This is a genomic window from Streptomyces sp. NPDC127190 (assembly GCF_042672505.1).
GTDB lineage: Bacteria > Actinomycetota > Actinomycetes > Streptomycetales > Streptomycetaceae > Streptomyces.
This window is the reverse complement of record NZ_JBHXVE010000011.1, coordinates 145,103-200,455: the sequence shown is the minus strand read 5'-3', so window position 1 is coordinate 200,455 and position 55,353 is coordinate 145,103. Positions and strand designations below refer to the sequence as shown.

Here is a 55,353-nt window from a genome sequence, read left to right as displayed (position 1 = left end):
CCACGACGGCCGCACGCTCGCGAGCGGCAGCAGCGATTTCACCGTCCGGCTGTGGGACACGTCCGACTACCGGCTCCGCACCACGGTGCGCACCAGCAGGGTCCAGGCGGTGGCGTTCAGCCCGGACAGCCGGACTCTCGCCACCGGCAGCCAGGATTCCACGGCGCGGCTCTGGGACGCGACGGCCGGCACCCTGCGGTTCACCATGATCGGGCACAACGACTGGGTCAACGGCGTGGCGTTCAGCCCCGACGGACGCCTCGTCGCCACCGCCAGCGGCGACCACACGGCGCAGTTGTGGAATCCCGTGCTTCCCAAGCCGGCCACAGCCATCCGCGACGTGTGCCAGGCCGTCAAGCGCGACCTCACCCGGGAGGAACGGACCGCGTATCTACAAGGCCACTCGGTAGGCCACGTCTGCCCCACCCACCCCTGACGGGCATCCTCAGCACAGAATCCACCCCGAGCTAGCCCCCTGCCCGGCCACCGCCCCCGTCACCCACACGCAGCGGTGGCCCGCGTGGACGGTGACCGGGCCGGCCTGGTAGCGGAAGGTGCCCTTGTCGATGACCGGGCGGCTGCCGCGGGCCTGGATGCTGACCGACATCGGGCGTCTGGCGCCGACGGACTTGGGGATGGTGACGGCGCAGACGAAGGCGTTGTGACGGTAGATGTGCACCGCGCCGGTCCGGAAGCTCAGGGTCCGCACCTCGTGCCCGGCACAGCTGCCGCCGCCCGAGGCCTGCGCGGTCGCGGGTACCGCGAGCGCGAGCGCTCCGGACGCGGCCAGCACGGTCGCACCCAGCGCGAGGCGCCGGCGTATCGCACCACTGTCCACTGTCGTCCTCCCCGTACCTCGGCCCTGCGTCCCAGGACCGTACTGATGTACGGACGCACGACATGTGTCGACGGTTGCACGGGCGTCAGCGGAACGCGTCAGTCCGGGGAGCGGGCGGCTCACCCGTGCACGCCCACCGGCGCCTCCGGTTCGGCCTGGCCGACGAAGGTGCGCCACAGCTCGGCGTACCGGCCGCCGCGGGCGAGGAGTTCCTCGTGGGTGCCGTCCTCCGCGACCCGGCCGTGGTCCATGACGACGACCCGGTCGGCGCGGGCGGCGGTGGTGAGGCGGTGGGCCACCACCAGGGTGGTACGGCGGCCCGCCAGCCGGTCGGTGGCCTGGTTGACCTGGGCCTCGGTGGCGAGGTCCAGGGCGGCCGTGGCCTCGTCCAGCAGCAGGATGTCGGGGTCGACCAGTTCGGCGCGGGCGAGCGCGATCAGCTGGCGCTGGCCCGCCGAGAGGTTGCGGCCGCGCTCGGCGACCTCGTGCAGGTAGCCGCCCTCGAGGGTGGCGATCATCTCGTGCGCGCCGACCGCCCGCGCCGCCGCCTCCACCTCCGCGTCGGTGGCGTCGGGGCGGCCGTAGGCGATGGCGTCGCGGACCGTGCCGGGGAAGAGGTACGCCTCCTGGGGGACGACGCCGAGGCGGTGGCGGTACGAGGTGAGGTCCAGGGTGCGCAGGTCGGCGCCGTCGGCCGTGACCCGGCCGGAGGTGGGGTCGTAGTAGCGGGCCACCAGCTTGACGAGGGTCGACTTTCCGGCGCCCGTCTCGCCGACGAAGGCGACCGTCTGGCCGGCCGGGATCGTCAGGTCGATGCCGCTCAGCGCCTCCTCGTCGGCGCCGTAGGAGAAGTGCACGTCCTCGAAGGTGATGTCGCCGCGCAGGGACCGTACCTCCCGCGGCTCCTCGGCGGTCCCGGTGGAGGCCGGCTCGCGCAGCAGTTCCTGGATGCGGCCCAGCGAGACGGTGGCCTGCTGGTAGCCGTCGAAGACCTGGGAGAGCTGCTGGACGGGGGCGAAGAAGAGGTCGATGTACAGGAGGTAGGCGACCAGGGCGCCGGTGGTCAGGGTGGCCGCCTCGACCCGGCTCGCGCCGGCGATCAGCACGGACGCCGAGGCCACCGAGGACAGCAGCTGGACGAAGGGGAAGTAGATGGATATCAGCCACTGGCCGCGGATGCGGGCGGAGCGGTAGTCGGCGCTGCGCTCGGCGAAGCGCCGGGCGCCGTCCCGCTCCCGCCGGAAGGCCTGCACGATCCGCAGCCCGGACACGGACTCCTGGAGGTCGGCGTTGACCGCGGAGACCCGCTCGCGGGCCAGCTCGTACGCCTTCACGCTCGCCCGGCGGAAGAAGAAGGTGGCCACGACCAGCGGGGGCAGCGTCGCGAAGACGACCAGGGCCAGCTGTACGTCGAGCACCAGCAGGGCGACCATGATGCCGAAGAAGGTGACGACCGAGACGAACGCGGTGACCAGGCCGGTCTGGAGGAAGGTGGACAGCGCGTCGACGTCCGTGGTCATCCGGGTCATGATCCGGCCGGTCAGCTCGCGCTCGTAGTAGTCGAGGCCGAGCCGCTGGAGCTGGGCGAAGATCTTCAGCCGGAGCGCGTACAGGACGCGTTCGCCGGTGCGGCCGGTCATCCGGGTCTCGCCGACCTGCGCCGCCCACTGCACCACGACCGTGCCCAGGCCCAGCAGGGCCGCCGTCCAGACCGCGCCCAGCGCCAGCTTGCTGACGCCCTGGTCGATGCCGTGCCGGATCAGCACCGGCAGCAGCAGGCCGGCGCCCGCGTCCGCCGCGACCAGCAGCAGGCTGACCAGCAGGGGCAGGCCGAAGCCGTGCAGCAGACGACGCAGGCCGTAGGAGTCCTCGGGGCGGACCGCGCGGGTCTCGTCTATGTCGGGGGTGTCGGTGGCCGGGGGCAGCGCCGCCACCTGGGCGAGCAGCTCGGGCGTGGCCGGGGTGCCGCCGAGCGCCTGGTCCTTGGGCTCCCGGGCGCCGGTCCACAGCCTCGGGGTGACGCCCCGCTCGGCGTCGAACTCGGCGTCGAGCTCGGCGCGGACGCTGGTGTCCTCCGCCGGCAGGGCGGGTTCGGGGTGGCCCGGGGAGACCCCGCCCAGCTCGTCCGGGTCGGTGAGCAGCCGCCGGTAGAGCGCCGAGCGCTGCTGGAGTTCCTCGTGCGTGCCCAGGTCGGCGAGGCGGCCGCCGTCGAGTACGGCGATCCGGTCGGCGAGGTTGAGGGTGGAGCGGCGATGGGCGATGAGGAGGGTGGTACGGCCCTCCATCACCCGTGCGAGGGCCTCGTGGATCTCGTGCTCCACGCGGGCGTCGACCGCCGAGGTGGCGTCGTCCAGGACGAGCAGCCGGGGGTCGGTGAGCAGGGCGCGGGCGAGCGCGAGGCGCTGGCGCTGGCCGCCGGAGAGGGTCAGGCCGTGTTCGCCGACCTTGGTGTCGTAGCCGTCCGGCAGCTCCCGGACGAACCCGTCGGCCTGGGCGGCGCGGGCGGCGGCCTCGATCTCCTCCTGGGTGGCGTCCGGGCGGCCGTAGGCGATGTTGTTGCGGACGGTGTCGGAGAAGAGGAAGGAGTCCTCGGGGACCAGGCCGATCGCGGCCCGCAGGGAGTCCAGGGTCAGCTCGCGGACGTCGTGGCCGCCGATCAGGACGGCGCCGCGGGTGACGTCGTAGAAGCGCGGCAGGAGCAGGGAGAGGGTGGACTTGCCGGAGCCGGAGGAGCCGACGACGGCGAGGGTCTCACCCGGGCGTATCTCGAAGCTGAGGCCCTTGAGGACGGGGCGCTCGTCGTCGTAGCCGAAGGAGACGTCGTCGAACTCGACCGTCGCGGGGGCGTCGGCGGGCAGCGTCTTGGTGCCCTCCTTCAGCGTCGGCTCGGTGTCGATCAGCTCCAGCACCCGCTCGGTGCCGGCCCGGGCCTGCTGGCCCACGGTGAGGACCATCGCCAGCATGCGGACCGGGCCGACCAGCTGGGCGAGGTAGGTGGAGAAGGCGACGAAGGTGCCGAGGGTGATGTGCCCGCGCACGGCCAGCCAGCCGCCGAGGGCCAGCATGGCGACCTGGCCGAGCGCCGGGACGGCCTGGAGGGCCGGGGTGTAGACACTGTTCAGCCGTATCGTGCGCAGGCGCCCGGCGAAGAGGCGGCGGCCGACCTCGCGCAGCTTCTGCGTCTCCTGCTCCTCCTGCCCGAAGCCCTTCACCACGCGGACGCCGCTCACCGCGCCGTCGACCACGCCCGCCACGGCGGCGGCCTGGGCCTGGGAGTACCAGGTGGCGGGGTGCAGCCGGGTGCGGCTGCGCCGGGCGATCCAGCCGAGCGCGGGCGCGACGGCGAGGGCGACCAAGGTCAGCGGCAGCGAGAGATACGCCATGATCGCCAGGGAGATCAGGAAGAGCAGGACGTTCCCGATGGTCATCGGGAGCATGAAGAGCAGGCCCTGGATCAGCTGGAGGTCGCTGGTGGCCCGGCCGACGACCTGGCCGGTGGAGAGTTCGTCCTGGCGGCGGCCGTCGAGGCGGGTGATCGTGCCGTACATCTCGGTCCGCAGGTCGTGCTGGACGTCGAGGGCGAGACGGCCGCCGTAGTAGCGGCGGATGTAGGTCAAGGCGTAGACGAGGACGGCGGCGCCGACGAGGGCGCCGGCCCAGGGGGCCATGGAGCGGGTGTGGGCGCCGATGACGTCGTCGATGATCACCTTGGTGATCAGCGGGACCACGGCCATGACGGCCATGCCCGCCAGCGAGGATCCGAGCGCCAGGACGACGTCCTTCGGATATCGCCAGGCGTAGGCCGCCAGTCGTCGTGCCCATCCCCGTTGCGCTGCCACGCGATGCCCTCCGGTGTTCCGACCTGCTCTACCGGAAGGCACCAACGTCCTCGGGCGGTGATTTCATCCCGCCGTAACAATTCGGGCCCGGGTCAGACCCGCACCCGCAGGTAGTAGAACCTCGTCGTCTGGACCGGGTTCTGGTTGTCGTCGCTGACCAGGACGACCTTCAGCCGGCCGGCGCGGTCGCGGCCCGTGACCGTCATGCCCTCGATGTTGTCCAGGAGGGGGTTCGGCTGGGGCTGCTTCGCGGTGGCGCCCAGGGACGGGCAGTCGGCGATGTCGGTCAGCAGGGTCTTCCCGGCCAGCCGGACATCGCTCTGGCCGGTGAGGGTGTCGATGCCGCTGGTGTCCGTGGCGTGGCGCAGGTCGGCCAGGTAGAGGCGGACGGTGTTGCCGACGCCGGGGGTGAAGCCGCGCTCCAGGACCAGCAGGCGGCCGCCGGGCAGGGCCTGCACCTCGGGGACGCCGAGGCCGGGGTCGGTGCGGTAGGCGTACTGGGCCGCGAGCCGGAAGTGGTCGTCCGGGGTGCGCCGCCAGGTCTGGAGGCGGACGATCCCGGCCGAGTCCCCGGAGATCGCGTACTCCATCGAGGCCAGCAGGGTGTGGCCGCCGGGCAGCAGGGTCAGGCCCTCGAAGGTCTGGTTGGCGGTGGCGCGGCCGGCCGGGGCGACCAGGAGGGAGGAGGGGACGGGGAGGCGGTCGAGGAGGGTGCCGTCGGCGGCGTAGCGGCGCACGGACGGCTCGTTCTCGGAGGTGATCAGCCGGGTGCCGTCCCGGTCGATGACCAGGCCCTCGGAGTCGAGGTCGGCGCCCTGCTCGTCGGCGAGGTGGACGACGCGCCTCGGCTGGAGGGTGTCCGGGTCCAGGTCGAAGAGGGAGGAACGGTCCTCCAGGGCCGCGAGCGAGCCGTCCCGGTCCGTCGCGAGGGCGGAGAAGTTGCCGGCGAACGTGCCGTCGTACGTCGTCTTGTCGAGCGCGTCGGAGAAGCGGTCGAGGGAGACGGACGGCGAACAGGCGTGGTTCTCCGGGGTGTTGGCACTGGCGGGCCCGGCGGCGGTCAGGCAGGTGGCCGCCGCCAGGCCGGCGGTGACGGTGGCGAGCAAGGTTCTCAGGCGCATGGTCGCCACCGTAGATCCGGAAGGTGACCTTCGGGAGGCCGCGGCGGGAACGCCGCCCCGGCCGGCCTCCCGTCGGCCGTGTGTGTCAGCCCTGCGGCGGCACCGCGACGAAGGCCTCGCGCGGGGTGCTGGTCGGGGTGAAGACCGCCGTGCCGGGGGTGGTCGGCACCAGGTCCTTGTGGATGGCCCTGGCGACGTTCTGGATGGTGGCGACGCCGTAGTCCATGGTGCTGTTGTCCTGGGTCAGCACCGAGATCATGTAGTCGTGGCCGGCGCCGTTGAAGGTGCCGAGGCTGTGCACCCGCCAGCCGTGCGTGGAGCGCTGGAGCCAGCCGTTCTTGACGTGCACGTGGACAGAGGAGGGCGCTCCGGCCGGGGTGCCCCAGCGCTGGTCGGACTCGACCTGGCCCATCAGCTTCAGGATGTAGGCGCGGGCGTTGTCGCTCAGCACGCTGTTCTTGGCGGTGATGAGCTGGAGCAGCTTCTGCTCGTCGGTGATGTTCTCCTGGGTCAGGCCCCAGTAGCCGTCCGCGCCCGGCACCGTCTTGGTCATGCCGGCGGCGGCGAGGAAGCCCTTGATCTTGGTCAGGCCGAGCTGCTTCCAGAGCTTGCTGGTCGCGGCGTTGTCGGACTGGGTGATCATGGCCGTGGCGAGCGACTGCTCGGTGCTCGTCAGATAGCGGTTGTGCTTCTTGGCGTCCCACAGCAGCGTGGCGAGGACGGTCACCTTGACCGTGCTGGCCGAGTCGTAGGAGCTGGTGGCCCGCAGCGTGCAGGTGGTCTTGGTGGAGCGGTCGTACACGCCGAGGGCGACCGTGCTCTTGCGGTTCGCCAGGGCGGCGGTGATGTCCTTCTGGAGCTTGGCCGCCAGGCCCGCCTTGGCGGAGGTGCAGCTGACGGCGGGCGAGGTGGCCGCGGCCGGGGTGGCGGCGGCCACGGCCGGGACGAACAGCGCGGCGCCGAGGGCGGCGGCCAGCGCGCGGCCGGATATCCGGTGTCGCATGAAGAGGTTCCCCCTTGAAGCTCGTACGGGCGTTCCGCTGAACGCCGTCGGCGCGGTCGTGCGCGCCCACTGATGGGACTCGCAGGTACGGCCGCGAGTTGTACGCATGTTCGCAGGGGCCGGAGTTCGAACTGCGGCGGGGGTGGCAATGCTTCCGGCATGCCGGAGAAGAGTGAGAGTCAGGTAAGGCGTTCCGGGCGGCTGTTCGCGGCGGTGGCGGTGCTGCGGCTGCTCGCGAAACCGGAGGTACGGCTGCCCGGCCCGGACGCCTTCCAGGGCAAGGACAGCCCCGCGGAGCGGATCGACGCGCTGCGGTCGAACCCGTACGACGCCCTGCTCAGGGCCCGCGAACGGGGCGGCCGGCACTGGGAGGCGGCGACCGCCGTGCTGCTGTCGATACCCGAGCTGCTGAAGGACGGACCCCTGCCGTACTCGGACTGCATAAGCCGCGTGGAGCTCAAGGACTTCACCGACGGCTACGACGACCAACTCGCCGCCTACCGCGAGAAGTTCGCCGCGCTGCTGCCCTGAGAACCGGGCCTGCGCCCGGTGTCCCCCCCTCCCCGCTACCGGTCCGGGCCGAAGCAGTGCCGCTCGCCCGCCCGGACCAGGCAGGCCCGGACCCCGGCCAGGTCGGAGCGGGACGCGGCAACCATCGGGGTGGACAGCGAGTCCTTCGCGTCCCACCGGTCCCTGACCTCGATCCGCGCCGGGGCGTGATGCGGTACGAGGATCTCCGCCCGGTCCCCCACCTGCCCGAGGTCGATCCGCACCCACACCGCGCCACAGGCGCTGCTGTGCCGGATCTTGACCACGGTCGGCCCGGAGAAGCTCTGCCGGGCGACGGTCAGGGGCACCGGGTCGGCTCCGCAGCCGTATGTCTCGGGGTCCTTGCCGGTGCAGCCGCCGCCGTGGCAGGACTTCGCGGCCGGCCAGGGGGGCGCGGGCGCCGAGGGCGTGGTGTGCGGCCCCCGTCCGGCGGCCCCGCCGAAGGCGCCGGTGACCGCCAGCGGCACCACCACCCCGGCCACCGCGAGCCCGCCGACGACTCCGGCGAGCAGGCGCCGGCGGGCGGGCCCGGCACCCTCGGCCGGCTGCGGCTCCGGCTCCCGTGGCGGCTGCGGCCGCGGCTCGGCCGGGGCGGGCGACGGCGGGCCGGGCCGGCGGCCGACCGCCGCGCGCCCGCTCGACACCGCGTCGGCCAGTTCCCACAGGGCGAGCGGCCGCCCCGGGTCCGCGCCCGCCAGTGCGCACAGTGCCGCGACGGCCTGCCGGGGCGGCAGGGTCGCGCCGCTCAGATAGCGGTCCCAGGAGGACTTGCTGTACGGGGTCTTCGCGGCCAGCGTGGCCAGGCTCAGCCCGGTTCCGGCGCGCAGCGCGCGCAGCGCCTCGGCCAGCCGCTCGCGCTCCACCGCCCGCTCGCCGGGGCTCATTTCCGCAGCACCCCCCAGGTGTCCTCGCCGATGATCCCGTCCACGCGCAGGTGCGCCCGGTCCTGCATCCGCTCCACCGCGCGTTCGGTGCGGGAGCCGAACATGCCGTCCGCGATCCCCGGTGAGATGCCGTGGTGGCGCAGCAGGCACTGGGCCTCGACGACGGACCAGGCGGTGGAACCGGTGCCGATCAGAGCGACCCTGGTGCTGCTGTACCCGGCGTGGAGGAGGCCGTCCGCGCCGCGCCGCACAGGGCAGGGGTGGTCCTTGCCCGGGCGGAACACGAACGCGCCGTGCGCCTCGGCCGGATCGGTGGGCGAGGCCGTGGCGGTCGCCGAGACCGGCCGCTCGTCGGTGCGCTCCCGCCGGCCCGCCCAGGGCGCGGCGACCAGCAGCGCGATCACGGCCGAGGCGAGCAGGACCGCCGCGAGGACGGTGGCGAGCGTCCGCCTCCGGCCGGGCCGGCCCTCGCGCGGCACCGCCCCGAACTCCCCCTCCGGGACCTCCTGTTGCGGTGTCTGCTCTTCCTGCGTGTCCGTCGCCCGGCCCGCCGCCATGGCCACCTCGTGCAGGGCCAGCAGCCGGGCCGGGTCGATGTCGCAGGCGCGGGCCAGTGCCGCGACGGCCTGCTGCGGCGGCAGCGAACGGCCGTTGAGATAGCGGTCCCAGGAGGCGCGGCTGTAGCCGGTGCGCACGGCCAGCGCCTGGAGTCCGAGACCGCTGTGGTCCTTGATCCGCCGCATATGGGCGACGAGTTGCCGCACGCGCGGATCGAGCGAGTCCGGCAGCTGCTTCCAACGAGACATGAATTCCCCCAGATGCCCATGCCTGTTGCCACTCCCCGACGAGGATGCCCCGCCGGGCGCCGGTGGTTGCGGGCCGGTCCGGGCGAGCGCACGGTTTCGGCCGCCCGACGGGCGTCCGCCGGGCGGCCGGCCGTCCCGCCGGTGCCTCAGGGCGCGGGGCGTCCCCGCAGGTCGGGGGGTGGGACGTCCCGTGGGTGCGGCACCTTGCCGGAGGGGCTGGGCGCGTCCTGGACTCGGCCTGCACTCTCGGTGGGGCAACGACGGATCCGCACCGCACCGGTCCGCTCGTTGCGACCGATCCCATCGACCCGATACGGGGAGTACCTCATGGCCATCAGCGCAACGCGCACGTCCATCGGCATCGGTATCGCGACGCTCGCCCTGCTCGGCGGCACGGCCGGCGGTGTCGCCAGCGCCGCCACCGCCCGGCCCGCCACCGCCGCCCACACCGCCTCGGCCGGCACGGCCGCCTCGCACAAGTGCGTCTACAAGAACGGCTTCGGCTTCTCCTGCGGCTACTACAAGGGCCACGCGACCGTGAAGTACGGCTCGAAGGGCAACGCCGTCCGGGAGGTCCAGGCGATCATCAACCAGACCACCGCCTACAAGCCGAAGCTGACGGTCGACGGCGACTTCGGCAGCAAGACCAAGAAGGCCGTCATCTGGTTCCAGCAGACCTTCCACGTCAAGCCGTACGACGGCATCGTCGGCGCGAAGACCTGGAAGGAGCTGCGGCTCAAGTGAGCCGGTCCGGCCCGCGCGGCCGGTGAGGCGGCGGCCCGTCTCCCCCGGGGGAGGGACGGGCCGCCGTCGGCGTGCGTGCCGTCAGCCCAGGTGCGTCGGCGCGAACATGCGCAGCACGGCGGGGAGGACGACCACCGAGGGTCCCGCGGAGGCCAGCGCCGCGGCCAGGTCCTGCTCCAGCGCCTGGGGGGTCGTACGGACGGCCGGGACGCCGAAGGACTCGGCGAGGGCGACGAAGTCGGGGCGGGCGAGTTCGGTCGCCGTGGTCCGGCCGAAGGCGTCCGTCATGTACTCGCGGAGGATGCCGTAGCCGCCGTCGTCGACGATCAGCCAGGTGACGTCCAGCCCGTACTGCCGGGCCGTGGCCAGCTCCGCGATCGAGTACGCCGCCCCGCCGTCGCCGGAGACCGCGAGCACCGGCCGGGTGGGGTCGGCCACCGCCGCGCCGAGCGCGGCCGGGAAGGCGTAGCCGAGGCCGCCGGCGCCCTGGGCCGAGTGCATGGTGTTGGGGCCGTGCGGGTCGAACGCGGACCAGGCCCAGTAGGACAGGATCGTCATGTCCCAGAAGGACGGGGCGCCGGCCGGCAGGGCCCGCCGGACCGCCGTCAACATGTCCTGTTCCAGGGCGAGTTCCTGGGCCGCGAGGCGTCCGGCGACCTTCGCGAGGAGGGTCTTCACCCGCTCCGGTGCCGTCGGGTCCGTGCGCTCCTCGACCGTCTCCAGCAGGGCCTGGAGGGCCGGTCGGGCGTCCGCGTGGATGCCGAGGGCGGGGTGGTTGGACTCCAGCTTGCCGAGGTCCGCCTCGATCTGGATCACCCGGCCGCGCGGGGCGAACGTGTGGTAGTTGGAGGAGAGTTCGCCGAGGCCGGAGCCGACGACCAGCAGGACGTCCGCGTCCTCGAGGAAGTCGGTGGTGTGGCGGTCCTCCAGCCAGGACTGGAGCGAGAGCCGGTGCCGCCAGGGGAAGGCGCCCTTGCCGCCGAAGGTGGTGACCACCGGCGCGTCCAGCTTCTCGGCCAGCTGCCGCAGCTTGCCCGAGGCGTCCGCGCGCACCACCCCGCCGCCGGCGATGATCGCCGGACGCCGTGCGTGCGACAGCAGGTGGGCGGCGAGCGCGGTGAGTTCGGGGCGCGGGGGCAGGTCGTCCGGGGTGGCGTCGGGGGCGGTGACCACCGGCAGGGACGCGGGTGCCGCCAGCACGTCCTGCGGGATCTCCACCCACACCGGGCCGTGCGGGGCGGTCAGCGCGGACTTCCAGGCCGCCGCGATCGCGGACGGGATCTGGGACTGCGCGCGGACCGTGTGCACCGACTTCACCACGCCCCGGAAGGAGGCCGCCTGGTCGGGGAGTTCGTGGAGGTAGCCGCGGCGGCCGCCGCCGAGGCCCGCGGTCGGGACCTGGCTGCTGATCGCCAGGACCGGGGCGGAGGCGGCGGCGGCCTCCTGGAGCGCGGCCAGGGAGGTCAGCGCGCCGGGTCCGGTGGACAGCAGCAGCGGGGCGGCCTCGCCGGTGATCCGGCCGTACGCGTCCGCCGCGAACCCGGCGTTGTTCTCCACGCGCAGGCCCACATAGGTGAGTGACGAGCGGCGCAGGGCGTCGAACATGCCGAGCGCGTGCTGGCCGGGCAGGCCGAAGACGGTCGTCGCGCCGAGCCCGGCCAGGGTTTCCACGACCAGGTCTCCGCCGATGCGCCCGGCCGGCGGGTTCAGGGCGGCGGCCGTCTGCGCCGGGGTGGGGCGGAGTACCAGGTCGTGGTCGTGGGTCACTTGCTCTCGTTCTCCTCGCGGGCCGCCGCGATCTGCCGGGACATGATCGTGGTCAGTTCGTACGCCGTGTGGGAGGCCGCGACCGAGGTGATCTCCGCGTGGTCGTACGCGGGGGCGACCTCGACGACGTCCGCCGACACCAGGTTGCACGATGCCAGGCCGCGCAGGATCTCCAGCAGCTCGCGGGAGGTCATGCCGCCGGCCTCGGGGGTGCCGGTGCCGGGGGCGTGGGCCGGGTCGAGGCAGTCGATGTCGATGGAGATGTACAGCGGGCGGTCGCCGATGCGCTGGCGCAGCTGGTCGGCGACCTCGTCGGCGCCCCGGCGGTAGATGTCGGCCGAGGTGACGATGCCGAAGCCCATCTTCTCGTCGTCGGTGAGGTCCTGCTTGCCGTAGAGCGGGCCGCGGGTGCCGACGTGCGAGAGGGCGGAGGTGTCGAGGATGCCCTCTTCGACCGCCCGGCGGAACGGGGTGCCGTGCGTGTACTCGGCGCCGAAGTAGGTGTCCCAGGTGTCGAGGTGGGCGTCGAAGTGCAGCAGGGCGACGGGGCCGTGCTTCTTCGCGACGCTGCGCAGCAGGGGCAGGGCGATGGTGTGGTCGCCGCCCAGGGTCATCAGCCGGGCGCCGGTGCCGAGCAGCTCGTCGGCCGCCGCCTCGACGGTCTCCACGGCCTCGTTGATGTTGAACGGGTTCACGGCGATGTCGCCGCCGTCCGCCACCTGGGCCAGGGCGAAGGGGGAGGCGTCCTGCGCGGGGTTGTAGGGGCGCAGCAGCCGGGAGGCCTCCCGGATGGCGTTGCCGCCGAAGCGGGCGCCGGGCCGGTAGGAGACGCCGGAGTCGAAGGGGACGCCCACGACGGCGACGTCGGCGGTGCCGACCTCGTCCAGGCGGGGCAGCCGGGCGAAGGTCGCGGGGCCGGCGTACCGCGGGATGCGGGAGGAGTCGACGGGACCGCGGGGCGTGCCGTTGCCGTTCATGATGCGCATTCCTTCTTTCTCACGCGGGACCGCTCACGCGGGTGACCGGTATCGACACTAAGTGGCCGGAAAGCGACTGCGAAGTGTACGTTTCCTCCATCTGGAGCGGGTGGGAGTGGAGGAAGCGCACATCATGCCGGAACCGATCACCCCGCCCACCCCGCCGGTCCCGCTGTCGGCCCTGCTGGCCCGCGAGGATCTCGCGCTGCGGCAGATCGCGGGCCCGGCCGGGCCGGAGGTGGCGGTGCACTGGGCGCACACCTCGGAGATGGCCGACCCGTACCCGTATCTGCTGGGCGGCGAGCTGCTGCTGACGGCCGGCGTGCACATCCCGTCGGGGGCCGGTGCGGAGACCTTCGACGCCTATGTCTCCCGGATCGTGGCGGCGGGCGGCGCGGCCCTCGGCTTCGGTGTGGCGCCCGTGCACGACACCGTCCCGCCGGCCCTGGTCGCCGCCTGCGACCGGCACGGGCTGCCGCTGCTGGAGGTGCCGCCGCAGACCACCTTCTCCGGCGTGGCCCGGGCGGTGTGGCAGCTGATGGCGCAGGCCCGGCTGGCGGAGCTGCGCCGGGTCACGGAGGCCCAGCAGAGCCTCGCGGCCGCCGCCGCCCGGCCCGACCCCGTCCCCTCGGTGCTGCACCGGCTGGCCCGGCACCTGGGCGGCCGTGCGGTGCTGTACGGCCCCGACGGCGCGGTGATCGCGGCGGCGGGCCGGCAGCCCGCGCGGGAGGCGACCGAGGCCCTCGCCGCGCTGGCGCAGGTCGTACGGCCCTCGGGGGGTACGGCGCCCCGGGCCGCCTCCGCCGCCGACACGGCCGGTGCCACCCGTCTGGCCTGCTACGCCCTGGGCACCGAGGGCGGCTTCGTCCTCGGTGTCGCCACGTCCGGCCAGGGCCCCGGCGACCACACCATCGCCTCTGTCGCCGCCGTACTGCTGGCCCTGCTCACCGGGGAGCAGCTGAGCGGCAGCGGGGCGGCCCGGTCGGCGGCGCTGGTGCGGGTGCTGCTCGGCGCGGCGCCCGGCGCGGTGGCCCCGCTGCTGGGCCCGGCGCCGTGGCTCGTGGTGCACGCCCGCGCCGACGCCCAGCCCCCGGACGCGGTGTCCGCCTCCGCCCTGGGGACGGCGCTGGGCTCGCCGCTGGTGGATCTGGCCGGTGACGTCGTACGCGTGCTGGTGCCCGCCGGGCGGGAACCGGAGCCGCAGACCGGCTGGACCCTGGGGGTGAGCGCGGCGGTCGGGCCGGAGGAGTGGCCGGCCGCCGACCGCCAGGCGGCCCGCGCCCTGGCCCGCGCCCGTGCGACCCGCAGCCCCCTGGCCCGGCACCACGCCCGCCCGACCGTCACCGACCTGGTCCCCCCGGCCGAGGCCGAGGCCCACGCCCGCACCCTGCTCGCCCCCCTCTCCGGCCGCCCGGAACTCGTCGAGACCCTGCGCACCTGGCTCTCCCTGCACGGCAGTTGGGACCGCACGGCGGTCGCCCTGGACGTGCACCGCAACACCGTCCGCCAACGCATCGCCCGCTGCGCGTCCCTGCTGGACACCGACCTGGACGACCCGGACCAGCGCATGGAACTGTGGTTCGCGCTGCGACAGGGCTGAGCACCCGTCACCCGTGCGCGCGCGGCGGCCGTCCCAGCGGGCGATATCCCGGGGACGGGGGGCGGCGGGCTGCCTCACAATAAGAGGCATGCCGATATCCGGGACACCCAGCCGCGCCCAGCTCGTCGACCATCTGGTGAGGACCCGTATCGCGGGGGACGTCGCCACGCCCCGCGAGAACAACCTCTCCCACTACCGCCAGCTGGCCAACGGCAACCGCAACTACTGGCTGGGCCTGGAACTCGGCGAGCGCTGGGCGGACGAGCAGGACGTGCTCGCGGTGATGGCGGAGCGGGTCGGCGTCAACGACGATCCCGAGTACCGGTACGGCCAGGACACCATCGACCCCGAGCTGACCGTGGACGCCCTGCACCGGATGGCGGCACGGCTGCGCAAGGCGGCCGAGGGGCGGCAGCGGGTGCTGTTCGCGACCGGGCACCCGGGCGGCCTGCTGGACGTGCACCGGGCCACGGCCGCCGCGCTGCGCGCCGCCGGCTGCGAGATCGTCGTCATCCCGGACGGGCTCCAGACGGAGGAGGGCTATGTCATGCAGTTCGCCGACGTGGCCGTGCTGGAGCACGGGGCCACGCTGTGGCACACCCACTCCGGGGCGCCCATGCGGGCCATCCTGACGGGACTCGAGCGGGCAGGGCGGCCGCTGCCCGATCTGGTGGTCGCCGACCACGGCTGGGCCGGGTACGCCGCACAGCACGGGGTGGACTCGGTCGGGTACGCCGACTGCAACGACCCGGCGCTGTTCCTCGCCGAGTCCGAGGGCACCCTCCAGGTCGCCGTCCCGCTCGACGACCATGTGCCGAGCCCCCGCTACTACGACCCGATGACCGCCTATCTCCTCGCGGAGGCCGGGCTGTCGGCCTGAGCCGCGCACATGCCCCGACACGAATGTGCGGTCCCGCGCCGGGACCGCACATCCTGTGTCAGGACGCTGTGGGATCACTAGTCGCCACGGCCTCCGTGGTCGCCACCGCCGCCGTAGCCGCCGTGGTCGCCACCGCCGCCGTAGCCACCGTGGTCGCCACGGTCGCCGTAGCCACCGTGGTCGCCGTAGCCACCGTGGTCGCCACGGTCGCCGTAGCCACCGTGGTCGCCGTAGTCGCCACGGTCTCCGCGGTCGCCGCGGTCGTCGTGACGGTTGTTGAAGCGGCCGTTGTCGCAGTCGTCGTCGTTCCACCAGCGGTTGTGGCGGTTGGAGTCGTCGTCGCAGAACCTGCTGTAGGAACCGTGGTCGTTGTGGTGTGCCGGGGCCGCTGAGGCGGTGCCCGCCGCGCCGAGCGCGGCTCCGCCGGCCAGCGCAAGGCCGGCTGCGGACATCGCGACAAGACGCCTCGTGCGCTGTGCTCGCATGGGAATTGCCCTTCCGTTCCATCGTCTCTCGCGGCTCCGGACGGGGACGCGAAATGGATGGCCGTCACCGCGTGCGGTGGAAAGCGATCGCGGCACGGTCTTCAGGTTCACCGCAGATCGTTCCTTGGAACGGCGGGCACCGCCGACGCCTGCGAGTCACCCGTGCGCCTCACGCGCCCCGGGTGTGCGGCTGAGGTCCGAAAGGATTCGGTACCTCGTCGGCCGGGCATGCCGTCCACTGCGGCTTTCACTCATGAGCCTAGACCCCCACGGGGCACGCGCAACCCGGGCGGAACGGCTCAGCGCGGGACGCGGACGACGCCCTCCTGGATCACCGTGATGGCGAGCTGTCCGTCCTGGGTGTAGATCCGGGCCTGGCCGAGGCCGCGGCCGCCGTGCGCGGAGGGCGACTCCTGGTCGTACAGCAGCCATTCGTCGGCGCGGAAGGGGCGGTGGAACCACATCGCGTGGTCCAGCGAGGCGCCCACGACGTCGCCGACCGCCCAGCCGCCGCGGCCGTGCGCGAGCAGCACCGAGTCGAGCAGGGTCATGTCGGAGACGTAGGTGGCGAGGACGACGTGCTGGAGCGGGTCGTCGTCCAGCTTGCCGTTGGTGCGGAACCACACCTGGCTGTGCGGCTCGCGCGGCGCGCCGAACTCGCCGTACGGCGGCTCGTCCACATACCGCAGGTCGATCGCCTCGCGGGCCTCCAGGAAGCGCTCGACGACGTCGGGGGCGAGGTGGTCGTAGCCGCGCAGCCGCTCCTGCGAGGTGGGCAGGGACGCCGGGTCCGGGGCGGGCGGCATCGGGGCCTGGTGGTCCAGGCCCTCCTCGTACGTCTGGAAGGACGCCGAGAGATGGAAGATCGGCTTGCCGTGCTGGACCGCGACCACCCGGCGGGTGGTGAAGGAGCGGCCGTCGCGGATGCGGTCGACCGTGTAGACGATGGGCGCGCCGGGGTCGCCCGGGCGCAGGAAGTAGGCGTGCAGGGAGTGGGCGGGACGGTCCGCGGGGACCGTCCGGCCGGCCGCGACCAGCGCCTGCGCCGCCACCTGTCCGCCGAAGACCCGGGGGACCACGGCGGAGCGGGACCGGCCGCGGAAGATGTTCTCCTCGATCGGCTCGAGGTCGAGCAGATCGAGGAGATCCTGGAGTGCCTGGCTCATGGCAGACAGTTGTACCCGCCAGTCGTTTCCTCGGTCTCGCGGGCCTTTTACAGGCCCATGTCCTTGGCGATGATCGACTTCATGATCTCGCTGGTGCCGCCGTAGATGCGGTTGACGCGGTTGTCCGCGTACAGGCGGGCGATCGGGTACTCGTTCATGTAGCCGTAGCCGCCGTGCAGCTGGAGGCAGCGGTCGATCACGCGGTGCGCGACCTCGGTGCAGAACAGCTTGGCGGAGGCGGCCTCGGCGGGGGTCAGCTCACCGGCGTCCAGGGCCTCCGTGGCGCGGTCGGCGACGGCCTCGGCGGCGTCCACCTCGGCCTGGCAGGCGGCCAGCTCGAACTTGGTGTTCTGGAAGTGGGCGACCGGCTTGCCGAAGACGGTGCGCTCCTGCACGTACTGCTTGGCGAACCGGACGGCGGCCTTGGCCTGGGCGTAGGCGCCGAAGGCGATGCCCCAGCGCTCCGAGGCCAGGTTGTGGCCGAGGTAGTAGAAGCCCTTGTTCTCCTCGCCGAGCAGGTCCTCGACCGGCACCTTGACGTCGACGAAGGCCAGCTCGGCGGTGTCGGAGGTGCGCAGGCCCAGCTTGTCCAGCTTGCGGCCGACCGAGTAGCCCTCGGACTTGGTGTCCACGGCGAACAGCGAGATGCCGTGCCGGCGGTCCTCGGCGGTCGGCGCGGCGGTGCGGGCGCACACGATCACGCGGTCGGCGTGCACGCCACCGGTGATGAAGGTCTTGGCGCCGTTGAGGACGTAGTGGGTGCCGTCCTCGGAGAGCTTGGCGGTGGACTTCATGCCCGCGAGGTCGGAACCGGTGCCCGGCTCCGTCATCGCGATGGCCCACATCTCCTCGCCGGTGACGAACTTCGGCAGGTAGCGCTTCTTCTGCTCGTCGGTGGCGAGCATCTTGATGTACGGCAGGGCGAGCAGCACGTGCACACCGGAGCCGCCGAACTGGACGCCGGCGCGGGCGGTCTCCTCGTACAGGACGGCCTCGAACTTGTGGCTGTCCAGGCCCGCGCCGCCGAACTCCTCGGGCACGTTGATGCCGAAGATGCCCAGCTCGCCGAGCTTGTAGTAGAAGTCGCGGGGAGCCTGGCCGGCGGCGAACCACTCGTCGTAGACGGGGACGACCTCGGCCTCGATGAAGGCGCGCAGGGTCTCCCGGAACGCCTCGTGATCCTCGTTGAACACCGTACGGCGCACGCCGCCCACCTCCAGGTACCTGTCTAAGCGCTTGCTCAGATTCGAAGATACCGACGGGTAGGCCCAGCCGTCCAGGGTGAGCTTGACCACGCGGGCGGGCGCGTCAGTCGCCCTGCGCCGCCCCGAACGCCCCGCGCGCCATCCGGTGCAGCAGCGCCGCCGTCGCCGCACGGCTCGGCAGGGTGCCGGCGCGGCCCAGGTGCGGGGTGGAGTTCAGCAGGCCGAAGACGGAGTGGACGGCCGAGCGGGCCGAGGGCTCCGACAGACCGGGGTACACCTCCCGGACCACCTCGACCCACAGCTCGACGTACTGCCGCTGGAGCTGGCGGACCAGCTTGCGGTCGCTGTCGCGCAGCCGGTCCAGCTCGCGGTCGTGCAGGGTGATCAGCGGACGGTCGTCCAGCGCGAAGTCGATATGGCCCTCGATGAGGGAGTCCAGGACCGCCGAGGGGCCGGTGTGGCCGTCGGACTCCGCCAGCCGCCGCTTGGCCCCGGTCAGCAGCCGGCCGCTGATGCCGACCAGCAGCTCGGCCAGCATCGCGTCCTTGCCCGGGAAGTGCCGGTAGAGGCCGGGGCCGCTGATGCCGACGGCGGCGCCTATCTCGTCGACCCCGACGCCGTGGAAGCCGCGCTCGGCGAAGAGCCGGGCGGCCTCCTTGAGGATCTGCTCGCGGCGGGTCGTGGCGTCGGTTCTGGTGACCATGCCATCAATTCTAGACAGCGAGGTTAGCGGTCGTTAACCTGGAGGAAATGGTTAACGCTCATTAACCGGTGAGGGGACCGCAGGATGCAGGAGGCACCGGAGCTTCACAGCGCGGCCGATCCCGCGTCGGAAGCCTGGCGGGCCAACGAAGAGGCACATCTCGCCCTGGTCGAGGAGCTGCGCGGCAAGCTGTCCGCGGCGGCACTCGGCGGCGGCGAGAAGGCCCGGGCCCGGCACACCGCGCGCGGCAAGCTGCTGCCGAGGGACAGGGTGGACACGCTGCTCGACCCAGGCTCGCCCTTTCTCGAACTGGCTCCGCTCGCGGCCGACGGGATGTACGACGGACAGGCCCCGGCCGCCGGGGTCATCGCCGGGATCGGCCGGGTCAGCGGGCGCGAGTGCGTGATCGTCGCCAATGACGCCACGGTCAAGGGCGGGACGTACTACCCGATGACCGTGAAGAAGCACCTGCGCGCCCAGGAGGTGGCCCTGGACAACCGGCTGCCGTGCGTCTACCTGGTGGACTCCGGCGGCGCCTTCCTGCCGATGCAGGACGAGGTGTTCCCGGACCGGGACCACTTCGGGCGGATCTTCTACAACCAGGCCCGGATGTCGGGCGCCGGGATCCCGCAGATCGCCGCCGTCCTCGGCTCGTGCACGGCGGGCGGCGCGTACGTCCCCGCGATGAGCGACGAGGCGGTGATCGTCCGCAACCAGGGGACCATCTTCCTGGGCGGCCCGCCGCTGGTGAAGGCGGCGACCGGCGAGGTCGTCACCGCGGAGGAGCTGGGCGGCGGCGAGGTCCACTCGCGGGTGTCCGGCGTCACCGACCACCTCGCCGAGGACGACGCGCACGCGCTCCGGATCGTCCGGAACATCGTCGCCACCCTCCCGGCCCGGCAGTCCCTGCCGTGGGAGGTCCGGTCGGCGGTGGAGCCCAAGGTCGACCCGGCCGGGCTGTACGGCGCCGTCCCGGTCGACAGCCGTACCCCCTACGACGTCCGCGAGATCATCGCGCGCGTGGTCGACGGCTCCCGGTTCGCCGAGTTCAAGGCCGAGTTCGGGCAGACGCTCGTCACCGGCTTCGCGCGCATCCACGGCCACCCGGTCGGGATCGTCGCCAACAACGGCATCCTGTTCTCCGAGTCCGCCCAGAAGGGCGCCCACTTCATCGAGCTGTGCGACCAGCGCGGGATCCCGCTGGTGTTCCTCCAGAACATCTCCGGCTTCATGGTCGGCAGGGACTACGAGGCCGGCGGCATCGCCAAGCACGGCGCCAAGATGGTCACCGCGGTGGCCTGCACGCGCGTGCCGAAGCTGACGGTGGTGGTCGGCGGCTCGTACGGCGCGGGCAACTACTCGATGTGCGGCCGGGCCTACTCGCCCCGCTTCCTGTGGATGTGGCCCAACGCCAAGATCTCCGTCATGGGCGGCGAACAGGCCGCGTCGGTCCTCGCCACCGTCAAGCGCGACCAACTGGAGGCGCGCGGCGAGGAGTGGCCCGCCGAGGACGAGGAGAGCTTCAAGGCGCCCATCCGCGCGCAGTACGAGCGCCAGGGCAACGCCTACTACGCCACCGCCCGCCTCTGGGACGACGGCGTGATCGACCCGATGGACACCCGCCAGGTGCTGGGCCTCGCCCTGACCGCCTGTGCCAACGCGCCCCTGGGAGACCCCCAGTTCGGCGTCTTCCGGATGTGAGGAGGGGAACCGTGTTCGACACAGTGCTGGTGGCCAACCGGGGCGAGATCGCCGTACGCGTCATCCGTACGCTCCGCTCGCTGGGCGTGCGCTCGGTGGCGGTCTTCTCCGACGCCGACGCCGACGCGCGGCACGTCCGGGAGGCCGACACGGCGGTACGGATCGGTCCGGCGCCCGCGGCCGAGAGCTATCTGTCGGTGGAGCGGCTGCTCGAGGCCGCCGCCCGCACCGGCGCCCAGGCGGTCCACCCCGGGTACGGCTTCCTCGCCGAGAACGCCGCCTTCGCGCGCGCCTGCGAGGAGGCGGGGCTGGTCTTCATCGGCCCGTCCGCGGACGCGATCGCGCTCATGGGCGACAAGATCCGGGCCAAGGAGACGGTGCAGGCGGCCGGGGTGCCGGTGGTGCCCGGCGGCCGGGACCCCGAGCTGGCCGAGGCGGCCCGTGCGCTGGGCGCGCCCGTGCTGCTCAAGCCCTCCGCCGGCGGTGGCGGCAAGGGCATGCGGCTGGTGCGGGACATGACCGTGCTGGAGGAGGAGATCGCCGCCGCCCGCCGCGAGGCCCGCGCCTCCTTCGGCGACGACACGCTGCTGGTGGAGCGGTGGGTCGACCGGCCCCGGCACATCGAGATCCAGGTGCTTGCCGACGGCCACGGCAACGTGGTCCACCTCGGCGAGCGCGAGTGCTCGCTCCAGCGACGCCACCAGAAGATCATCGAGGAGGCGCCGAGCGTCCTCCTGGACGAGGAGACCCGGGCCGCGATGGGCGAGGCGGCCGTGCAGGCGGCCCGCTCGTGCGGGTACCGGGGCGCGGGCACGGTGGAGTTCATCGTGCCGGGCGGCGACCCCTCGTCGTACTACTTCATGGAGATGAACACCCGTCTCCAGGTGGAGCACCCGGTCACCGAGCTGGTCACCGGCCTGGACCTGGTCGAGTGGCAGCTGCGGGTGGCGGCCGGCGAGAAGCTGGGCTTCGCGCAGGAGGACGTGACCCTGACCGGGCACGCGGTCGAGGCCCGCATCTGCGCCGAGGACCCGGCCCGCGGCTTCCTGCCCTCCGGCGGCACCGTCCTCAGGCTCCACGAGCCCCAGGGCGAGGGCGTCCGCACCGACTCCGGGCTCAGCGAGGGCACCGAGGTCGGCAGCCTGTACGACCCGATGCTGTCCAAGGTCATCGCGTACGGCCCCGACCGCGCGACCGCGCTGCGCAGGCTCCGTGCGGCCCTCGCCGACACGGTCACCCTGGGCGTGCCGACCAATGCGGGCTTCCTGCGCCGCCTGCTCGCCCACCCGGCGGTCGTCCAGGGCGACCTGGACACCGGCCTGGTCGAGCGCGCGGTGGACGACCTGGTCTCCACCGACGTACCGGAGGAGGTGTACGAGGCGGCGGCGGCCGTGCGGCTGGAGCGGCTGAAGCCGCGCACCGACGGCTGGACGGACCCGTTCTCGGTGCCGAACGGCTGGCGCCTGGGCGGCACCCCCAAGCCGCCCGCCTTCCACCTGCGGGTGCAGGACCCGGTGCGGTACAGCCCGCGCGGCACGCACACCGTCACCGAGGACCGGGTCGGCGTCACCCTGGACGGGGTCCGGCACACCTTCCACCGCGCCGGTGACTGGCTCGGCCGGGACGGCGAGGCCTGGCTGGTCCGGGACCACGACCCGGTGGCCGCGTCGCTCAGCGGCTCGGCCCACGCGGGCGCGGACTCCCTCACCGCGCCCATGCCGGGCACCGTGACCGTGGTGAAGGTCGCCGTCGGCGACGAGGTGGCCGCCGGCCAGAGCCTGCTGGTGGTGGAGGCGATGAAGATGGAGCACGTCATCTCCGCCCCGCACGCGGGCACGGTCGCCGAACTGGATGTGACACCGGGGACGACGGTCGCCATGGACCAGGTGCTGGCCGTCGTCACCCCGCACGAGGAGGTGGCGGAGTGAGCGCGCAGGGTCTGCCCATGGCCGTAACCGCGTCCGGCCTGCCCGCGCGGGTGCGGATCCACGAGGTCGGCGCGCGCGACGGCCTCCAGAACGAGAAGACGGCCGTCCCGACCGAGGTCAAGGCGGAGTTCATCCGCCGGCTGGCCGACGCGGGCCTGACGACCGTCGAGGCGACCAGCTTCGTGCACCCCAAGTGGGTGCCCCAACTGGCTGACGCCGAGCAGCTGTTCCCCATGGTGAGCGGCCTGCCCGGGGTGGCCCTGCCGGTGCTGGTGCCCAACCAGCGCGGCCTGGACCGCGCGCTGGCCCTCGGCGCCGAGCGCATCGCCGTGTTCGCCAGCGCCACCGAGTCCTTCGCCAAGGCCAACCTCAACCGCACTCTGGACGAGTCGCTGGCCGTGTTCGAGCCGGTGGTGCGGCAGGCCAAGGACGCGGGCGCGCACGTCCGCGGCTATGTGTCGATGTGCTTCGGCGACCCCTGGGAAGGCCCGGTCCCGCTGCACCAGGTGGCCCGGGTCTGCACCGCGCTGCGGGACATGGGCTGTGACGAGCTGAGCCTTGGCGACACCATCGGCGTCGCCACCCCCGGCCACGTCCGCGCCCTGCTCGGTCTGCTCGATGAGGAAGGCGTGCCGACGGACGTGCTCGGCGTGCACTTCCACGACACCTACGGCCAGGCGCTCGCCAACACCTACGCGGCCCTGGAGCACGGCGTGACGACGGTCGACGCGTCCGCCGGCGGCCTCGGCGGCTGCCCGTACGCCAAGTCCGCCACCGGCAATCTCGCCACCGAGGACCTCGTCTGGATGCTGCACGGACTCGGCATCGAGACCGGGGTCGACCTCGGCCGTCTGACCGCCACCAGCGTGTGGATGGCCGAACAGCTGGGCCGCCCCAGCCCCTCCCGTACCGTCCGCGCTCTCTCCCACAAGGACCAGTGATCAGCATGGACCACCGTCTCAGCCCCGAGCTGGAGGAACTCCGCCGTACGGTGGAGGAGTTCGCGCACGACGTGGTGGCGCCGAAGATCGGCGACTTCTACGAGCGGCACGAGTTCCCGTACGAGATCGTCCGCGAGATGGGCCGGATGGGCCTGTTCGGGCTGCCGTTCCCGGAGGAGTACGGCGGGATGGGCGGCGACTATCTGGCCCTCGGCCTCGCCCTGGAGGAACTGGCCCGGGTGGACTCCTCGGTGGCCATCACCCTGGAGGCCGGGGTCTCGCTCGGCGCGATGCCCATGCACCTCTTCGGCACCGAGGAGCAGAAGCGCGAGTGGCTGCCCCGGCTGTGCGCGGGCGAGATCCTGGGCGCGTTCGGACTGACCGAGCCGGAGGGCGGCAGCGACGCCGGCGCCACCCGGACGACGGCCCGCCTGGACCCGGACACCGACGAATGGGTGATCAACGGCTCCAAGTGCTTCATCACCAACTCCGGCACGGACATCACCGGGCTGGTGACAGTCACCGCGGTCACCGGCCGCAAGCCGGACGGCAGGCCGCTGATCTCCTCGATCATCGTGCCCTCCGGCACCCCCGGCTTCACGGTCGCCGCGCCCTACTCCAAGGTCGGCTGGAACGCCTCCGACACCCGTGAGCTGTCCTTCCAGGACGTCCGCGTGCCCGCCGCCAACCTGCTCGGCGAGGAGGGCCGCGGCTACGCCCAGTTCCTGCGCATCCTGGACGAGGGCCGCATCGCCATCGCGGCGCTCGGCACGGGCCTGGCGCAGGGCTGCGTCGACGAGTCGGTCAAGTACGCCAAGGAACGCCACGCCTTCGGCCGTCCGATCGGCGCCAACCAGGCCATCCAGTTCAAGATCGCCGACATGGAGATGAAGGCCCACACGGCCCGCCTCGCCTGGCGCGACGCGGCGTCCCGCCTGGTCGCCGGCGAACCCTTCAAGAAGGAGGCGGCCCTGGCCAAGCTGTACTCCTCCACGGTCGCCGTGGACAACGCCCGCGACGCCACGCAGATCCACGGCGGCTACGGCTTCATGAACGAGTACCCGGTGGCCCGCATGTGGCGCGACTCCAAGATCCTGGAAATCGGCGAGGGCACGAGCGAGGTCCAGCGGATGCTGATCGCGCGGGAGCTGGGGCTGGTGAGCTGAGGCACGGAAGTACTCGCTGGAGGGGCCCACGGACCGAAGTCCCCCTCCAGCGGTCATCTCAGTGAGCGTTCCAGCACCTCCCGGTGTTCGGAGACCCACTGACGGGCCGCCTGAACCTCCCGCACGGCCCCCGCGTCACGGAGCCGGGCCATGGCGATGTCACCCGCGTCGGCCCCGGCTTCGATGCCCCGCCGGCACCGGTCCTGCCACCACAGGATCGTGGCCACGAGATCCTGCCGGTCGGACAGCCCGTAGCTGTCGGCGATCAGCCTCATGCGCCGGGCTGCCTCCCCGACGTCGGTGACCGAGGGGCCCAGGCCGAGGTACTGCCAGCAGACATGGGCGATGTCTTGGATCCGCTCACCCGGCGCGGCAAGGTCCCAGTCGATGAACGCCGTCGGCCGAAGTTCGCCCCCGCGCAGCCGGTAGACGGTGTTCTTCGGCGACAGGTCGTTGTGGCACACGACCTCCCGGTCACCGGCCAGCGGGGTCCCGGCCGTCAGGTCGTGGAAGTCCCGCACGAGCCGGGCGACCGTCACCAGACTTGCGTCCGAGGACACGGCAGCGGGCTGTCGCGGCTCCCATGCCACATGGCCCTCGAGGTAACCGAGCACCTCACGGCCCTCGTCGTCCACACCGAGATACCGCGGAGCACCACTCCAGCCCCTGGCCTCCAGCAACCTCAGCAACTCCCCCACGAACCCCGTACGCGCCGAGACCGGCCGGCGCACCGTTTCCCCGACCCGCACCACGGCATTGACGAAACCTCCGGGCAAGAGCGACTCAGCCATCCCCCCAGCCTGCCTGACCGCCCACCCCACCGTGCTGAACGTGCCGTTCGCCGCACTGCTCATGGATCCCACAGCTACGCTGCCGAAGCATGGACCACGTCCCCGGCAGTGACACCAAGCCCGATGCCGCCGTGATCGTCGCACGCGACCGTCACGGACGGGTCGCCGTCCTGACCGCAGCCTTCCCCCGGCATGGAGGCGAGTACCTGTTCCTCCCCGGCGGCAAGGCGGAACCCGGCGAGACCCCTGAAGAGTGCGCCCGCCGCGAGCTCCGAGAAGAGGCCGGCATCGTCGCCGAGTCCTGGCGACCCCTGGGCTCGTACGTCATGGTCCCCGACTCGCCCGCCAGACTGCACCTGTTCGAGGCCACGCAGCTGACCCTCGGGCCACAGCAGCTCATGCCGTGGGAAGCGGACTTCACGCTCACGTGGTGGTCCCTGGATGACGCGCTCAAGGCTGTCGACGCAGGCCGCTTCCTCCTCCAGGGCGGCCCCTTGGCACTGCTGCTCGCCAGCAGGGAGGCCACCGTCGAGCCGCGCCCAAGTCACGCCTGACGCCCGGGACTTGTCAGACCCGCCCACTACCGTCCTCCCATGACCAACACACCGAGCAATACCCACCGCATCCGGCCGCAGCAGTTCCACCGGAGTGCCGGGGTCGAGGACTGGCGGGTCGTGGGTGAGGGGGCGTGTGCGTATTTCCGGACCGGGTCGTTCGTGGCCGGGGCCCGGTTCGTGCAGGCGATCAGTGAGATACCGGCGGGTGACGGCGAGCACCCGGATGTGGATGTGCGGCAGGAGGGGGTGACCGTACGGCTGATCGCGGTCACGGACGACTACTACGGGCTGACCGAACGGCATGTGGAGCTGGCCCGGCGGATTTCCGACGTGGCTCGTGCGCTGGGCGTACCGGCCGATCCGTCCGCCGTGCAGACCGTCCAGGTCACCGTCGACGCCCTCGCCGGTCCCGGGGTGGTGGCGTTCTGGCGGGCCCTGCTCGGTTATCAGGACCGGGCGGGCAGTGGGGAGGATCTCATCGATCCGCGGCGGCGCGGGGCGCCGTTCTACTTCCAGCGGATGGACGCGCCGCGTCCGCAGCGCAACCGGGTGCACGTCGACGTGTGGGTGCCGTACGACCAGGCCGAGGCGCGGATCGCCGCGGCGCTCGCGGCCGGGGGCCGTCTGGTGAACGACGCCGACGCGCCGTCGAACTGGGTGCTGGCCGATCCCGAGGGGAACGAGGCGTGTGTCGGTGTGGCCGGCCCGTCTCAGGGCACCCTCTGGGAGATCGACTGAGGTTAGGCTAACCTACCTTCAAACGTGTCCGGCGGGCGCCTCGCCCCGGTCGAAAGCAGTCATACCCATGCCCAACGCCCGTGCTTCCCATCCGACTCGTCGCGGCCTCCTCGCCGCGGGCGGCGCTCTCGGCCTCGGTGCCGCGCTCGCCGCCTGCGGGGACGGCAAGGCCAAAAGCGGCGGTACGGCGAAGAACGGCGCGTCCGGGCCCTGGTCCTTCAAGGACGACCGCAGCACCACGGTGAAGCTCGACAGGGTCCCGGCGAACATCGTCGCGTTCACCGGTGTCGGCGCCGCCCTCTACGACTACGGCATCCAGGTCAAGGGCGTGTTCGGCCCGACGAAGACCTCGGACGGCAAGGCCGATGTGCAGGCCGGCGACATGGATGTCAGCAAGGTGACGGTCCTCGGCAACACCTGGGGCCAGTTCAACATCGAGAAGTACGCCTCCCTCGCCCCGGACGTGCTCATCACGACCATGTTCGACGGCGCCGGCACCCTCTGGTACGTCCCCGAGGAGTCCAAGGACAAGATCGCCAAGCTGGCCCCCAGCGTCGCGCTCTCCGTCTACGACCGCCAGCTCACCCAGCCGCTCCAGCGCATGTGGGACCTCGCCGCGTCGCTGGGCGCGGACATGAGGGCGAAGAAGGTGACGGACGCGAAGAAGCGGTTCGAGGCGGCCGCCGCCCGGCTGCGCGCGGCGGCCAAGGCCAAGCCCGGCATCAAGGTGATGGCCGGCAGCGCGAGCGACCAGCTGTTCTACGTCTCCGGCACCAACCTCTCCATCGATCTGGAGTACTTCAAGGCCCTCGGCGTGAACTTCGTGGAGCCGCCGGAGAGTGCGAAGAAGCAGGGCGGCGGCTGGTACGAGTCGCTGAGCTGGGAGAACGTCGACAAGTACCCGGCCGACATCATCATGATGGACGACCGGTCGTCGGCCATGCAGCCCGCGGACATCACCAAGCCGACCTGGAAGAAGCTGCCCGCGGTGAAGGCGGGCCAGGTCATCGCGCGGTCCCCCGAGCCGATCCTGTCGTACGACAAGTGCGTACCCCTGCTGACGAACCTCGCCGAGGCGCTGGAGAAGGCCAAGAAGGTCAGCTGAGCCACACACAGGAGCCCCCATGACGACGGCCGTAGCCGCCCCTTTCCGGTTCTTCTCTCTCGAGGTCGTACGGACGAGGCGGCTGGGGCCGTCTCTCGTCCGGGTCACCTTCGGCGGACCCGATCTGCACGCCTTCCGGTCCGACGGATACGACCAGTCGCTGTCCCTGTTCCTGCCGCACCCGGGGCAGCAGGCTCCCGTCGTGCCGCTGGAGTTGGGGGACGAGTGGTGGCAGGGGTGGCGGGAGCTGCCCGATGACGTGCGGGCGGTGATGCGGTCGTACACGCTGCGCGCGCTGCGCCGGGATCCCGACGAGATCGATGTCGACTTCGCCCTGCACCGGCCCGCCGGGCCCGCCTCCCGCTGGGCCGAGCGGGCCACGGCCGGGGACCGGGTGCTGCTGCTCGGTCCGGCCGTCGCCGACAACCGGGCCATCCGGTTCCGGCCGCCCGAGGACACGGATCTCGTGGTGCTGTGCGGTGACGAGACCGCCGTACCCGCCGCGACCGCGGTCCTGGAGGCCCTTCCGGCCGGTACCCGCGTCCGGGCCTGGCTGGAGGTGCCGCACGCCGGGGACATCCAGGACGTGCGCACGGCGGCGGACGCGGAGATCACGTGGCTCGTACGGCACGACGGGTCCCCCATGGCCGTCGATGCCGTACGAGCCGCCCCGCTCCCCCGCGCCGAGCGGCCGTATGTGTGGCTCGCCGGGGAGAGCGGTCAGGTGAAGGCGCTGCGGCGGCACTTCGTCGGGGAGTGCGGGGCCGACCGGCGCCGGGTGACCTTTGTGGGGTACTGGCGGCAGGGCATGACGGAGGACCAGCTGCGGGCCGCCGGGTAACTCCCTTGCGCGTGACGCCGGTCACGGATCACGCATGTCTTGATCCAAAGAACTTAGGTTAGGCTAACCTAAGTAGAACCCCCCGCACGGACTGTCCCCTCGGAGGACCCCCACATGCGCTCGCACCTGCTCAATGGCCTCACCGCGGAGCAGTACCGCCGCTCCGTGACCGAAGGAGTCGAGCGGGTGGCGGCCAAACTCGCCACCACCGACCGTCCGTTCACCGGCGTCACCGTCGACGCCCTCACTCCGCGCGTCGACGCGATCGACCTCGACCGGCCGCTGGGCGACACCGCCGCCGTCCTGGACGAGCTGGAGGAGGTCTATCTGAAGGACGCGGTCTACTTCCACCACCCCCGCTACCTCGCCCACCTCAACTGCCCCGTCGTCATCCCCGCGGTACTCGGCGAGGCCGTGCTCTCCGCGGTCAACTCCTCGCTGGACACCTGGGACCAGTCGGCCGGCGGCACGCTCATCGAGCGCAGGATCGTCGACTGGACGGCCCGGCGGATCGGGCTCGGCCCCGCCGCCGACGGCGTGTTCACCTCGGGCGGCAGCCAGTCCAACCTCCAGGCGCTGCTGCTGGCCCGGGAGGAGGCGAAGAGCGAGGAGCCCGGGAAACTGCGGATCTTCGCCTCCGAGGCCGGCCACTTCAGCGTGCAGAAGTCCGCGAAACTGCTCGGGCTGGGACCGGACGCCGTGGTCACCGTGCCCGTCGACCACGACAAGCGCATGCAGACCGTCGCCCTCGCCCGCGAGCTGGAGCGCTGCACCCGGGACGGCCTGGTGCCGATGGCCGTCGTCGCCACCGCCGGCACCACCGACTTCGGCTCCATCGACCCGCTGCCGGAGATCGCCGCGCTGTGCGCCCAGTACGGGGTCTGGATGCACGTGGACGCCGCCTACGGCTGCGGACTGCTCGCCTCCCTCAAGTACCGGGACCGCATCGACGGCATCGAGCGCGCCGACTCCGTCACCGTCGACTACCACAAGTCCTTCTTCCAGCCGGTGAGTTCCTCCGCCCTGCTGGTCCGGGACGCGGCCACCCTGCGGCACGCCACCTACCACGCGGACTACCTCAACCCGCGCCGCATGGTGACCGAGCGCATCCCCAACCAGGTCGACAAGTCCCTCCAGACCACCCGGCGGTTCGACGCCCTGAAGATGTGGCTGACGCTGCGCGTGATGGGCGCGGACGGCATCGGCGCCCTCTTCGACGAGGTGTGCGACCTGGCGGCCGAGGGCTGGGAGCTGCTCGCGGCCGACCCGCGCTACGACGTCGTGGTCCGGCCCACCCTGTCCACCCTGGTCTTCCGCTACATCCCCGCGGCCGTCACCGACCCCGCCGAGATCGACCGCGCCAACCTCCACGCCCGCAAGGCCCTGTTCGCCTCCGGGGACGCCGTCGTCGCGGGCACCACGGTCGGCGGCCGCCACTACCTGAAGTTCACCCTGCTCAACCCCGAGACCACGACGGCCGACATCGCGGCCGTCCTCGACCTGATCGCCGGCCATGCCGAGCAGTACCTGGGAGAGTCCCTTGACCGCGCTTGCTGAAGCCCCGGAGAAGACCTACGACGTCGTGGGGATCGGGCTCGGCCCCTTCAACCTCGGCCTCGCCTGCCTCACCGAGCCGATCGCCGAACTGGACGGCGTCTTCCTGGAGTCCAAGCCCGACTTCGAGTGGCACTCCGGGATGTTCCTCGACGGCGCCCATCTCCAGACCCCGTTCATGTCGGACCTGGTCACCCTCGCCGACCCCACCTCCCCGTACTCCTTCCTCAACTACCTGAAGGAGAAGGGCAGACTGTACTCGTTCTACATCCGGGAGAACTTCTATCCGCTGCGGGTGGAGTACGACGACTACTGCCGCTGGGCGGCCGGCAAGCTGAGCTGCGTCCGCTTCGGCACCACGGTCACCGAGGTGTCGTACGACGAGACGGGCGAGGTGTATGTCGTCCGTGCCGAGGGCGGCCGGACGTACCGGGCGCGGCGGCTGGTCCTCGGGACCGGGACCGTGCCCTTCGTTCCCGAGCCGTGCCGGGGGCTGGCCGGCGATGTCGTCCACACCTCCCAGTACATGCACCGCAAGGCCGAGCTCCAGCGGAAGAGGTCCATCACGATCGTCGGCAGCGGGCAGAGCGCCGCCGAGATCTACTACGAGCTGCTGGCCGGGATCGACGACCACGGCTACCAGCTCAACTGGGTCACCCGCTCCCCGCGGTTCTTCCCGCTGGAGTACACCAAGCTCACCCTGGAGATGACCTCCCCGGACTACATCGACTACTTCCGCGCCCTGCCGGAGGAGACCCGCTACCGGCTGGAGAAGCAGCAGAAGGGCCTGTTCAAGGGGATCAACTCGGACCTGATCGACTCGATCTTCGACCTGCTCTACCAGAAGAACGTGGAGAGCGGGGACCGGCCGGTGCCCACCCGGCTGCTCACCAACTCCTCCCTCACCAGCGCCTCTCACACCGACGGCGCCTTCACCCTCGGCTTCCGCCAGGACGAGCAGGGCAAGGACTTCGAGATCCGCTCCGAGGCGCTGGTGCTGGCCACCGGCTACCACTACACGCCCCCGGCCTTCCTCGACCCCGTCCGCGACCGGCTCCGCTTCGACGGCCACGGCCGCTTCGACGTGGCCCGCAACTACTCCGTCGACCACACCGGCCGGGGCGTCTTCCTCCAGAACGCCGGCGTCCACACGCACAGCATCACCTCTCCGGACCTGGGCATGGGCCCGTACCGGAACGCGTACATCATCCGCGAGCTGCTCGGCACCGAGTACTACCCGGTCGAGAAGACCATCGCCTTCCAGGAGTTCGGAGCATGACCTTCACCATCCGTCCCCTCGACCCGCTGACGGACGCCGAGCTGCTGCACGGCTGGGTCACGCACCCCAAGGCCGCGTTCTGGATGATGCAGGACGCCCGGCTGGAGGACGTGGAGCGGGCCTACCTGGAGATCGCGGCCGACGAGCACCACGAGGCGTTCCTCGGGCTGCACGACGGCCGGCCGGTCTTCCTGATGGAGCGGTACGACCCCGCGCACCGCGAGCTGGCCGGGCTCTACGAGCCGGAGCCGGGCGACACCGGCATGCACTTCCTGGTGGCGCCCACGGACACCCCGGTGCACGGGTTCACGCGGGCCGTCATCACCGCCGTCATGGAGCACCTCTTCGCCGACCCGGCCGTGACCCGGGTCGTGGTCGAACCCGATGTGCGCAACACGGCGGTGCACGCCCTGAACAAGGCCGTCGGGTTCGTGCCCGACCGGGAGATCCAGAAGCCGGAGAAGAAGGCGCTGCTGAGCTTCTGCACCCGCGAGGACTTCCTGCGGGCGGTGGCCGCATGAACCTCGCCGACGCCGTGGCCCACCTCTCCCCCGAGCGCTGGGCGACCGCCAACCGCCTGCTGATACGCAAGGCGCTCGCCGAGTTCGCCCACGAACGCCTGATCACCCCCGAGCCGGACGGCGAGGGGTACGCCGTCCGCAGCGACGACGGGCTCACCGTCTACCGGTTCCGGGCCGTCCGCCGCGCCCTCGACCACTGGCAGGTCGACGCCGAGTCCGTCACCCGGCACCGCGACGGCGCCGAACTCCCCCTTTCCGCACTGGACTTCTTCATCGAGCTGAAGGAGTCCCTGGGGCTGAGCGACGAGATCCTGCCGGTCTATCTGGAGGAGATCTCCTCCACCCTCTCCGGCACCTGCTACAAGCTCACCAAGCCCCCGATCACCTCCGCCGAGCTGGCGGACAGCGGCTTCCAGGCCATCGAGACCGGGATGACCGAGGGCCACCCCTGCTTCGTCGCGAACAACGGGCGGCTCGGGTTCGGCGTCCACGAGTACCTGTCGTACGCGCCGGAGACCGCGCGCCCGGTACGGCTGGTGTGGCTGGCCGCGCACCGGTCGCGGGCCGCGTTCACGGCGGGGGCGGGGATCGAGTACGGCACATTCCTGCGGGAGGAGCTGGGCGAGACCACGCTGAACCGTTTCCGCGCCGTGCTCACCGGCCAGGGGCTCGACCCGGACGACTACCTCCTCATCCCCGTCCACCCGTGGCAGTGGTGGAACAAGCTCTCCGTCACCTTCGCCGCCGAGGTGGCCCGGCGCCATCTGGTCTGTCTCGGCGAGGGCGACGACGCGTACCTGGCCCAGCAGTCGATCCGGACCTTCTTCAACACCTCCCACCCCGAGAAGCACTATGTGAAGACGGCCCTGTCCGTCCTCAACATGGGCTTCATGCGCGGCCTGTCCGCCGCCTACATGGAGGCCACCCCGGCCATCAACGACTGGCTGGCCCAGCTGGTCGAGAACGACCCGGTGCTGAAGTCGACGGGTCTGACGATCATCCGGGAGCGGGCGGCCGTCGGCTACCGGCACCTGGAGTACGAGCGGGCCACCGACCGCTCCTCGCCGTACCGCAAGATGCTGGCCGCCCTGTGGCGGGAGAGCCCGGTGGCTTCGCTCGGGGACGGCGAGTCGCTCGCCACCATGGCCTCACTGCTGCACACCGACCACGAGGGCGCCTCCTTCGCGGGCGCGCTGATCACCCGCTCCGGGCTCGCCCCCGCCGAGTGGCTGCGGCGCTATCTGCGGGCCTACTACACCCCCCTCCTGCACAGCTTCTACGCCTACGACCTGGCGTTCATGCCGCACGGCGAGAACGTCATCCTGGTGCTCAAGGACGGCGTGGTGCAGCGGGCGGTCTACAAGGACATCGCCGAGGAGATCGTGGTGATGGACCCCGACGCGGTACTGCCGCCCGAGGTGCGGCGGATCCGCGTCGAGGTCCCGGAGGACCAGAAGCTGCTGTCGCTCTTCACCGATGTCTTCGACTGCTTCTTCCGGTTCCTCGCCGCGCACCTCGCCGAGGAGGGGTTCCTGACCGAGGACGAGTTCTGGGACACGGTCGCCGAGGTCACCCGCGCGTACCAGGAGTCGGCGCCGGAACTGGCCGAGAAGTTCCGGCAGTACGACATCTTCGCCCCCGAGTTCGCGCTGTCCTGCCTCAACCGGCTCCAGCTGCGGAACAACCGGCAGATGGTGGACCTCGCCGACCCGTCCGGCGCGCTCCAGCTCGTCGGCACGCTCGGGAACCCGCTCGCTCAGCGCGCCGGCCAGGGCACCTGAGGCGACCTGTAGTAGGTGATGCCCAGGGCGTCCCAGCGCGGGCCCTGGGCCGCCAGCCGCACCTTGTAGGCGTCCCAGTCGTGGCTGGCCGCCGGGGACCAGCCCAGCTCGGCGGCGCCCGCGAGGCGCGGGAACGCCAGGTACTCGAGGTCGGCGGAGGTCTTCAGCGTCTCGGACCACAGCGGCGCCTCCACGCCCCTGATCGCCGACGCGGGCGCCCCCGGCAGATAGGCGCCCGGGTTCCAGTCGTAGGACCGCCGCACCTCCACCAGGCCCGCCCAGGTGAGGCCCAGCCGGGTGGCCTTGGTGTACTTCATGTCGAGGTAGATCCGGTCGGCCGGGGACAGGATCAGGCCGGTGCCGTTGCGAGCGGCCCGCGCCACCTGTTCCTTCTCCGTGGCGCTGGTGCCGTCCAGGCCCCAGTACTGGGCGAGGGCGCCCGGGGCCGGGCGGGCGCCGGTGAGCTGGTGCCAGCCGATGACCGTCTTGCCGTACCGGGCGACGACCGGCTGCACCCGGTCCATGAAGGTGACGTAGTCGGCGTGACTGGTGGAGTGGGCCTCGTCGCCGCCGATGTGGAGGTAGCGGCCGGGGGTGAGCGCCGCCAGCTCGCGGACGACGTCGTCCACGAAGTCGTACGTCACCTGCTTGCCCACGCACAGCGAGCTGAAGCCGACGTGGGTGCCGGTGTAGCGCGGGGGTGCCACGCCGTCGCAGTTCAGCGGGGCGTAGGAGGCGAGGGCCGCGTTGGTGTGGCCCGGCATGTCGATCTCCGGGACGACCTCCAGATAGCGGGCGGCCGCGTAGCGCACGATCCGCCGGTAGTCGGCCTTGGTGTAGTAGCCGCCGGGGCCGCCGCCCACCTCGGTGCCCCCGCCGTAGGCCGCCAGGCGGGGCCAGGAGTCGACGGCGATGCGCCAGCCCTGGTCGTCGCTGAGGTGCAGATGCAGCTCGTTGATCTTGTAGAGGGCGAGCTGGTCGATATAGCGCTCGACCTGGGCGACGGTGAAGAAGTGCCGGGCGACGTCGAGCATGGCGCCCCGGTAGGCGTAGCGGGGCCGGTCCTCGATGGTGCCGCCCGGGACCACCCACGGGCCGGGCTGCACGCTTCTGCGCTCGACGGCCGCCGGGAGCAGCTGACGCAGGGTCTGCACGCCGTGGAAGAGACCGGCGGGCGCGCTCGCGGTGAGGGTCACGCCCAGTGGACCGCTGCTCAGCCGGTATCCCTCCGCCCCGAAGTCGCCTTTCCGCAGGCGCAGTTGGATCCCGCCGGTGCCCGGGCCGGTGACCGGCAGGCGGTAGCCGGTGGACGGTCGCAGCAGGCCGGCGAGGTAGCCGCCGATCCGGCGGACCTCGGCCGAGTCGTCGGCGTGCACCTGGGTGGCGCGGGTGATGCGGTACGGCACTGTGCCCGGCGTGACCGAGGCGGGCGCCGGGATCACCCGGCCGGGCAGGGCCGGTGCGGCGGCGGCCGGGGGTGCGGCGCCGACGGTGGACACGCCTGCCGCGGCGAGCAGCAGGGCGCCGAGGATGCGGGTGATGCGGGGAGTCGTGCCGTGGTCGCGTCTCACTTGCGCTCCCTTCGGATGTGGTCGAGACCACTGTCCCGCAGATCCGGTGAAACAATCCCCCCATGGCGGAAATCATCCAGAAGGACGGCACCTGGGCCTTCGAGGCGGACACCCTGCGGCTGACTCCGGGCCGGGACAAGGGCGTCGACCCGTTCCGCCGGGAGCTGGGCGAACTGGTGGTGCCGCTGCGGGCGTTGGCCGGGATCGCCTTCGAGCAGGGCCGGCGGTCGGGGCGGCTGCGACTGCGGCTGCGCGACGGCGCCGATCCGCTGCTCCAGGCGACCGGCGGCCGGCTCGCCGACCCGCTCGACCCCTATCAGCTGACCGTGGAGCCCGACCGGTACGGCGTCGCCGAGTACTTCGCGGAGGAGGTCCGCAACGCCCTGCTGCTGGAGGAGGTTTCCGCGGACCCGGTGGACGACTATCTGCTGCCGGGTCCGGCCCTGCCGATGTCCGCCTCGGCCGGCGACGGCACCGCGAGCTTCGACGGGCAGCGAGTGCGGCTGGAGTGGAACTGGAAGACCGAGGGCGCCAAGGCCGCCACCGGCCCGCGGACGATCCCGCTCACGGACCTCACCGGCGTGGCCTGGCAGCCGGCCGTCGGACTGGAGAACGGCCACCTCCGCTTCCTGGTGCGCGGCGCCCCGGAGACGCCTCCGGCCAAGTTCGACCCGAACGCGATCGAGCTGTGGGGGTTCAAGAAGGACCCGCTGATGGCCCTGGTGGCCGCCGCCGTACAGGCCCGGCTGCCGCACCCGGCGAAGAACATACCCGTACAGAAGGAACTGTCCACGGACATACACGACGACAGCCATGACGCGTTGCTGCGGCGGCTGCGGGAGCTGGGCGAGCTGCACCGCGACGGCATCCTGACGGAGGAGGAGTTCGCGCTGGCCAAGCAGGCGATTCTGCGGCGCATGTGAGACGCAGACCACATCAGCCGGTACCTCTGCCCGAAATCGGGCACGATTCTTGCGAAACCGCGCCCGGTACCCCAGGATCTACCGGGTGCACGACGAACTTGTTGATCATCTGACGCGCTCGACGCCCCTGAACCGGGGCGAGGCGCTGCGGGTGATCCAGGACGTGCTCGCCTACTTCGACGAGACGATCCAGGAGTTCGTCCGTCGCCGCCACCGCGAGCTCCAGGCCCAGGGCCTGGTGAACACGGAGATCTTCGAACGGATCGAGGCGGACCTGAGATACCGGGCGGTGGCACCGCCGGAGCTGACCCTCCGGCAGCTGCGCCGCATGGTCTACGGCTGAGAGATACGTATATATGTGCGGCATTGTCGGATACATCGGGAAGCGTGACGTGGCCCCCCTCCTGCTGGAGGGCCTCCAGCGGCTGGAGTACCGCGGCTACGACTCGGCGGGCATCGTCGTCACCTCCCCGAAGGCGCCCGGCCTGAAGATGGTCAAGGCCAAGGGCCGGGTGCGCGACCTGGAGGCCAAGGTCCCGGCGCGCTTCAAGGGCACCACCGGCATCGCCCACACCCGCTGGGCCACCCACGGCGCCCCCTCCGACGTCAACGCCCACCCGCACATGTCGGCCGACAACAAGGTCGCCGTCGTGCACAACGGCATCATCGACAACGCCTCCGACCTGCGCCGCAAGCTGGAGGCGGACGGTGTCGAGTTCCTCTCCGAGACCGACACCGAGGTCCTCACCCACCTGATCGCCCGCTCCACCGCCGAGAAGCTGGAGGACAAGGTCCGCCAGGCGGTCCGGGTGATCGAGGGCACCTACGGCATCGCCGTGCTGCACGCCGACTTCCCGGACCGGATCGTGGTGGCCCGCAACGGCTCCCCGGTCGTCCTCGGCATCGGCGAGAAGGAGATGTTCGTCGCCTCGGACATCGCCGCCCTGGTCACCCACACCCGCCAGATAGTGACCCTGGACGACGGCGAGATGGCCACCCTCAAGGCCGACGACTTCCGCACCTACACCACCGAGGGCACGCGCACCACCGCCGAGCCCACCACCGTGGAGTGGGAGGCCGAGTCGTACGACATGGGCGGCCACGACACCTACATGCACAAGGAGATCTTCGAGCAGGCCGACGCCGTGGACCGCGTGCTGCGCGGCCGCATCGACGACCGCTTCTCCACCGTGCACCTCGGCGGCCTCAACCTGGACGCCCGCGAGGCCCGGCGGATCCGCCGGGTGAAGATCCTCGGCTGCGGCACCTCCTACCACGCGGGCATGATCGGCGCCCAGATGATCGAGGAGCTGGCCCGGATCCCCGCCGACGCCGAGCCGGCCTCCGAGTTCCGCTACCGCAACCCGGTCGTGGACCCCGACACCCTGTACATCGCGGTCTCCCAGTCCGGTGAGACGTACGACGTCCTCGCCGCCGTGCAGGAGCTGAAGCGCAAGGGCGCGCGGGTCCTCGGCGTCGTCAACGTGGTCGGCTCCGCGATCGCCCGCGAGGCCGACGGCGGCGTGTACGTGCACGCGGGCCCCGAGGTCTGCGTGGTCTCCACCAAGTGCTTCACCAACACCACCGTCGCCTTCGCGCTGCTCGCCCTGCACCTGGGCCGCACCCGCGACCTCTCGGTCCGCGACGGCAAGCGGATCATCGAGGGTCTGCGCCGGCTGCCCGGGCAGATCGCCGAGATCCTGGAGCAGGAGGAGGAGATCAGGAAGCTGGCGGAGCAGTTCGCCGACGCCCGCTCGATGCTCTTCATCGGCCGCGTCCGGGGCTACCCGGTGGCGCGCGAGGCCTCCCTGAAGCTGAAGGAGGTCTCCTACATCCACGCCGAGGCCTACCCCGCCTCCGAGCTGAAGCACGGCCCGCTGGCCCTGATCGAGCCGGCCCTGCCCACGGTCGCGATCGTCCCCGACGACGACCTGCTGGAGAAGAACCGCGCGGCCCTGGAGGAGATCAAGGCCCGCAGCGGCAAGATCCTCGCGGTGGCCCACCAGCACCAGGAGAAGGCCGACCAGACGATCGTCGTCCCCAAGAACGAGGACGAGCTCGACCCGATCCTGATGGGCATCCCCCTCCAGCTCCTCGCCTACCACACGGCGAAGGCCCTGGGCCGTGACATAGACAAGCCGAGGAACCTCGCCAAGTCGGTGACGGTGGAGTAATTCCCTAGGGGCGCGGGGAACTGCGCGACCAGCCCCCACGCACCTGCACAGGCGCGACAACAGAACGGACCCCTACGTGGCCACCTTCACGTGGGGGTCCATTCACGTGCCGCTGCGGATCAGCCGGTGGCCGTCACCCCCCGGCCGGCGGCACGCCGGGGAAGCGCTGTCGGCCAGTGCGTGACAGCGGCCGTGGCCGCGTACCAGGCCACCGCACCCGAGACAGCCGCCACCCAGCCCCCGACCTTCGCCAGGGAAGAGCTGTCGGCGAAGGCCGAGACGGCCAGCACCAGCATCGCCAGGAACAGCAGCCCGTACACGACCTGGCCGAGGCCGTCCCCGCCCGCGAGGGTCAGGGTGAGCGCCACCAGGGCGAAGAGGAGCAGGAAGAGTCCGGCCGCGTTGGCGGAGGAGTGACCGCCGACCGCCCAGGTGAACCACAGCGCGCCGAGGGCCGCGAAGCCCGTGCCGGACACGCCGTCGCCGCCGCGGAAGGCCAGCAGGCCGACCAGGAACAGGGCAACTCCGCCCACATAGTGGGCCACTGACACGGCGTCGGACGCGGCCACCCCGTGGATCACGCCTGTCGTACCGAGACCGAACGCCAACAGGGTGATGCCCAGGGCGAGTCGGCCGACCACCGTAGTACTTCCGTTGTCCACGGCGGGCTCCCTTCATGCTGTGCTGTTGCGCGGGTGACCGATATATGCCCTTCACAAGGGCACAAACCACCTCTACGCGCGAGTAGTTTCGCGTTGCACAAAGGGAGTTGGGCGACTCAGGGGATGACGATGACGGGCCGCTTCGCCCGCTTGGCGAGCCGGCCGGCCACCGAGCCGAAGATCCGGCCCACGATGCCGTGCGTGGAGCCGACGACGATCGCGTCCGCCTCGTACTCCCGCCCCACCTCTTCGAGTTCGTGGCAGATGTCCCCGCCCCGCTCGACCAGGATCCAGGGCACCTCGGCCAGATAGTCCGCGCAGGCCAGTTCCAGCCCCAGGACCTCGGTGCGGTGGTCCGGGACGTCGACGAAGACGGGCGGCTCGCAGCCGGCCCACACCGTGGTGGGCAGCCGGTTGGCCACATGGACGATGATCAGACCGGAGCCGGAGCGATGGGCCATGCCGATGGCGTAGGCGAGGGCGCGCTCACTGGAGGTGGACCCGTCGAAGCCGACGACGACTCCGTGCCGGAAGGCGGGATCGCAGGAAGGGCGTGACTCTGCCGCCGCCAGGGGATCGGCCGCCGTGGGATCGGCGACCGGCCGCTTGCGGTCCGCGGGTTCGAAGAATTCGTGACCGGCCATGGCTGTCTCGGCGTTGTGATCCTTTTATGGGTGGGACGACAGTCGTACGACGGAACTGCGCGGTGGAGCCGTGCCCGGAGCTGTGTCCGGGAAACATCTTCCCAACCCCATACCCCCAAGGGTACGGCGGCACGCCTCCGGAGCCCAGTTCCCGCACACGCTCCGTAAGCGGAGCGCTCCCCCGACGTCCGCAGGGGTTCACCGGAGCATGCACGAGCCGCGCCCGTAACGCAATGGTTGCTGCCCCGTACAGGCGGTTTGCACACGCTTCCCGGGGATCCCCGGCGTACGGCCGGTGACCGACCGGTCGCCCGGGCGTTGAAGGGGTGAGCCACCGCCCCAGGGAGTGACGAGATGCCCGGACACCGCTCCAGCAGCGAGCCGCCCGCCGCGCCGGACAGCGCGAGCGCGGTGATCCGCTGGGCCGCGTTCAGCTGCGTCGTGGTCCCCGTCGTCCTGGTCGGCTACGGCACCTCGCTGGCCGGCGCGACGGGCGCGGCGCTGGGCCTGGCCGCCGTCACCGCCGTCTGCCGGGTGCTGCTGCGGCGCTCGGAGCGGTGCGCGGAGCGCTACGGCGACCGTTGCGTCGCGCAAAGAGGCGGACGTCACACCCGGGGACAGACACCGACCGACTGACCTGTTTCTGCGCTTCGGAACGCTTCTTTTCAGCCAACTTCTGGATATCGCCCCAGGGGGGTCCCGACCACCCCCAAACCCCCGTTCCACCTGCACGGAAAGGGTCTACGGGCGGCTGCGCACCCTACGCGGTTTGGCCACCGCGACAAGGCGCACTTCCCTGCGCGCTCCGCGAGTGCAACGCTTCGTGATCGAATGCTTCACGCCAAGTTGTCATGTCGACAATCTGGGGCGTGTGGAACTGGTCACCGTGAGACCGCGGGACCCAGTAGATTCGATCTTGACTTGCTTACGGCGGGGGACTCGTGCAGGACCGAGGGGAAACGTGCAGGAGCGACACAACCGAGGAGCCGCGACCACCGAGGGGGGCTTAGCAGTATGAGCCACGACTCCACCGCCGCGCCGGATGCCGCAGCCCGGAAACTCTCCGGGCGACGCCGCAAGGAGATCGTCGCGGTGCTGCTGTTCAGCGGCGGTCCCATCTTCGAGAGTTCCATTCCGCTGTCGGTGTTCGGAATCGACCGCCAGGACGCCGGGGTACCGCGCTACCGGCTGCTGGTGTGCGCCGGCGAGGAAGGCCCGCTGCGCACCACCGGGGGCCTGGAACTCTCCGCGCCGCATGGACTGGAGGCGATCTCACGCGCCGGGACGGTCGTCGTACCGGCCTGGCGGTCGATCACCTCACCACCGCCCGAAGAAGCGCTCGACGCGCTGCGCCGGGCCCATGAGGAGGGCGCCCGCATCGTCGGGCTGTGCACGGGCGCGTTCGTGCTCGCCGCGGCCGGACTGCTGGACGGACGCCCGGCGACCACCCACTGGATGTACGCGCCGACGCTGGCCAAGCGCTACCCGTCGGTGCACGTCGATCCACGGGAGCTGTTCGTCGACGACGGCGATGTGCTGACGTCGGCCGGTACGGCCGCCGGGATCGACCTCTGTCTCCACATCGTGCGCACGGACCACGGCAACGAGGCGGCCGGCGCGCTCGCCCGGCGCCTGGTGGTCCCGCCGCGCCGGTCGGGCGGGCAGGAACGCTACCTCGACCGGTCTTTACCCGAGGAGATCGGCGCCGACCCGCTCGCCGAGGTCGTCGCCTGGGCGCTGGAACACCTCCACGAGCAGTTCGACGTGGAGACCCTGGCGGCACGCGCCTATATGAGCCGCCGCACGTTCGACCGCCGGTTCCGCTCACTGACCGGCAGCGCACCGCTCCAGTGGCTGATCACCCAGCGGGTGCTCCAGGCGCAGCGGCTGCTGGAGACGTCGGACTACTCGGTGGACGAGGTCGCGGGACGCTGCGGCTTCCGCTCCCCGGTGGCCCTGCGTGGCCACTTCCGCCGCCAGCTCGGCTCCTCCCCCGCCGCCTACCGGGCCGCCTACCGGGCCCGCAGGCCCCAGGGCGACCGGCCGGAGGAGGCGGAGGCGCCGGCCGTCCAGCCGGGGCACCCGTCCCCGATGGGTCTGTCGGGTCACGGTCCCGTCGGCCACGGGCCCGCGGTGCTGCACCCGGACAGCGGGGTGCCGATGCAGAGCCGCCGTACGCCGGCCGGCGCGGTGAGCCTGCTGCCGGGGCCGCGCAGCGCCAGCTGAGCGAGGAGTGAGGAAGGGAGGGGGCGGAGTCTCGTACTCCGCCCCCTCCCCCTTGTCTTCTGGCCGTCTTTTCTCGCTCCTGTGCGGGTGCACGCTCGGTTCCGCTCGCGGCGGCGCGCCGTAAGGTGAGACACATGAACGATCGCATGGTGTGGATCGACTGCGAGATGACCGGCCTCTCGCTGTCCGACGACGCTCTCATCGAGGTGGCCGCCCTCGTCACCGACTCCGAGCTGAACGTACTCGGCGAGGGGGTCGACATCGTCATCCGCCCGCCGGAGCGGGCGCTGGAGACGATGCCGGAGGTGGTGCGTCAGATGCACACCGCGTCCGGCCTGCTCGCGGAGCTGCCGAACGGCACGACGCTGGAGGATGCCGAGCAGCAGGTGCTGGCGTATGTGAAGGAGCATGTGAAGGAGCCCGGCAAGGCCCCGCTGTGCGGGAACTCCGTGGGCACCGACCGCGGCTTCCTGCTGCGGGACATGCCGACCCTGGAGGACTACCTCCACTACCGGATCGTCGACGTCTCCTCCATCAAGGAGCTGGCCCGGCGCTGGTACCCGCGGGCCTACTTCAACAGCCCGGAGAAGAACGGCAACCACCGGGCGCTGGCCGACATCCGCGAGTCCATCGCCGAACTGCGCTACTACCGCGAGGCCGTCTTCGTGCCGCAGCCCGGGCCCGACTCCGAGACCGCGAAGGCGATCGCCGCCAAGCACGTCCTGCCCGCGCCCTGACCTGCCGGTCGCGGCCCCGAGAAGCCCGCCGGAAGGCCCGCGCGAAAACGTGTGCGCGAGCACCCCTTCGGACCCTGTAGACTTCTTCTCGGCCGGTCGGGGAAACGACAAGTTCCACCGCCGGTCGTGGTGGGTGTAGCTCAGCTGGTAGAGCACCTGGTTGTGGTCCAGGATGTCGCGGGTTCGAGTCCCGTCACTCACCCTCGGTGACCAGCCGGTGGCTCCGTCGAAAGACGGGTCACCGGCTGTTCCGTTTTCCCGGGCAGGACCGCGCCGCTTCCCGGACGAGCGGCGGAGGCCGCTCTTCCGAGTGTGCAGTCCCTGCGTTGCGCGGGGCCGGGCGGCCCGGTGTGCGCCAGGATGGCCCCTGCGTCAGAGCACTGCCTCGCCACGCGCGACCCACCTGACGGCGCGTCACGACCGGACGCGGCGCGTGGCGATTCGTCTCACACGAGGGGAACGCAATGTCACGCAGTCGTGCACGCACCACCGTCCTCGCCGCGACAGCGGTGGTGGCGGCCGTCGCCGGTGCCACGGGGGCCGCGCCGGCCCACGCCCCGGCCCAGACCTCCCAGACGATCCGCTTCTTCTCCGACCGGCCGCTGCCGGCGAACGGGGCGACGGCGGTGTCCGCCCTCCCGGCCTCCGCGCGCGCCCTGCTCACCGGGGAGCGCTCCGTGACCCCGGACACGGACACGCCCCGCGGGTACAAGCTGCGCAAGGGGACCACCCCCACGGACTACATCTACAAGTCGGCCGACGTGTACGCCATCGAGGCGCACTGCGACGCCCACGAGTGCCACGCGATCCAGCAGGTCGTGGTGGCCATCAAGGAGTACGTGCGCGGCAGGACCTCCAAGAACTGGGAGATCACCTTCTACGGGCGCCGCTACACGGGTTCCTCGGACTTCCACATGGAGTACACCTACGAGTGCGGGGTCAACATCCCGCACGCCAAGGACAAGACCTGCTCGACCTGGAAGCACGACGGGGCGCAGGGCCCGGCGGGTCCCGCGGTCGCCGTCAACAAGCAGTACATCGTGAAGAACTTCGGCAGCACCCCCGTGGTCACCAAGTTCCCCATGATCAAGCTGCTGGTGGAGTTCCACGACGGCTCCGAGGCGATCGGCGACGACGGCAAGCCCGGCGAGAAGTTCCGCGGCTGGGACGTCTGCGTCACCAAGACGACCACCAAGCTGTGCCACAGTACGGGCGACGGCAGTTGAGCCGACGGCGCTGGAGGCCCCCATGGCGAGCTGGACCGAGCTGCGTGAACTCCTCGACCGCACGCCCAAGCCCGCCGTGGTGGGCCGCCACCTCTCCGTCCAGCCGCGGCGCGACGACGGGCGGGGCTGGCCGCCCGCCAGCCCGGTGCGCCGTACCGTGTCCTTCGCCTACCGGCCCCCGGGGGACTGGTTCCTCGACCACGGGGACGGGGACATCACCATCGACACGGGGCAGGGCGGGCCGGCCGGGCTCGGCTTCGGGCCGCGGTTCCCCTGGGACCTGGCCCCCTCGCCGGACCGGCTGATCACCTGCGCGCACAGCCCGGCGCTGGCCGCGGCCGACGCCGTGGGCGAACCGGAGCGGGTACGGCACGAGGGGCGCCCGGCGTGGGCGGTCACGCTGCGCACCCCGGCGCTGCCGCAGCCGTTGCGGGTGGTCGTCGACCCCGCGGCGGGCATCCTGCTGTCGGCGGCGGTCGAGGAGAGCGGCTACCGCGAGGAGCTGTCCGGGCTGGAGTTTCCTCCCGGCCTGCCGGACGCCCGCTTCCGGTGGACCGAGGCCCTTACGGCGGCCGAGGAGGCCCGGCAGAAGCGGCGCGCCGAGGTCGCCGCGCACCACGGTGCGGAGAGTCTGCCCGTCCCCGCCTTCTGGCCCGGCGGGCGCGCGCACTTCGAGCCCCGGGTGTTCGACGGCGACCTCACCACCGGTCTGCTCGCCCTGGACCTCTACAACGAGGGTGCCCCGGCGGGCACTCCGGCCATGGCCGTGCTGGTACGGCAGCGGCCGGACGCCCCGCTGTTCGAGCCCGGCTGGGTCGCGGACCCGGAGGCGTACGTGCACCACTGGGCGGACGGGACCTGGCAGTGGACCCTCGCCCTGTGGGGCCGGCCGCTGACCCCCGAGGAGCTGGACCGGGTCGTCGCGTCCCTGCCCGGCTGACCACGCTGACGGTTCGGCAGGGTTCGGTGGGCGCCGAACCGTCGGCCGGGATACGTGACGCATGGGTGCGGACAGCACGAACAAGGACGTCGGTGTCGATCTCGCGGCGGTGGCCCGGCTGCTCGCGGACGGCACACGCGCCGGTATCTGCCTGGCCCTGCTGGACGGCCGGGCCTGGACGGCGCGCGAGCTGGCCCGGTACACCGGTGTGGCACCTTCGACGGCCAGCGAGCATCTGAACCTGCTGGTGGGCGGGGGTCTGCTGGCCGAGGAACGGCAGGGCCGGCACCGCTATGTCCGGCTCGCCGGCCCCAAGGTGGCGGCCCTGATCGAGTCCCTCGCCGAGATCGCCCCGCGCGGCCCCGCCCGGCCCGCCTCCCTCGGCGCGGCCGGCCGGTCCCGTGCGCTGGGCCGCGCCCGGCTCTGCTACGACCATCTCGCCGGTGCCCTGGGCCTGGCCGTGACGGACGCCCTGCTCGCGGACGGTGTGATCGCCTGGGACCCGCAGCCGTCCCTGACCCGGGCGGGATCCGCCGCTCTGGCCGAGCACGGCACCGCGCTGCCCACCGCGTCCCGGCGCCCGCTGGTGCGGTCCTGCCTGGACTGGACCGAGCGCCGCCCCCATCTGGGCGGCGCCGTGGGAGCGGCGGTCTGCTCCCACGCCCTGGCCGCGGGCTGGATCACCCGGATCGGCACCAGCCGGGCCCTGGCGCTGACACCGGCCGGCCGGCAGGCGTTCACCGACCGCTTCCATGTCCCCCCGGACCGGCTGACCTCCCCCGACAACGGCCACTGACCGCACCCGGGACCCGCCCTGGCCAGGGCTTTTCCTCCAGGTCGCACGACGGAGGAGCAAGAGCGGCCCTCAGCCGCCGTCGCCGCCCAGGAGCCGGCCGCGCCGGGCGCGCAGCGCCGTCAGCGACTCCCCGGCCGGCTGAGCCAGGGCGACCGGGCACAGCATCTCCTCGACCGCGGGGTCCTCCCCGCGGTCGCGGGCGTACAGGGCACGCCCTCCGGGGCTGCTCAGGGTGATCCCCAGTGCCGCGGCGTCCGGGGCCCACCGGGGCGGGGCCGGATGCCGGCCGTGCGCGCAGGTAGCGTCGGCGAGGTGCGGCAGCACCTGCTCCAGCGCCCCGATCAGGTCGTCGAGCACGGCGGTGTCCCGTACGGCGTCGGAAGCCGCGTGCCGGCCGACCGCCACGACGGCCAGCAGCCGGCCGGGCCGGTCCGCCGGGGCGGCCCACCGCAGTGCGTCCGCCTGCCGGCGGATCGTCTCGCCGACGTCGGTCCCCGGCTCCGGGTAGCCGTGCAGCAGCGCGGACAGCGTGTCGATGGCGTCCTGTTCCCCCACCGGGAGCCTGGGCGGAACGTCCCCGGCCGAACCGGGTTCGATCACGTCCAGCGCGATCCGCGCGAACCCGGCGACGTTGCGCGGACAGAGCCACTGCTCGCGCGGGTGGTACTCCTCCCACACGGACGCCGGGTCGGCGAGGGCGCACACCTGCCGGGCGAGGTCCTCGTCGTACTCGGCGTCGTGCTCCTGCCAGGGGTGCGTCTCGTGCGCGCAGGGCCGGTCGCGCAGGGCCGCGTCGGTTGCCGTCAGGGCCGCCGTGACCGCCGGTACGACGCCCTCGCCCGGCCCCGTGGCGACATAGGGCGCCATCAGCAGGAGACCGAGCGTCCACACCGGGGACGACGGGCCGCCCGGGTCGGCGGCGAGCCGGGCGGCGCAGTCGAGGGCCGCCCGGTCATACGCGTCGTTGTGGAAGTCGTCGTACTCCTGCCGGATCTCGTCCCAGCGGCCGGCGAGTTCGGCGAGTTCGGCGAGCGGGAAGCCGTCGGTGATCACCGGGTGAGTGTAGGCGGACTCCCCTCAGAACCCGATGGCCTCGCCGAGCAGCAGGACCGTGCCCGGGCGGAAGCGGGGCGGGGCGTTGAGGACCAGGAGTTGGCTGACGGTGCTGGGACGGCCGTACGCCGCCTGGGCGCGGGCCGATTCCGGCGGGAGGGCGTGCTCCTGGAGGCGGCGCAGCGCGGTGTCCAGGTCGGGCACCACCTTCTGCGCCCCGACGACCCGGATCGCCCGCCCGGCGCCGCCGGTGTACGCGGGCAGCCGGCTTCCGGTGCCGGAGGCGGCGACGAGGGAGCCGGTCTCGGTGACCGCGGCGACGCTGCCCACGACGACGTCCGGGCAGGCGACCAGCCGCCGCAGGTCGTCGGCCTCGGCGCTGCGATCCATGGCACGTACCCGGGGCTTGACGGCCCGGTACCGGTCGCCGGTGTGGATGCCGTCGTCGATGCCGGACAGCCGGAGCGTCTCGCCGGCCGCGGTGAACACCTCCGCCTTCTCCGGAACCAGATCCCTGACACGGGCCCGCGCGGCGGCGGCGTCATCGAGGATCCCCACGGCGGCCGCCGTGCTCCGTCGGCGCCGGGCTCGTCGGCGCGGAGCCCGGCAGCGGGGAGGTGTCGAGGTAGCGGACCTCGTAGACCCGCTCGGTGAACCGCCAGCCGTCCGGTGTGCGCCGGTAGCTGTCGTGGTAGACGGCGTGGTTGAGCCCCTGCACGCCGTTCTTCAGGCGCGCGACCTCGTGGATGTAGGCGCGGCCGGTCGCGGTGTCCCCGTCGATCCGGACCGTCCCCGGATGCGTGTTCTGCACGAAGAAGTCCCACTGCTCCTGGAGCCGCTCGCCCCCGGCGCGGATCTGCTCCGGGCCGACCAGTTCGACGGGGATGTTCGGCATCCGCAGTACGCCGTCCGGCGTGAACAGCCCGGCGAGGCGGGCGCGGTCGCGCATCATCACCGCGTCGGTGAACTCGGCGCGCAGCGCCTCGATCTCGACCCGGTCGGCGATCGCTCGAAAGTCGTCCATCGGTGTCCTTCCCTTCGTCTGCCCGGCACGACAACGCAGCCGTGCGGAATGCGAGGCACGGCGACCTCCCCTCTACGACCGTCCTGCGCGCCGGAGTGTGACATCGGGGGGCGTGGGGCTTTCCCCACCCCGCTCCGGCGGCTCGCCGTAGTGCCTGCGGCCGGGGCCGCGTGATCCGCTGGCCGGTACGGAAATCCGGCGGTGGAAAGGGGGACGGACGGATGAGGGTCCGGATCGGATGCTGGGCGTGGATCGCGGCTGTGGTGCAGTTCTTCGCCGTGCAGGCAGTCGTGGAGTCGGCCTGGTCACGGCCGTACAGCTGGGCGCGGAACAACATCAGCGACCTGGGAAACGCACACTGCGCCCTGCAACGGCAACCCGAGCCACGGTACGTCTGCTCCCCCGACCACGTCCTGATGAACGGTTCGTTCGCCGCCCTGGGCACGCTCCTCGTCCTCGGCGCCGTCCTGACCGGCCCCCTGTGGCGCCGGTCCGCGTCCGCCCTCTCGGCCCGGATCCTGCTGGCCGGGGCCGGTCTGGGCTTCCTGCTGGCCGGGCTGGCCCCCGCGGACGTCCACGAGAACCCGCACGTCCTGGGCGCCCTGCTCATCATGGGAGGCGGCAACATCGCCCTGCTGACGGCGGGCCCCGGCCTCTCGGCGACCGCCGTCCCGCGCGCCCTGCGCCGGACCACCCCCCTGCTGGGCCTCACGGGCCTCACGGGCCTGTGCCTCTTCCTCTCCCACCACTACCTCGGGCTGGGCATGGGAGGAATGGAGCGGGTGGCGCTGTTCCCGCTGCTGGTGTGGGTGCTGGTCGCGGGCGCTGTCGGGCTGACCGGCCGTGCCCCAGGGCGAGTTGAGAGGGCCGACGTGTAAGGATCGGAGCATGGATGATCTCTGTCTTCGCTCCGCCACCGAAACCGACCTCGGGCTTCTCGTGCGGCTTCGGGACGAGGCCGCCCGGTGGATGCTCCGGCGGGGGGTGAGCGGGCAGTGGCGGCCCGGGGAGTTGGACGAGGGGCACTTCCGGCGGGTCATGGCGGAGGGTGAGGTCTGGCTCGCGGAGGCCGGGGGGCGGGTGGTCGGGGCCTGGGAGTTGTGGTGGGAGGACGAGGCCGCCTGGGGGCCGCAGCCGCCCGTGGCCGGGTATGTGCACCGGCTCATGGTCGACCGGGAGGCCGCCGCGCCCGGCACCGGCAGGCTGCTGCTGCGGGCCGCCGAGCAGCGGGTGGCCGCGGCCGGGCGGAGCCGGGTGCGGCTGGACTGTGTCGCGGACAACGCGCTGCTCAACGCCTATTACCGGCAGGCCGGTTACCGGCTCGTGGGCCGCACGGAGGGCAAGCCGCAGCCGGGCGGGGTGGCCAGGGCGTTCAGCCTGCTGGAGAAGGTGCTGCCCGAGCAGTCGTAGGGCGGACGTACCGCCCCGCTGGGACCGCACGATGCAGCAGCGACCGGCCCGCGGGGGCGGCCCGTTACGAGGACTCCCGCGGCACCAGCTTCGCCGGCAGGACCGCGTGCCTGCGTTCCAGGCCCCGGGACGCCATCGGGCGGCGGTCGGCGATGTCCGACAGCAGCAGGTCGATCATCGCCCGGCCCATCTCCTCGATCGGCTGGCGGACGCTGGTCAGCGGCGGGTCCATGTGGCGGGCGATGACCGAGTCGTCGTAGCCGACCAGGGCCACGTCGTCGGGGATGCGGCGGCCCGCCTCGCGCAGCACCTGGCGGGCGCCCGCCGCCATCACGTCCGAGCCGGCGAAGACCGCGTCCAGGTCGGGGGCCTGGTCGAGCAGCGCGGTCATCGCCCGGCGGCCGCCCTCCTCCGTGAAGTCCCCGGGTTCCATGAGGAGTTGCTCGGGTTTGCGGCCCGCCGAGAGCAGGGCGTCCCGGTAGCCCGCGGCCCGGCACTGGGCGCCGTACACGTCCAGGCGGCCGGTGATGTGGGCGATGCGCCTCCGGCCGCGGGAGAGGAGGTGTTCGACCGCCGCGCGGGCGCCGCCGTAGTTGTCGGAGTCCACCGAGGTGAGCGTCTCGCCCGCCGAGCGGGGGCCGCTGATCACGGCCGGGATCTCCAGCTGGGACAGCAGGTCGGGGAGCGGGTCGTCGGCGTGCACCGAGACCAGCAGGACGCCGTCGACCCGGTGGGCGGCCAGGTACTGAGCGAGGCGCTGCCGCTCCCGGTCGCTGCCCGCGAAGATCAGCAGCAGCTGCATCTCGGTGTCGGAGAGTTCCGCTCCCACGCCGCGCAGCATGTCCGAGAAGTACGGCTCGGTGAAGAAGCGGGTCTCCGGCTCGGGGACGACGAGCGCGATGGCGTCGGTGCGGTTGGCGGCGAGGGCGCGGGCCGCCGTGTTGGGGACATAGCCGAGTTCGGCGACCGCCGCCTCGACCGCGGCGCGGGTGGCGTCGCTGACCCGGGGCGAGCCGTTGATCACGCGGGACACCGTGCCCCGTCCGACCCCGGCCCGGGCGGCGACCTCTTCGAGCGTGGGCCGCCCTCCGCTCCGGCCCCGCCCCGCATGGCTTGCCATGGGCTCCGCCTCTCTCGACCGAGTTCCTGCTCCTGGCTGGAATGTAACAGTCCTGGGGATCGCTCCCCGGGGCCCCGTCCCGCACCGGGCGCCGCACGGACGGCCGGTTTGCGTCTGGCCCTGTCGGCGCGCAACGGATGGAATCGGTCCACTTAACGGCCCGATAACCGAACGCCGCTCGCGCTGTCCGGTCCCTTGACAGGCCGCCGGGAACCGACGACCCTTCAACACATCATCGATGGGAGCGCTCCCACCCTACCTGACACATACATATCCCGCACGTTCCCCGCCCGAGCCGCAGCGAGCAACTGAGGGGCCCAACCATGCCGTTGGCCGGGGGGTCGCACGTCAGGGCAACAGGAGGACGCAACATGCGCACACGTACCCGAACCGCCCGCAGGGCGGTGGTCCTGGCGGCAGTCGCGACGCTCGGCGCCGGGCTGCTGTCCGGCTGCGCCAACGACAAGGGCGGCTCCGGTGGCGCCGACGGCGGCGGCAGCGGAAGCGGCAAGACCACGATCACCCTGGGGCTTTTCGGTACGCAGGGCTTCAAGGAGGCCGGCCTGTACGCCGAGTACGAGAGGCTCCACCCCGACATCAAGATCGAGGAGAACGTCACCGAGCGGAACGAGAACTACTACCCGGCGCTGGTCAACCACCTCACCACCAACAGCGGCCTCCAGGACATCCAGGCCGTCGAGGTCGGCAACATCGCCGAGATCGTGCAGACCCAGTCGGCCAAGCTGGAGGACTTCTCCAAGCTTTCGGGCGTGAACAAGAGCAACTGGCTGGACTGGAAGTGGGACCAGGCCACGAAGGACGGCCGCACCATCGGGCTCGGCACCGACATCGGGCCACTGGCGATCTGCTACCGCAAGGACATGTTCCAGAAGGCCGGGCTGCCCACCGACCGGGACGCGGTGGGCAAGCTGTGGGCGGGCGACTGGAACAAGCTGGTCGACGTCGGCGAGCAGTACAAGAAGAAGGCGCCCGAGGGCACCTACTTCATGGACTCCCCCGGCGGCCTGCTGAACGCGATCGTCTCCAGCCTGAAGGAGAAGTTCTACGACGCCTCGGGCAACGTCGTCTACAAGACGAACCCGGCCGTCAGGACCAGCTTCAACATCGCCGCCCGTGCCGCCAAGGACGGGCTGGTCGGCTCGCAGACCCAGTTCCAGCCGGCCTGGAACCAGACGATCGCCAACAGCAAGTTCGCGACCGTGGCCTGCCCGCCGTGGATGCTCGGCTACCTCAAGGGCCAGTCGAAGCCGGACGCCGCCGGCAAGTGGGACGTGGCCCCCGCTCCGCAGGCGGGCGCCTGGGGCGGCACCTTCCTGACCGTGCCGAAGAGCGGCAAGCACGTGAAGGAGGCGGATGCGCTGGTCGAATGGCTCACCGCCCCCGCCCAGCAGGCCAAGCTCTTCAGCGTGCAGGGCAGCTTCCCGAGCGCGCCGGCCGCCTACGACCTGCCCTCGGTCAAGAACGCCAAGAACGCCATGACCGGTGACGCGCCGATCGGCCAGATCTTCGCCGAGGCCGCCAAGTCCATCCCGCACCAGCCCATCGGCCCGAAGGACCAGATCATCGGGGCCGGCCTCGGCGACAACGGGGTGATCCTCGTGACGAAGGGCACCTCCCCCGAGGACGCCTGGAAGACGGCCACCAAGACGATCGACAACAACCTGGAGAAGTGACCGGTATGTCCCGGCACGACACCGCCGCGTCCCCGGTGCACGACCGGGGCGCGGCCCCCGCCCGCGCTGTTGCGGACCCCGTGTCCCCGGCCGAGACCAGGCGCCGGGCCCGGCTGTCCCGCCGGTGGCAGCGAGACCTGCGCTGGAGCCCGTACGCCTTCGTCTCCCCGTTCTTCCTGCTCTTCCTCGCCTTCGGCCTGTTCCCGCTGGTGTACACCGGCTGGGCCTCGCTGCACACGGTGGAGCTGACGGCGCCCACCGACATGCAGTGGGCGGGGATGCACAACTACATCCGGATCTTCGACGACGACTTCTTCTGGAACGCGGCGAAGAACACCCTGACCATCGGCATCATCTCGACGGTCCCGCAGCTGCTGATGGCGATGGGGCTCGCCCACATCCTCAACTACAAGCTGCGCGCGTCGACCTTCTTCCGGGTCGCGATGCTCGCGCCGTACGCGACCTCGATCGCCGCGGCCTCGCTGGTCTTCGTGCTGCTCTTCGGCCGTGACTACGGGATGATCAACTGGGCGCTGCACTTCGTCGGCGTCGACAAGATCGACTGGCAGAACGACAAGTGGTACTCGCAGATCGCGGTGTCCTCCGTCGTCATCTGGCGCTGGACCGGCTACAACGCGCTGATCTACCTGGCCGCGATGCAGGCCGTACCGCACGACCTGTACGAGTCGGCGGCGCTGGACGGCGCCAACCGCTTCCAGCAGTTCTTCCATGTGACGCTGCCCCAGCTGCGGCCGACCATCCTGTTCACCACCGTGGTGTCGACCATCGGCGCGAGCCAGCTGTTCGGCGAGCCACTGATGTTCGACTCCATCAAGGGCGCCTCCGGTGGTACCGATCACCAGTTCCAGACGCTGGGCCTGTACCTGTACGAGCAGGGCTGGGTGAACCAGCACCTGGGCCGGGCCTCCGCCATCGCCTGGACGATGTTCCTGATCCTCATCCTGATCGGGGTCGTCAACTACGTCATCTCGCGCCGGCTGCGCGCCAGCAGTTAGGAGAACCAGCCGTGACGACGACCCTGACCAACCCCGCCGGCGAGGCGCCGCCCGAGACGGCGCGGGCCCGGCGGGCCAAGGCCGGGCGGGCCGGCGGGCAGCTGCACGCCGGGCCGGTGACCTACGTGGTCCTGGTGCTGTTCACCATCGGCTCACTGTTCCCCCTGGTGTGGACGGCGATCGCCGCCTCCCGGGACAACAACCGGCTGGCCGAGACCCCGCCGCCGTTCTGGTTCGGCTCGAACCTGATGAACAACCTCCGGGTGGCATGGACGGACGCCAACCTGGGCAAGGCGTTCGTGAACACCACGATCGTGGCGGGCACCTCGGCGCTGACCATCGTGTTCCTGTCGACGATCGCCGGCTTCGCCTTCGCCAAGCTGCGCTTCAAGGGCCGTAACGCGCTGATGCTGGTGGTGATCGGCACCATGATGGTGCCGCCGCAGCTCAGCATCATCCCGCTGTTCATGATGGTGGCCAAGCTGGACTGGTCCGACCAGTTGCAGGCGGTGATCCTGCCGTCGCTGGTCAGCGCGTTCGGTGTGTTCTTCATGCGGCAGTACCTGGTGCAGGCGCTGCCGGACGAGCTGATCGAGGCCGCCCGGGTGGACGGCGCGAGCAGCTGGCGCGTGGTGTGGCACGTGGTGTTCCCGGCGGCCCGGCCGGCGATGGCCGTGCTCGGCATGCTGATGTTCGTGCAGTCCTGGAACGACTTCCTGTGGCCGTTCCTGGTGCTGTCCCAGAACGGCAATCCGACCGTGCAGGTCGCCATCGCGGGGCTGGGCCGCGGCTACACCCCGGACCAGTCCCTGATCATGGCGGGCGCGCTGCTCGGCACGCTGCCGCTGCTGCTGGTCTTCGCGATCTTCGGCAAGCAGATCGTCGGCGGCATCATGCAGGGCGCGGTCAAGGGCTGAGGCCCGCCGCGCCCGGGCCGGGGCAGCACCGCCCCGGCCCTCTCCTCTCGTCCCCTCCCCTTCTCACCGTCGTCTCCTCGACCCTCTTTGGGAGCGCTTCCATGTCTGAGTCCGCTACTTTTCCCCCCGCCTTCCTCTGGGGCGCCGCGACCTCCGCGTACCAGATCGAGGGGGCGGTGCGGGAGGACGGCCGTACGCCCTCGATCTGGGACACCTTCAGCCATACGCCGGGCAGGACGGCCGGCGGCGACCACGGTGACATCGCTGTCGACCACTACCACCGCTGGCGCGAGGACGTGGCGCTGATGGCGGAGCTGGGCCTGACCGCGTACCGCTTCTCCGTCTCCTGGCCGCGGGTGCAGCCGACCGGCCGGGGCCCCGCGGTCCAGGTGGGCCTGGACTTCTACCGCCGGCTGGTGGACGAGTTGCTCGCGCACGGCATCAAGCCCGCCGTCACCCTCTACCACTGGGACCTGCCGCAGGAGCTGGAGGACGCGGGCGGCTGGCCGGCCCGGGACACGGCCCTGCGCTACGCCGAGTACGCGCAGCTCGTCGGCGAGGCGCTGGGCGACCGGGTCGAGCAGTGGATCACGCTCAACGAGCCCTGGTGCAGCGCCTTCCTCGGGTACGGCTCCGGGGTGCACGCGCCCGGCCGTACCGACCCGGTGGCGGCGCTGCGCGCGGCCCACCATCTCAACCTCGGGCACGGGCTGGGCATCTCGGCGCTGCGGGCGGTGATGCCGACCCGCAACTCGGTCGCGGTCAGCCTCAACTCCTCGGTGGTCCGGCCGGTTTCGCAGGACCCGGCGGACCTGGCGGCGGTCCAGAAGATCGACGACCTGGCCAACGGGGTCTTCCACGGGCCGATGCTGCGCGGGGCGTATCCGGCGACGCTGCTGGAGGCGACCTCCTCGGTCACCGACTGGTCGTTCGTGCTCGACGGCGATCTGCGCGCCATCCACCAGCCGCTGGACGCGCTCGGCCTCAACTACTACTCGCCCACGCTGGTGTCGGCGGCGGAAAAGGCACCCGCGGGTCCCCGCGCCGACGGTCACGGGGCCAGCTCCTTCTCGCCGTGGCCGGGCGCGGACGACGTGGCCTTCCACCAGACGCCGGGCGAGCGCACCGAGATGGGCTGGACGGTCGACCCGGCCGGTCTGCACGAGCTGATCATGCGCTACAGCCGTATGGCTCCCGGGCTGCCGCTGTACATCACGGAGAACGGCGCGGCCTACGAGGACAAGGTGGACGCCGACGGCCGGGTGCACGACCCGGAGCGCATCGCCTATCTGCACGGCCACCTGTCGGCGCTGCGCCGGGCGATCGCGGACGGGGCGGACGTCCGCGGGTACTACCTGTGGTCGCTGCTGGACAACTTCGAGTGGTCGTACGGCTACGCCAAGCGGTTCGGCCTGGTGCACGTGGACTACGCGACGCTGGAGCGGACGCCGAAGTCGAGCGCCCGGTGGTACGCGGAGGTGGCCCGCACCGGGTCGCTGCCCGAGGTGCCGACGGCCTGACCCGGTCCGCTCCGCCGGAGCCGGCGGTACGGCGTTCCGGGTGGGGGGACGCCGTACCGCCCTGCCTTCTGTGCCGGCCGGGCGTGGGTCGCGTCCCGGTTTCCCGGCACCATGCCGAAGCCCCGGCACGCTCCCTGAACCAGGGGCGGGCCGGGGGGTAGGGGGTGTGGTGTTGCCCGCAGAACCCGTTGGGTAAGCGGTTGTAGCGGTGGGGGGGGTCGGGTGGGGGT

52 protein-coding genes and 1 tRNA gene (1 of these 53 running past the window's edge) are annotated in these 55,353 nt (G+C 72.0%); 33 read left to right on the top strand and 20 right to left on the bottom strand.

The window, feature by feature from the left end:
* On the top strand, window positions 1-436 hold the 3' end of the coding sequence (locus tag ACFVIU_RS19335; protein WP_385843806.1) for a trypsin-like peptidase domain-containing protein. The gene continues 3,701 nt to the left of window position 1, outside the view; 436 of the gene's 4,137 nt are visible here — the last part of the coding sequence; its start codon lies beyond the left edge, outside the window; the stop codon is at window positions 434-436.
* Between the two features lie 9 nt (window positions 437-445).
* On the opposite strand, the gene ACFVIU_RS19330 is transcribed toward ACFVIU_RS19335, so the two are convergent.
* From ACFVIU_RS19330 to ACFVIU_RS19315, 4 genes are all read right to left on the bottom strand, one after another.
* Window positions 446-838: a hypothetical protein gene (locus ACFVIU_RS19330; RefSeq protein ID WP_385843805.1), complete on the bottom strand. Its 393-nt coding sequence runs from the start codon at window positions 836-838 to the stop codon at window positions 446-448.
* A 119-nt stretch (window positions 839-957) separates the two neighbouring features.
* Window positions 958-4,677 (bottom strand): ABC transporter ATP-binding protein, encoded by a 3,720-nt coding sequence (locus tag ACFVIU_RS19325; RefSeq protein ID WP_385843804.1) that lies wholly within the window; start codon window positions 4,675-4,677, stop codon window positions 958-960.
* A gap of 92 nt (window positions 4,678-4,769) precedes the next feature.
* Entirely contained in the window at window positions 4,770-5,798 is a 1,029-nt protein-coding gene (locus ACFVIU_RS19320) for an esterase-like activity of phytase family protein (RefSeq protein WP_385843803.1), read from the bottom strand.
* 85 nt (window positions 5,799-5,883) lie between these two features.
* Complete coding sequence (locus ACFVIU_RS19315; protein WP_385843802.1) at window positions 5,884-6,801, bottom strand: serine hydrolase; 918 nt, start codon at window positions 6,799-6,801, stop codon at window positions 5,884-5,886.
* Window positions 6,802-6,960: 159 nt separating this feature from the next.
* On the opposite strand from ACFVIU_RS19315, the gene ACFVIU_RS19310 reads away from it, so the two are divergent.
* The gene (locus ACFVIU_RS19310) at window positions 6,961-7,332 is read left to right on the top strand and encodes a hypothetical protein (protein WP_385843801.1); all 372 of its coding nucleotides are present in this window, start codon (window positions 6,961-6,963) and stop codon (window positions 7,330-7,332) included.
* A 35-nt stretch (window positions 7,333-7,367) separates the two neighbouring features.
* On the opposite strand, the gene ACFVIU_RS19305 is transcribed toward ACFVIU_RS19310, so the two are convergent.
* Both ACFVIU_RS19305 and ACFVIU_RS19300 read right to left on the bottom strand, forming a co-directional pair.
* Window positions 7,368-8,234, bottom strand: a complete 867-nt coding sequence (locus ACFVIU_RS19305) for a helix-turn-helix domain-containing protein (protein ID WP_385843800.1) — start codon at window positions 8,232-8,234, stop codon at window positions 7,368-7,370.
* Window positions 8,231-9,040: a helix-turn-helix domain-containing protein gene (locus ACFVIU_RS19300; protein WP_385843799.1), complete on the bottom strand. Its 810-nt coding sequence runs from the start codon at window positions 9,038-9,040 to the stop codon at window positions 8,231-8,233. The genes ACFVIU_RS19305 and ACFVIU_RS19300 overlap by 4 nt, the downstream gene beginning before the upstream one ends.
* 327 nt (window positions 9,041-9,367) lie before the next feature.
* On the opposite strand from ACFVIU_RS19300, the gene ACFVIU_RS19295 reads away from it, so the two are divergent.
* Complete coding sequence (locus tag ACFVIU_RS19295) at window positions 9,368-9,784, top strand: peptidoglycan-binding protein (protein WP_385843798.1); 417 nt, start codon at window positions 9,368-9,370, stop codon at window positions 9,782-9,784.
* A gap of 81 nt (window positions 9,785-9,865) precedes the next feature.
* Here ACFVIU_RS19295 and ACFVIU_RS19290 read toward each other — a convergent pair whose 3' ends face one another.
* Together ACFVIU_RS19290 and speB are read right to left on the bottom strand one after the other, a co-directional pair.
* On the bottom strand, window positions 9,866-11,551 hold the full coding sequence (locus ACFVIU_RS19290) for a thiamine pyrophosphate-binding protein (protein ID WP_385843797.1): 1,686 nt from the start codon (window positions 11,549-11,551) through the stop codon (window positions 9,866-9,868).
* A complete protein-coding gene (gene speB, locus ACFVIU_RS19285; RefSeq protein WP_385843796.1) occupies window positions 11,548-12,528 on the bottom strand; it encodes an agmatinase in 981 nt (326 codons plus the stop codon). The genes ACFVIU_RS19290 and speB overlap by 4 nt, the downstream gene beginning before the upstream one ends.
* Before the next feature lie 133 nt (window positions 12,529-12,661).
* Between speB and ACFVIU_RS19280 the strand changes: the two genes are divergently transcribed.
* Together ACFVIU_RS19280 and ACFVIU_RS19275 are read left to right on the top strand one after the other, a co-directional pair.
* The gene (locus ACFVIU_RS19280; protein ID WP_385843795.1) at window positions 12,662-14,128 is read left to right on the top strand and encodes a PucR family transcriptional regulator ligand-binding domain-containing protein; all 1,467 of its coding nucleotides are present in this window, start codon (window positions 12,662-12,664) and stop codon (window positions 14,126-14,128) included.
* Window positions 14,129-14,216: 88 nt separating this feature from the next.
* Window positions 14,217-15,008 carry a phosphatase gene (locus tag ACFVIU_RS19275; RefSeq protein ID WP_385843794.1) on the top strand — a complete coding sequence of 264 codons (792 nt, stop codon included), beginning with the start codon at window positions 14,217-14,219 and terminating at the stop codon, window positions 15,006-15,008.
* A 77-nt stretch (window positions 15,009-15,085) separates the two neighbouring features.
* Here ACFVIU_RS19275 and ACFVIU_RS19270 read toward each other — a convergent pair whose 3' ends face one another.
* The 4 genes from ACFVIU_RS19270 to ACFVIU_RS19255 all read right to left on the bottom strand — a co-directional run bounded on the left by ACFVIU_RS19270 (window position 15,086) and on the right by ACFVIU_RS19255 (window position 18,567).
* Window positions 15,086-15,460 carry a hypothetical protein gene (locus ACFVIU_RS19270; protein ID WP_385843793.1) on the bottom strand — a complete coding sequence of 125 codons (375 nt, stop codon included), beginning with the start codon at window positions 15,458-15,460 and terminating at the stop codon, window positions 15,086-15,088.
* Window positions 15,461-15,792: 332 nt separating this feature from the next.
* Entirely contained in the window at window positions 15,793-16,659 is an 867-nt protein-coding gene (locus ACFVIU_RS19265) for an acyl-CoA thioesterase (protein ID WP_385843792.1), read from the bottom strand.
* Window positions 16,660-16,706: 47 nt separating this feature from the next.
* On the bottom strand, window positions 16,707-17,864 hold the full coding sequence (locus ACFVIU_RS19260; RefSeq protein ID WP_385843791.1) for an acyl-CoA dehydrogenase family protein: 1,158 nt from the start codon (window positions 17,862-17,864) through the stop codon (window positions 16,707-16,709).
* Window positions 17,865-17,967: 103 nt separating this feature from the next.
* Window positions 17,968-18,567, bottom strand: a complete 600-nt coding sequence (locus tag ACFVIU_RS19255; RefSeq protein WP_385843790.1) for a TetR/AcrR family transcriptional regulator — start codon at window positions 18,565-18,567, stop codon at window positions 17,968-17,970.
* 84 nt (window positions 18,568-18,651) lie between these two features.
* Between ACFVIU_RS19255 and ACFVIU_RS19250 the strand changes: the two genes are divergently transcribed.
* From ACFVIU_RS19250 to ACFVIU_RS19235, 4 genes are read left to right on the top strand one after another with little or no spacing between them, the layout of a single operon-like run.
* The gene (locus ACFVIU_RS19250; protein ID WP_385843789.1) at window positions 18,652-20,268 is read left to right on the top strand and encodes a carboxyl transferase domain-containing protein; all 1,617 of its coding nucleotides are present in this window, start codon (window positions 18,652-18,654) and stop codon (window positions 20,266-20,268) included.
* Between the two features lie 11 nt (window positions 20,269-20,279).
* Complete coding sequence (locus ACFVIU_RS19245) at window positions 20,280-22,196, top strand: acetyl/propionyl/methylcrotonyl-CoA carboxylase subunit alpha (protein ID WP_385843788.1); 1,917 nt, start codon at window positions 20,280-20,282, stop codon at window positions 22,194-22,196.
* Entirely contained in the window at window positions 22,193-23,137 is a 945-nt protein-coding gene (locus ACFVIU_RS19240) for a hydroxymethylglutaryl-CoA lyase (RefSeq protein WP_385843787.1), read from the top strand. The genes ACFVIU_RS19245 and ACFVIU_RS19240 overlap by 4 nt, the downstream gene beginning before the upstream one ends.
* A gap of 5 nt (window positions 23,138-23,142) precedes the next feature.
* Window positions 23,143-24,303, top strand: a complete 1,161-nt coding sequence (locus tag ACFVIU_RS19235; RefSeq protein WP_385843786.1) for an acyl-CoA dehydrogenase family protein — start codon at window positions 23,143-23,145, stop codon at window positions 24,301-24,303.
* A 53-nt stretch (window positions 24,304-24,356) separates the two neighbouring features.
* Here the strand turns inward: ACFVIU_RS19235 and ACFVIU_RS19230 are convergent, their stop codons facing one another.
* Window positions 24,357-25,094: a phosphotransferase gene (locus tag ACFVIU_RS19230; RefSeq protein WP_385843785.1), complete on the bottom strand. Its 738-nt coding sequence runs from the start codon at window positions 25,092-25,094 to the stop codon at window positions 24,357-24,359.
* A gap of 89 nt (window positions 25,095-25,183) precedes the next feature.
* Here ACFVIU_RS19230 and ACFVIU_RS19225 point away from each other — a divergent pair, with 89 nt between their 5' ends.
* The 8 genes from ACFVIU_RS19225 (at window position 25,184) to ACFVIU_RS19190 (ending at window position 33,470) form a co-directional block, all read left to right on the top strand.
* A complete protein-coding gene (locus ACFVIU_RS19225; RefSeq protein WP_385843784.1) occupies window positions 25,184-25,648 on the top strand; it encodes an NUDIX hydrolase in 465 nt (154 codons plus the stop codon).
* Between the two features lie 39 nt (window positions 25,649-25,687).
* The gene (locus ACFVIU_RS19220; protein ID WP_385843783.1) at window positions 25,688-26,389 is read left to right on the top strand and encodes a VOC family protein; all 702 of its coding nucleotides are present in this window, start codon (window positions 25,688-25,690) and stop codon (window positions 26,387-26,389) included.
* Window positions 26,390-26,456: 67 nt separating this feature from the next.
* Window positions 26,457-27,494 (top strand): ABC transporter substrate-binding protein, encoded by a 1,038-nt coding sequence (locus tag ACFVIU_RS19215; RefSeq protein WP_385843782.1) that lies wholly within the window; start codon window positions 26,457-26,459, stop codon window positions 27,492-27,494.
* Between the two features lie 19 nt (window positions 27,495-27,513).
* Window positions 27,514-28,335 (top strand): siderophore-interacting protein, encoded by an 822-nt coding sequence (locus ACFVIU_RS19210; RefSeq protein WP_385843781.1) that lies wholly within the window; start codon window positions 27,514-27,516, stop codon window positions 28,333-28,335.
* Window positions 28,336-28,449: 114 nt separating this feature from the next.
* Window positions 28,450-29,892, top strand: coding sequence for a lysine decarboxylase DesA (desA, locus tag ACFVIU_RS19205; protein ID WP_385843780.1), 1,443 nt, complete (start codon window positions 28,450-28,452; stop codon window positions 29,890-29,892).
* A complete protein-coding gene (locus ACFVIU_RS19200) occupies window positions 29,876-31,168 on the top strand; it encodes a lysine N(6)-hydroxylase/L-ornithine N(5)-oxygenase family protein (protein ID WP_385843779.1) in 1,293 nt (430 codons plus the stop codon). The genes desA and ACFVIU_RS19200 overlap by 17 nt, the downstream gene beginning before the upstream one ends.
* Window positions 31,165-31,689: a GNAT family N-acetyltransferase gene (locus tag ACFVIU_RS19195; protein WP_385843778.1), complete on the top strand. Its 525-nt coding sequence runs from the start codon at window positions 31,165-31,167 to the stop codon at window positions 31,687-31,689. Before ACFVIU_RS19200 ends, ACFVIU_RS19195 begins: the two co-directional genes overlap by 4 nt.
* Window positions 31,686-33,470 carry an IucA/IucC family protein gene (locus ACFVIU_RS19190; RefSeq protein WP_385843777.1) on the top strand — a complete coding sequence of 595 codons (1,785 nt, stop codon included), beginning with the start codon at window positions 31,686-31,688 and terminating at the stop codon, window positions 33,468-33,470. Before ACFVIU_RS19195 ends, ACFVIU_RS19190 begins: the two co-directional genes overlap by 4 nt.
* Here ACFVIU_RS19190 and ACFVIU_RS19185 read toward each other — a convergent pair.
* Entirely contained in the window at window positions 33,446-35,041 is a 1,596-nt protein-coding gene (locus ACFVIU_RS19185; protein ID WP_385843776.1) for a beta-N-acetylhexosaminidase, read from the bottom strand. The two genes, ACFVIU_RS19190 and ACFVIU_RS19185, sit on opposite strands and share 25 nt — an antisense overlap.
* A 62-nt stretch (window positions 35,042-35,103) precedes the next feature.
* On the opposite strand from ACFVIU_RS19185, the gene ACFVIU_RS19180 reads away from it, so the two are divergent.
* The 3 genes from ACFVIU_RS19180 to glmS all read left to right on the top strand — a co-directional run bounded on the left by ACFVIU_RS19180 (window position 35,104) and on the right by glmS (window position 38,138).
* Window positions 35,104-35,964: a DUF4429 domain-containing protein gene (locus ACFVIU_RS19180; protein WP_385843775.1), complete on the top strand. Its 861-nt coding sequence runs from the start codon at window positions 35,104-35,106 to the stop codon at window positions 35,962-35,964.
* Between the two features lie 85 nt (window positions 35,965-36,049).
* A complete protein-coding gene (locus ACFVIU_RS19175; protein ID WP_385843774.1) occupies window positions 36,050-36,307 on the top strand; it encodes a hypothetical protein in 258 nt (85 codons plus the stop codon).
* 13 nt (window positions 36,308-36,320) lie between these two features.
* Window positions 36,321-38,138, top strand: coding sequence for a glutamine--fructose-6-phosphate transaminase (isomerizing) (gene glmS, locus ACFVIU_RS19170; RefSeq protein ID WP_385843773.1), 1,818 nt, complete (start codon window positions 36,321-36,323; stop codon window positions 38,136-38,138).
* Between the two features lie 119 nt (window positions 38,139-38,257).
* On the opposite strand, the gene ACFVIU_RS19165 is transcribed toward glmS, so the two are convergent.
* Window positions 38,258-38,800: a hypothetical protein gene (locus ACFVIU_RS19165; RefSeq protein ID WP_385843772.1), complete on the bottom strand. Its 543-nt coding sequence runs from the start codon at window positions 38,798-38,800 to the stop codon at window positions 38,258-38,260.
* Between the two features lie 116 nt (window positions 38,801-38,916).
* Window positions 38,917-39,444 (bottom strand): universal stress protein, encoded by a 528-nt coding sequence (locus ACFVIU_RS19160; protein ID WP_201830499.1) that lies wholly within the window; start codon window positions 39,442-39,444, stop codon window positions 38,917-38,919.
* 354 nt (window positions 39,445-39,798) lie between these two features.
* On the opposite strand from ACFVIU_RS19160, the gene ACFVIU_RS19155 reads away from it, so the two are divergent.
* The 7 genes from ACFVIU_RS19155 to ACFVIU_RS19125 all read left to right on the top strand — a co-directional run bounded on the left by ACFVIU_RS19155 (window position 39,799) and on the right by ACFVIU_RS19125 (window position 45,369).
* Window positions 39,799-40,080: a hypothetical protein gene (locus tag ACFVIU_RS19155; RefSeq protein ID WP_385843771.1), complete on the top strand. Its 282-nt coding sequence runs from the start codon at window positions 39,799-39,801 to the stop codon at window positions 40,078-40,080.
* Between the two features lie 378 nt (window positions 40,081-40,458).
* Window positions 40,459-41,670, top strand: coding sequence for a helix-turn-helix domain-containing protein (locus ACFVIU_RS19150; RefSeq protein WP_385843770.1), 1,212 nt, complete (start codon window positions 40,459-40,461; stop codon window positions 41,668-41,670).
* Between the two features lie 134 nt (window positions 41,671-41,804).
* Entirely contained in the window at window positions 41,805-42,407 is a 603-nt protein-coding gene (orn, locus tag ACFVIU_RS19145) for an oligoribonuclease (RefSeq protein WP_385843769.1), read from the top strand.
* Between the two features lie 129 nt (window positions 42,408-42,536).
* A tRNA-His gene (locus ACFVIU_RS19140) sits at window positions 42,537-42,609 on the top strand.
* A gap of 262 nt (window positions 42,610-42,871) precedes the next feature.
* Window positions 42,872-43,633: a hypothetical protein gene (locus tag ACFVIU_RS19135; protein ID WP_385843768.1), complete on the top strand. Its 762-nt coding sequence runs from the start codon at window positions 42,872-42,874 to the stop codon at window positions 43,631-43,633.
* A gap of 22 nt (window positions 43,634-43,655) precedes the next feature.
* The gene (locus ACFVIU_RS19130) at window positions 43,656-44,573 is read left to right on the top strand and encodes a hypothetical protein (protein ID WP_385843767.1); all 918 of its coding nucleotides are present in this window, start codon (window positions 43,656-43,658) and stop codon (window positions 44,571-44,573) included.
* A gap of 61 nt (window positions 44,574-44,634) precedes the next feature.
* Window positions 44,635-45,369, top strand: coding sequence for an ArsR/SmtB family transcription factor (locus ACFVIU_RS19125; protein WP_385843766.1), 735 nt, complete (start codon window positions 44,635-44,637; stop codon window positions 45,367-45,369).
* 69 nt (window positions 45,370-45,438) lie between these two features.
* On the opposite strand, the gene ACFVIU_RS19120 is transcribed toward ACFVIU_RS19125, so the two are convergent.
* The 3 genes from ACFVIU_RS19120 to ACFVIU_RS19110 are packed head-to-tail and all read right to left on the bottom strand — an operon-like array spanning window position 45,439 to window position 47,446.
* The gene (locus ACFVIU_RS19120; RefSeq protein WP_385843765.1) at window positions 45,439-46,422 is read right to left on the bottom strand and encodes a hypothetical protein; all 984 of its coding nucleotides are present in this window, start codon (window positions 46,420-46,422) and stop codon (window positions 45,439-45,441) included.
* Between the two features lie 24 nt (window positions 46,423-46,446).
* Complete coding sequence (locus ACFVIU_RS19115; protein ID WP_385843764.1) at window positions 46,447-46,980, bottom strand: LUD domain-containing protein; 534 nt, start codon at window positions 46,978-46,980, stop codon at window positions 46,447-46,449.
* A complete protein-coding gene (locus tag ACFVIU_RS19110) occupies window positions 46,964-47,446 on the bottom strand; it encodes a nuclear transport factor 2 family protein (protein WP_385843763.1) in 483 nt (160 codons plus the stop codon). The genes ACFVIU_RS19115 and ACFVIU_RS19110 overlap by 17 nt, the downstream gene beginning before the upstream one ends.
* Before the next feature lie 221 nt (window positions 47,447-47,667).
* Here ACFVIU_RS19110 and ACFVIU_RS19105 point away from each other — a divergent pair, with 221 nt between their 5' ends.
* Together ACFVIU_RS19105 and ACFVIU_RS19100 are read left to right on the top strand one after the other, a co-directional pair.
* The gene (locus ACFVIU_RS19105) at window positions 47,668-48,324 is read left to right on the top strand and encodes a DUF998 domain-containing protein (protein WP_385843762.1); all 657 of its coding nucleotides are present in this window, start codon (window positions 47,668-47,670) and stop codon (window positions 48,322-48,324) included.
* Between the two features lie 10 nt (window positions 48,325-48,334).
* Window positions 48,335-48,856, top strand: coding sequence for a GNAT family N-acetyltransferase (locus tag ACFVIU_RS19100; RefSeq protein ID WP_385843761.1), 522 nt, complete (start codon window positions 48,335-48,337; stop codon window positions 48,854-48,856).
* Window positions 48,857-48,920: 64 nt separating this feature from the next.
* Here ACFVIU_RS19100 and ACFVIU_RS19095 read toward each other — a convergent pair whose 3' ends face one another.
* Entirely contained in the window at window positions 48,921-49,976 is a 1,056-nt protein-coding gene (locus ACFVIU_RS19095) for a LacI family DNA-binding transcriptional regulator (RefSeq protein WP_385843760.1), read from the bottom strand.
* A 371-nt stretch (window positions 49,977-50,347) separates the two neighbouring features.
* Here ACFVIU_RS19095 and ACFVIU_RS19090 point away from each other — a divergent pair, with 371 nt between their 5' ends.
* From ACFVIU_RS19090 to ACFVIU_RS19075, 4 genes are all read left to right on the top strand, one after another.
* Window positions 50,348-51,670 (top strand): ABC transporter substrate-binding protein, encoded by a 1,323-nt coding sequence (locus ACFVIU_RS19090; RefSeq protein WP_385843759.1) that lies wholly within the window; start codon window positions 50,348-50,350, stop codon window positions 51,668-51,670.
* A gap of 5 nt (window positions 51,671-51,675) precedes the next feature.
* Window positions 51,676-52,686: a carbohydrate ABC transporter permease gene (locus ACFVIU_RS19085; protein ID WP_385843858.1), complete on the top strand. Its 1,011-nt coding sequence runs from the start codon at window positions 51,676-51,678 to the stop codon at window positions 52,684-52,686.
* 11 nt (window positions 52,687-52,697) lie between these two features.
* Entirely contained in the window at window positions 52,698-53,603 is a 906-nt protein-coding gene (locus tag ACFVIU_RS19080) for a carbohydrate ABC transporter permease (RefSeq protein ID WP_385843758.1), read from the top strand.
* A 101-nt stretch (window positions 53,604-53,704) separates the two neighbouring features.
* Window positions 53,705-55,123 carry a GH1 family beta-glucosidase gene (locus ACFVIU_RS19075; protein WP_385843757.1) on the top strand — a complete coding sequence of 473 codons (1,419 nt, stop codon included), beginning with the start codon at window positions 53,705-53,707 and terminating at the stop codon, window positions 55,121-55,123.
* Window positions 55,124-55,353 lie beyond the last annotated feature (230 nt).

What these genes read in the sequence shown, in the direction of transcription:
- ACFVIU_RS19180 (WP_385843775.1), top strand. Translation starts at nt 35,104, where the DNA reads ATGGCGGAAATCATCCAGAAGGACGGCACCTGGGCCTTCGAGGCGGAC.
- ACFVIU_RS19230 (WP_385843785.1), bottom strand. Translation starts at nt 25,094, where the DNA reads ATGGCTGAGTCGCTCTTGCCCGGAGGTTTCGTCAATGCCGTGGTGCGG.
- ACFVIU_RS19155 (WP_385843771.1), top strand. Translation starts at nt 39,799, where the DNA reads ATGCCCGGACACCGCTCCAGCAGCGAGCCGCCCGCCGCGCCGGACAGC.
- ACFVIU_RS19100 (WP_385843761.1), top strand. Translation starts at nt 48,335, where the DNA reads ATGGATGATCTCTGTCTTCGCTCCGCCACCGAAACCGACCTCGGGCTT.
- ACFVIU_RS19135 (WP_385843768.1), top strand. Translation starts at nt 42,872, where the DNA reads ATGTCACGCAGTCGTGCACGCACCACCGTCCTCGCCGCGACAGCGGTG.
- ACFVIU_RS19220 (WP_385843783.1), top strand. Translation starts at nt 25,688, where the DNA reads ATGACCAACACACCGAGCAATACCCACCGCATCCGGCCGCAGCAGTTC.
- ACFVIU_RS19130 (WP_385843767.1), top strand. Translation starts at nt 43,656, where the DNA reads ATGGCGAGCTGGACCGAGCTGCGTGAACTCCTCGACCGCACGCCCAAG.
- desA (WP_385843780.1), top strand. Translation starts at nt 28,450, where the DNA reads ATGCGCTCGCACCTGCTCAATGGCCTCACCGCGGAGCAGTACCGCCGC.
- ACFVIU_RS19280 (WP_385843795.1), top strand. Translation starts at nt 12,662, where the DNA reads ATGCCGGAACCGATCACCCCGCCCACCCCGCCGGTCCCGCTGTCGGCC.
- ACFVIU_RS19110 (WP_385843763.1), bottom strand. Translation starts at nt 47,446, where the DNA reads ATGGACGACTTTCGAGCGATCGCCGACCGGGTCGAGATCGAGGCGCTG.
- ACFVIU_RS19275 (WP_385843794.1), top strand. Translation starts at nt 14,217, where the DNA reads ATGCCGATATCCGGGACACCCAGCCGCGCCCAGCTCGTCGACCATCTG.
- ACFVIU_RS19265 (WP_385843792.1), bottom strand. Translation starts at nt 16,659, where the DNA reads ATGAGCCAGGCACTCCAGGATCTCCTCGATCTGCTCGACCTCGAGCCG.
- ACFVIU_RS19300 (WP_385843799.1), bottom strand. Translation starts at nt 9,040, where the DNA reads ATGTCTCGTTGGAAGCAGCTGCCGGACTCGCTCGATCCGCGCGTGCGG.
- ACFVIU_RS19150 (WP_385843770.1), top strand. Translation starts at nt 40,459, where the DNA reads ATGAGCCACGACTCCACCGCCGCGCCGGATGCCGCAGCCCGGAAACTC.
- ACFVIU_RS19320 (WP_385843803.1), bottom strand. Translation starts at nt 5,798, where the DNA reads ATGCGCCTGAGAACCTTGCTCGCCACCGTCACCGCCGGCCTGGCGGCG.
- ACFVIU_RS19215 (WP_385843782.1), top strand. Translation starts at nt 26,457, where the DNA reads ATGCCCAACGCCCGTGCTTCCCATCCGACTCGTCGCGGCCTCCTCGCC.
- ACFVIU_RS19210 (WP_385843781.1), top strand. Translation starts at nt 27,514, where the DNA reads ATGACGACGGCCGTAGCCGCCCCTTTCCGGTTCTTCTCTCTCGAGGTC.
- ACFVIU_RS19250 (WP_385843789.1), top strand. Translation starts at nt 18,652, where the DNA reads ATGCAGGAGGCACCGGAGCTTCACAGCGCGGCCGATCCCGCGTCGGAA.
- speB (WP_385843796.1), bottom strand. Translation starts at nt 12,528, where the DNA reads ATGAACGGCAACGGCACGCCCCGCGGTCCCGTCGACTCCTCCCGCATC.
- ACFVIU_RS19315 (WP_385843802.1), bottom strand. Translation starts at nt 6,801, where the DNA reads ATGCGACACCGGATATCCGGCCGCGCGCTGGCCGCCGCCCTCGGCGCC.
- ACFVIU_RS19235 (WP_385843786.1), top strand. Translation starts at nt 23,143, where the DNA reads ATGGACCACCGTCTCAGCCCCGAGCTGGAGGAACTCCGCCGTACGGTG.
- ACFVIU_RS19225 (WP_385843784.1), top strand. Translation starts at nt 25,184, where the DNA reads ATGGACCACGTCCCCGGCAGTGACACCAAGCCCGATGCCGCCGTGATC.
- ACFVIU_RS19255 (WP_385843790.1), bottom strand. Translation starts at nt 18,567, where the DNA reads ATGGTCACCAGAACCGACGCCACGACCCGCCGCGAGCAGATCCTCAAG.
- ACFVIU_RS19195 (WP_385843778.1), top strand. Translation starts at nt 31,165, where the DNA reads ATGACCTTCACCATCCGTCCCCTCGACCCGCTGACGGACGCCGAGCTG.
- ACFVIU_RS19160 (WP_201830499.1), bottom strand. Translation starts at nt 39,444, where the DNA reads ATGGCCGGTCACGAATTCTTCGAACCCGCGGACCGCAAGCGGCCGGTC.
- ACFVIU_RS19295 (WP_385843798.1), top strand. Translation starts at nt 9,368, where the DNA reads ATGGCCATCAGCGCAACGCGCACGTCCATCGGCATCGGTATCGCGACG.
- glmS (WP_385843773.1), top strand. Translation starts at nt 36,321, where the DNA reads ATGTGCGGCATTGTCGGATACATCGGGAAGCGTGACGTGGCCCCCCTC.
- ACFVIU_RS19270 (WP_385843793.1), bottom strand. Translation starts at nt 15,460, where the DNA reads ATGTCCGCAGCCGGCCTTGCGCTGGCCGGCGGAGCCGCGCTCGGCGCG.
- ACFVIU_RS19190 (WP_385843777.1), top strand. Translation starts at nt 31,686, where the DNA reads ATGAACCTCGCCGACGCCGTGGCCCACCTCTCCCCCGAGCGCTGGGCG.
- ACFVIU_RS19310 (WP_385843801.1), top strand. Translation starts at nt 6,961, where the DNA reads ATGCCGGAGAAGAGTGAGAGTCAGGTAAGGCGTTCCGGGCGGCTGTTC.
- ACFVIU_RS19090 (WP_385843759.1), top strand. Translation starts at nt 50,348, where the DNA reads ATGCGCACACGTACCCGAACCGCCCGCAGGGCGGTGGTCCTGGCGGCA.
- orn (WP_385843769.1), top strand. Translation starts at nt 41,805, where the DNA reads ATGAACGATCGCATGGTGTGGATCGACTGCGAGATGACCGGCCTCTCG.
- ACFVIU_RS19095 (WP_385843760.1), bottom strand. Translation starts at nt 49,976, where the DNA reads ATGGCAAGCCATGCGGGGCGGGGCCGGAGCGGAGGGCGGCCCACGCTC.
- ACFVIU_RS19075 (WP_385843757.1), top strand. Translation starts at nt 53,705, where the DNA reads ATGTCTGAGTCCGCTACTTTTCCCCCCGCCTTCCTCTGGGGCGCCGCG.
- ACFVIU_RS19105 (WP_385843762.1), top strand. Translation starts at nt 47,668, where the DNA reads ATGAGGGTCCGGATCGGATGCTGGGCGTGGATCGCGGCTGTGGTGCAG.
- ACFVIU_RS19085 (WP_385843858.1), top strand. Translation starts at nt 51,676, where the DNA reads ATGTCCCGGCACGACACCGCCGCGTCCCCGGTGCACGACCGGGGCGCG.
- ACFVIU_RS19125 (WP_385843766.1), top strand. Translation starts at nt 44,635, where the DNA reads ATGGGTGCGGACAGCACGAACAAGGACGTCGGTGTCGATCTCGCGGCG.
- ACFVIU_RS19305 (WP_385843800.1), bottom strand. Translation starts at nt 8,234, where the DNA reads ATGAGCCCCGGCGAGCGGGCGGTGGAGCGCGAGCGGCTGGCCGAGGCG.